At 46.2% G+C, this 57,671-nt stretch carries 48 protein-coding genes and 1 tRNA gene; 14 read left to right on the top strand and 35 right to left on the bottom strand.

The genetic code is table 11. From position 1 onward, the window contains the following. The first annotated feature begins 42 nt into the window (after positions 1-42). The 3 genes from lipB to MJO46_RS16985 all read left to right on the top strand — a co-directional run bounded on the left by lipB (position 43) and on the right by MJO46_RS16985 (position 3,490). Positions 43-696 (top strand): lipoyl(octanoyl) transferase LipB, encoded by a 654-nt coding sequence (lipB, locus tag MJO46_RS16995; protein ID WP_198780796.1) that lies wholly within the window; start codon positions 43-45, stop codon positions 694-696. After that, positions 693-1,673, top strand: coding sequence for a lipoyl synthase (lipA, locus tag MJO46_RS16990; protein ID WP_253990354.1), 981 nt, complete (start codon positions 693-695; stop codon positions 1,671-1,673). Before lipB ends, lipA begins: the two co-directional genes overlap by 4 nt. Positions 1,674-1,747: 74 nt before the next feature. Continuing rightward, positions 1,748-3,490 carry a hypothetical protein gene (locus MJO46_RS16985; protein WP_253990353.1) on the top strand — a complete coding sequence of 581 codons (1,743 nt, stop codon included), beginning with the start codon at positions 1,748-1,750 and terminating at the stop codon, positions 3,488-3,490. A 5-nt stretch (positions 3,491-3,495) separates the two neighbouring features. On the opposite strand, the gene MJO46_RS16980 is transcribed toward MJO46_RS16985, so the two are convergent. From MJO46_RS16980 to MJO46_RS16940, 9 genes are all read right to left on the bottom strand, one after another. Next, positions 3,496-5,382 (bottom strand): ATP-binding protein, encoded by a 1,887-nt coding sequence (locus tag MJO46_RS16980; protein ID WP_253990352.1) that lies wholly within the window; start codon positions 5,380-5,382, stop codon positions 3,496-3,498. 14 nt (positions 5,383-5,396) lie between these two features. After that, positions 5,397-6,539 (bottom strand): DNA cytosine methyltransferase, encoded by a 1,143-nt coding sequence (locus MJO46_RS16975; protein ID WP_253990351.1) that lies wholly within the window; start codon positions 6,537-6,539, stop codon positions 5,397-5,399. Between the two features lie 260 nt (positions 6,540-6,799). Next, positions 6,800-7,834: a TniQ family protein gene (locus tag MJO46_RS16970; RefSeq protein ID WP_253990350.1), complete on the bottom strand. Its 1,035-nt coding sequence runs from the start codon at positions 7,832-7,834 to the stop codon at positions 6,800-6,802. A 3-nt stretch (positions 7,835-7,837) separates the two neighbouring features. Further along, positions 7,838-8,734: a TniB family NTP-binding protein gene (locus MJO46_RS16965; RefSeq protein ID WP_253990349.1), complete on the bottom strand. Its 897-nt coding sequence runs from the start codon at positions 8,732-8,734 to the stop codon at positions 7,838-7,840. Further along, positions 8,731-10,608, bottom strand: coding sequence for a Mu transposase C-terminal domain-containing protein (locus MJO46_RS16960; RefSeq protein WP_253990348.1), 1,878 nt, complete (start codon positions 10,606-10,608; stop codon positions 8,731-8,733). The genes MJO46_RS16965 and MJO46_RS16960 overlap by 4 nt, the downstream gene beginning before the upstream one ends. Continuing rightward, positions 10,601-11,254 (bottom strand): TnsA endonuclease N-terminal domain-containing protein, encoded by a 654-nt coding sequence (locus MJO46_RS16955; RefSeq protein WP_253990347.1) that lies wholly within the window; start codon positions 11,252-11,254, stop codon positions 10,601-10,603. Before MJO46_RS16955 ends, MJO46_RS16960 begins: the two co-directional genes overlap by 8 nt. Positions 11,255-11,274: 20 nt before the next feature. Beyond that, positions 11,275-12,093 (bottom strand): DUF2971 domain-containing protein, encoded by an 819-nt coding sequence (locus tag MJO46_RS16950; protein ID WP_253990346.1) that lies wholly within the window; start codon positions 12,091-12,093, stop codon positions 11,275-11,277. Positions 12,094-12,392: 299 nt separating this feature from the next. Beyond that, positions 12,393-12,851, bottom strand: coding sequence for a ribosomal protein S18-alanine N-acetyltransferase (gene rimI, locus MJO46_RS16945; RefSeq protein ID WP_253990479.1), 459 nt, complete (start codon positions 12,849-12,851; stop codon positions 12,393-12,395). A gap of 58 nt (positions 12,852-12,909) precedes the next feature. Beyond that, a complete protein-coding gene (locus tag MJO46_RS16940) occupies positions 12,910-13,260 on the bottom strand; it encodes a hypothetical protein (protein WP_253990345.1) in 351 nt (116 codons plus the stop codon). 222 nt (positions 13,261-13,482) lie between these two features. Between MJO46_RS16940 and dpsA the strand changes: the two genes are divergently transcribed. Next, positions 13,483-13,950, top strand: coding sequence for a DNA starvation/stationary phase protection protein DpsA (gene dpsA, locus MJO46_RS16935; RefSeq protein WP_198780799.1), 468 nt, complete (start codon positions 13,483-13,485; stop codon positions 13,948-13,950). Between the two features lie 83 nt (positions 13,951-14,033). On the opposite strand, the gene MJO46_RS16930 is transcribed toward dpsA, so the two are convergent. From MJO46_RS16930 to MJO46_RS16915, 4 genes are all read right to left on the bottom strand, one after another. Further along, positions 14,034-15,233 carry a DUF1624 domain-containing protein gene (locus MJO46_RS16930; protein WP_253990478.1) on the bottom strand — a complete coding sequence of 400 codons (1,200 nt, stop codon included), beginning with the start codon at positions 15,231-15,233 and terminating at the stop codon, positions 14,034-14,036. A 4-nt stretch (positions 15,234-15,237) separates the two neighbouring features. Further along, positions 15,238-17,427, bottom strand: a complete 2,190-nt coding sequence (locus MJO46_RS16925) for a TonB-dependent siderophore receptor (RefSeq protein ID WP_253990344.1) — start codon at positions 17,425-17,427, stop codon at positions 15,238-15,240. Between the two features lie 85 nt (positions 17,428-17,512). Beyond that, positions 17,513-17,803 (bottom strand): DUF2946 domain-containing protein, encoded by a 291-nt coding sequence (locus tag MJO46_RS16920; protein WP_253990343.1) that lies wholly within the window; start codon positions 17,801-17,803, stop codon positions 17,513-17,515. A 158-nt stretch (positions 17,804-17,961) separates the two neighbouring features. Beyond that, a tRNA-Trp gene (locus MJO46_RS16915) sits at positions 17,962-18,038 on the bottom strand. Positions 18,039-18,397: 359 nt separating this feature from the next. On the opposite strand from MJO46_RS16915, the gene MJO46_RS16910 reads away from it, so the two are divergent. Continuing rightward, positions 18,398-18,736 (top strand): PBPRA1643 family SWIM/SEC-C metal-binding motif protein, encoded by a 339-nt coding sequence (locus tag MJO46_RS16910; protein WP_253990342.1) that lies wholly within the window; start codon positions 18,398-18,400, stop codon positions 18,734-18,736. Positions 18,737-18,841: 105 nt separating this feature from the next. Here the strand turns inward: MJO46_RS16910 and MJO46_RS16905 are convergent, their stop codons facing one another. From MJO46_RS16905 to MJO46_RS16890, 4 genes are read right to left on the bottom strand one after another with little or no spacing between them, the layout of a single operon-like run. Then, complete coding sequence (locus MJO46_RS16905; RefSeq protein WP_253990341.1) at positions 18,842-19,783, bottom strand: hypothetical protein; 942 nt, start codon at positions 19,781-19,783, stop codon at positions 18,842-18,844. 48 nt (positions 19,784-19,831) lie between these two features. Further along, on the bottom strand, positions 19,832-19,990 hold the full coding sequence (locus MJO46_RS16900) for a hypothetical protein (protein WP_253990340.1): 159 nt from the start codon (positions 19,988-19,990) through the stop codon (positions 19,832-19,834). A gap of 50 nt (positions 19,991-20,040) precedes the next feature. Then, complete coding sequence (locus MJO46_RS16895; protein ID WP_253990339.1) at positions 20,041-20,919, bottom strand: 3'-5' exonuclease; 879 nt, start codon at positions 20,917-20,919, stop codon at positions 20,041-20,043. A 47-nt stretch (positions 20,920-20,966) separates the two neighbouring features. After that, positions 20,967-21,893, bottom strand: coding sequence for a DUF808 domain-containing protein (locus MJO46_RS16890; RefSeq protein ID WP_253990338.1), 927 nt, complete (start codon positions 21,891-21,893; stop codon positions 20,967-20,969). A 239-nt stretch (positions 21,894-22,132) separates the two neighbouring features. Here MJO46_RS16890 and rpiA point away from each other — a divergent pair, with 239 nt between their 5' ends. Continuing rightward, entirely contained in the window at positions 22,133-22,792 is a 660-nt protein-coding gene (rpiA, locus tag MJO46_RS16885; RefSeq protein WP_253990337.1) for a ribose-5-phosphate isomerase RpiA, read from the top strand. A gap of 88 nt (positions 22,793-22,880) precedes the next feature. On the opposite strand, the gene MJO46_RS16880 is transcribed toward rpiA, so the two are convergent. Next, positions 22,881-24,071, bottom strand: coding sequence for a class I SAM-dependent rRNA methyltransferase (locus MJO46_RS16880; protein WP_253990336.1), 1,191 nt, complete (start codon positions 24,069-24,071; stop codon positions 22,881-22,883). A 238-nt stretch (positions 24,072-24,309) separates the two neighbouring features. Beyond that, entirely contained in the window at positions 24,310-25,452 is a 1,143-nt protein-coding gene (locus tag MJO46_RS16875) for an endonuclease/exonuclease/phosphatase family protein (protein ID WP_253990477.1), read from the bottom strand. Between the two features lie 618 nt (positions 25,453-26,070). On the opposite strand from MJO46_RS16875, the gene MJO46_RS16870 reads away from it, so the two are divergent. The 4 genes from MJO46_RS16870 (at position 26,071) to MJO46_RS16855 (ending at position 30,522) form a co-directional block, all read left to right on the top strand. Then, entirely contained in the window at positions 26,071-26,790 is a 720-nt protein-coding gene (locus MJO46_RS16870; RefSeq protein ID WP_253990335.1) for a hypothetical protein, read from the top strand. Positions 26,791-26,809: 19 nt separating this feature from the next. After that, positions 26,810-28,183 carry a magnesium transporter gene (mgtE, locus tag MJO46_RS16865; RefSeq protein WP_253990334.1) on the top strand — a complete coding sequence of 458 codons (1,374 nt, stop codon included), beginning with the start codon at positions 26,810-26,812 and terminating at the stop codon, positions 28,181-28,183. Positions 28,184-28,447: 264 nt separating this feature from the next. Continuing rightward, the gene (locus MJO46_RS16860; protein WP_253990333.1) at positions 28,448-29,536 is read left to right on the top strand and encodes a methyl-accepting chemotaxis protein; all 1,089 of its coding nucleotides are present in this window, start codon (positions 28,448-28,450) and stop codon (positions 29,534-29,536) included. A 212-nt stretch (positions 29,537-29,748) separates the two neighbouring features. Then, positions 29,749-30,522 carry an ABC transporter substrate-binding protein gene (locus MJO46_RS16855; RefSeq protein WP_253990332.1) on the top strand — a complete coding sequence of 258 codons (774 nt, stop codon included), beginning with the start codon at positions 29,749-29,751 and terminating at the stop codon, positions 30,520-30,522. A 57-nt stretch (positions 30,523-30,579) separates the two neighbouring features. Here MJO46_RS16855 and MJO46_RS16850 read toward each other — a convergent pair whose 3' ends face one another. The 10 genes from MJO46_RS16850 to MJO46_RS16805 form a co-directional block, all read right to left on the bottom strand. Further along, positions 30,580-31,329 carry an RluA family pseudouridine synthase gene (locus MJO46_RS16850; protein WP_253990331.1) on the bottom strand — a complete coding sequence of 250 codons (750 nt, stop codon included), beginning with the start codon at positions 31,327-31,329 and terminating at the stop codon, positions 30,580-30,582. A 172-nt stretch (positions 31,330-31,501) separates the two neighbouring features. After that, positions 31,502-34,726 (bottom strand): carbamoyl-phosphate synthase large subunit, encoded by a 3,225-nt coding sequence (gene carB / locus MJO46_RS16845; protein WP_253990330.1) that lies wholly within the window; start codon positions 34,724-34,726, stop codon positions 31,502-31,504. 27 nt (positions 34,727-34,753) lie between these two features. After that, entirely contained in the window at positions 34,754-35,914 is a 1,161-nt protein-coding gene (gene carA, locus MJO46_RS16840) for a glutamine-hydrolyzing carbamoyl-phosphate synthase small subunit (RefSeq protein ID WP_253990329.1), read from the bottom strand. Positions 35,915-36,082: 168 nt separating this feature from the next. Then, positions 36,083-36,895, bottom strand: a complete 813-nt coding sequence (gene dapB / locus MJO46_RS16835; protein ID WP_253990328.1) for a 4-hydroxy-tetrahydrodipicolinate reductase — start codon at positions 36,893-36,895, stop codon at positions 36,083-36,085. Between the two features lie 72 nt (positions 36,896-36,967). Next, positions 36,968-37,585, bottom strand: coding sequence for an FKBP-type peptidyl-prolyl cis-trans isomerase (locus tag MJO46_RS16830; protein WP_253990327.1), 618 nt, complete (start codon positions 37,583-37,585; stop codon positions 36,968-36,970). Between the two features lie 218 nt (positions 37,586-37,803). Further along, positions 37,804-38,613: a M48 family metallopeptidase gene (locus MJO46_RS16825; protein ID WP_253990326.1), complete on the bottom strand. Its 810-nt coding sequence runs from the start codon at positions 38,611-38,613 to the stop codon at positions 37,804-37,806. 158 nt (positions 38,614-38,771) lie between these two features. Continuing rightward, positions 38,772-39,356 carry a GNAT family N-acetyltransferase gene (locus MJO46_RS16820; RefSeq protein ID WP_253990325.1) on the bottom strand — a complete coding sequence of 195 codons (585 nt, stop codon included), beginning with the start codon at positions 39,354-39,356 and terminating at the stop codon, positions 38,772-38,774. 138 nt (positions 39,357-39,494) lie between these two features. Next, positions 39,495-40,832 (bottom strand): DEAD/DEAH box helicase, encoded by a 1,338-nt coding sequence (locus MJO46_RS16815; RefSeq protein ID WP_253990324.1) that lies wholly within the window; start codon positions 40,830-40,832, stop codon positions 39,495-39,497. Positions 40,833-41,048: 216 nt separating this feature from the next. Further along, positions 41,049-42,779, bottom strand: coding sequence for a GSCFA domain-containing protein (locus MJO46_RS16810; protein WP_253990323.1), 1,731 nt, complete (start codon positions 42,777-42,779; stop codon positions 41,049-41,051). A gap of 125 nt (positions 42,780-42,904) precedes the next feature. Further along, on the bottom strand, positions 42,905-43,432 hold the full coding sequence (locus MJO46_RS16805) for a hypothetical protein (RefSeq protein WP_253990322.1): 528 nt from the start codon (positions 43,430-43,432) through the stop codon (positions 42,905-42,907). Between the two features lie 607 nt (positions 43,433-44,039). Here MJO46_RS16805 and MJO46_RS16800 point away from each other — a divergent pair. Then, on the top strand, positions 44,040-44,747 hold the full coding sequence (locus tag MJO46_RS16800; RefSeq protein ID WP_253990321.1) for an FRG domain-containing protein: 708 nt from the start codon (positions 44,040-44,042) through the stop codon (positions 44,745-44,747). Positions 44,748-45,293: 546 nt separating this feature from the next. Here MJO46_RS16800 and dnaJ read toward each other — a convergent pair. After that, positions 45,294-46,427: a molecular chaperone DnaJ gene (gene dnaJ / locus MJO46_RS16795; protein WP_198780826.1), complete on the bottom strand. Its 1,134-nt coding sequence runs from the start codon at positions 46,425-46,427 to the stop codon at positions 45,294-45,296. A gap of 109 nt (positions 46,428-46,536) precedes the next feature. Beyond that, positions 46,537-48,459, bottom strand: coding sequence for a molecular chaperone DnaK (gene dnaK, locus MJO46_RS16790; RefSeq protein ID WP_253990320.1), 1,923 nt, complete (start codon positions 48,457-48,459; stop codon positions 46,537-46,539). Between the two features lie 292 nt (positions 48,460-48,751). Between dnaK and MJO46_RS16785 the strand changes: the two genes are divergently transcribed. The 3 genes from MJO46_RS16785 (at position 48,752) to MJO46_RS16775 (ending at position 50,670) form a co-directional block, all read left to right on the top strand. Then, complete coding sequence (locus MJO46_RS16785) at positions 48,752-49,672, top strand: DMT family transporter (RefSeq protein WP_253990319.1); 921 nt, start codon at positions 48,752-48,754, stop codon at positions 49,670-49,672. Positions 49,673-49,770: 98 nt separating this feature from the next. Beyond that, on the top strand, positions 49,771-50,247 hold the full coding sequence (ybaK, locus tag MJO46_RS16780; RefSeq protein ID WP_253990318.1) for a Cys-tRNA(Pro) deacylase: 477 nt from the start codon (positions 49,771-49,773) through the stop codon (positions 50,245-50,247). A 120-nt stretch (positions 50,248-50,367) separates the two neighbouring features. Next, entirely contained in the window at positions 50,368-50,670 is a 303-nt protein-coding gene (locus tag MJO46_RS16775; protein ID WP_253990317.1) for a hypothetical protein, read from the top strand. Between the two features lie 144 nt (positions 50,671-50,814). Here MJO46_RS16775 and MJO46_RS16770 read toward each other — a convergent pair whose 3' ends face one another. The 4 genes from MJO46_RS16770 to MJO46_RS16755 all read right to left on the bottom strand — a co-directional run bounded on the left by MJO46_RS16770 (position 50,815) and on the right by MJO46_RS16755 (position 57,285). Continuing rightward, positions 50,815-52,092, bottom strand: a complete 1,278-nt coding sequence (locus tag MJO46_RS16770; RefSeq protein ID WP_253990316.1) for a glutamate-5-semialdehyde dehydrogenase — start codon at positions 52,090-52,092, stop codon at positions 50,815-50,817. 12 nt (positions 52,093-52,104) lie between these two features. After that, positions 52,105-53,223 (bottom strand): glutamate 5-kinase, encoded by a 1,119-nt coding sequence (proB, locus tag MJO46_RS16765; RefSeq protein ID WP_253990315.1) that lies wholly within the window; start codon positions 53,221-53,223, stop codon positions 52,105-52,107. Between the two features lie 199 nt (positions 53,224-53,422). Beyond that, positions 53,423-54,712: an NCS2 family permease gene (locus MJO46_RS16760; protein WP_253990314.1), complete on the bottom strand. Its 1,290-nt coding sequence runs from the start codon at positions 54,710-54,712 to the stop codon at positions 53,423-53,425. Positions 54,713-55,122: 410 nt separating this feature from the next. Continuing rightward, entirely contained in the window at positions 55,123-57,285 is a 2,163-nt protein-coding gene (locus MJO46_RS16755; RefSeq protein WP_253990313.1) for a TonB-dependent siderophore receptor, read from the bottom strand. Positions 57,286-57,671: the final 386 nt, after the last annotated feature.

Here is a 57,671-nt window from a genome sequence, read left to right as displayed (position 1 = left end):
GGTTATAATGCCGCCACTCAATTTTAAGGGGAGAGGTTGCCCTTGCAAGAAACGACTTTGCATATTCGGCATCTAGGCCAGCAAGATTACGAGTCAGTTTGGCATGCGATGCAGCAATACACTGACACCCGTAACGGCGACAGCCCAGATGAGCTGTGGATAGTAGAACACCCACCCGTGTTTACCCAAGGCCAAGCTGGCAAGAGCGAACATATCTTGAATGCCGGTGACATTCCCGTTATCCAAGTGGATCGTGGTGGGCAAGTCACCTACCACGGCCCAGGGCAACTTGTGGTTTATCCTCTTCTTGATATCAAACGTAGTAAACTCGGTGTACGCCAGCTTGTGACGCATATAGAGCAAAGCATTATCGATATGCTCGCTAAATACGATATTCAAGCCTACGCTAAGGCCGATGCACCGGGCGTATATGTCAATGAACGCAAAATCGCCTCTCTAGGATTACGCATTCGAAAAGGCTGTTCATTCCACGGCTTAGCGCTTAATGTCGATATGGATCTCGCCCCTTTTCGCCGCATTAACCCCTGTGGTTATGCCGGTCTTGAAATGGTGCAATGTAAGGAGCTTGGCGGCCCACAAACCGTGGTGGAAGCAGGCGAGCAACTCACTATTACCTTTAGCCAACTATTGGGCTACCAACATCTAGTTCATCATCAAGGATTAGCAGCGTCATGAATAGGCCTGAACGTTTACAACCCGGAGTAAAATTAAGAGATGCCGATAAGGTGTCACGCATTCCGGTCAAGATAGTGCCCTCCGAGCGCGATACTATGCTGCGCAAACCCGATTGGTTACGGGTAAAGTTACCCGCCTCGAATCAACGCATTTTAGAGATTAAACAGGCGCTGCGCTCTAATGGTCTGCACTCTGTGTGTGAAGAAGCCTCCTGCCCTAACCTCGCCGAATGCTTTAACCACGGTACGGCAACCTTTATGATTTTGGGTGCAATTTGTACCCGCCGTTGTCCATTTTGCGACGTTGCCCATGGTCGTCCGCTTAAGCCCGACGCCGAAGAGCCGGTTAAATTGGCGCAAACGATCCGCGATATGAAACTCAAGTATGTGGTTATTACTTCCGTAGATCGTGACGATTTACGCGATGGTGGTGCCCAGCATTTTGCCGATTGTATCCGCGAAATTCGCAAACTTAATCCAGATATCAAGATCGAAACCTTAGTGCCTGATTTCCGTGGTCGTATCGATGCCGCCTTAGATATTCTATCGACTGAGCCGCCCGATGTGTTCAACCACAACTTAGAAACGGCGCCAATGCATTATCGTAAAGCCCGCCCAGGTGCAAACTATCAATGGTCGCTCGATCTGCTTAAACGCTTTAAAGAACGTCATCCAAATGTGCCCACTAAATCTGGCCTGATGATGGGCTTAGGTGAAACCAACGAAGAAATCGCCCAAGTATTACGTGACCTGCGCGAGCACAAGGTTGAAATGCTGACCCTAGGCCAATACCTACAGCCGTCTAAGTTCCACTTACCGGTAGAGCGTTACGTGCCACCAGAAGAGTTTGCCGAGCTTAAAGCCTTAGCCGATGAGTTAGGTTTTACCCATGCAGCCTGTGGCCCATTAGTGCGCTCAAGCTACCATGCGGATCTGCAAGCCCAAGGTAAAGAAGTTGTGAATTACAACCCTAGATAGTACTGCACAATGCTATTTTGTACTGTACATCACTATTTTGTACTACAACCACAATTTGTTAGCGGGGTTGATTAATGCGGGGGATTCCAGAGATCAAGGAATTCCCCTCCGATAGTCGTTATTGGCGGGTTGATTGGTTCGGTGCCATTCAGCCCAACCCCAAGCTACCACGCGAACCAGTACTGCAAGTTGTCATAACCCCGTTCAAAACGCCTGATATTACCGCTCTGCTTCCCAATAAGTTGGCTTCTGCATCTAGCGGTTTGGTAGATTACACTGATCAGCGAACCATCAGCATAGGTACCGGACAGCTGCCAGCGGTGTGTATTGGATCTATCTGGCGCAATAGTGAGTGTCAGCAACAGCTTGCAGGTCAACTAACTGAGTTCAAAGGGTTAGAGATCTCCAAGCATACTAGCCAAGTGTTAAATGCCAGTACCAAGGAGCATAACCAGTACATCATTCCCTACAGTCATTACAAATTTGGCAAAGACGGCTATTTCAGCAAAATGGTTGCAGTAGAACATGGCGGCGACCCTTACGGCATTTTGATACCAATGGCAGAGCTGGTGCGCTTTTATTATGCAGTGTCAACCGACCTGGCAGATGTTATTTTCTCCGGTGACTTAAAACACAATTTGCATGCAGTGCTGAATATGGAACACACCAGGTCTGAACCGGAGGAACAACGCGAAATTATTGGGCTACGCCAGCGTTTTTCTGATCAAGACGGCTGGATACTGGCCCGAATTCTAAATTCTCCTGAAGCTTGGTTAGGTGCAACAGCGGTACATGATGCCATGCTAAAAAATCGTTTAAATGGCGTACCGGCGCATATTGAAAGTAACTTTCCGTTTGCTGGCAGCACGAACCTAATAGCCCGTTGCAAAATGCTCCCTACAGTAGTTCCGAATAAATGGCGTTACCTTGTATTGTCGCTGGTTCGCTGCTCAGCGGTTTTCCCCTTCCGGCATCTGACCGTGTATCGTGACAACGATAACAACCGAGCCAAAGATGGCAAAGACCAACCCGATGACGAGAAAAAGCCATGCTGGAGCGGCCCCCGTGTAATCCCTGGGCAACAAGGCAAACCCTTTCAAAGTCAGCAAGCACCGAATAAAAACGCAGCTACAGAAATATTTAATCTGCCAACAGACAGGTTTGGCTATATCGCTGGTAAGGAGCCGGATAAACCCACTAAAGAGCAATGTGACTATAAATCTGTCACTGTCGTAAAGCCACCAGTAGACACCAACCAGCTTAGTAGTGCTCAGGGCGAAAATATCGACTCGACTGTGAGCACTGGCCGCTTAAACAGCACTTACGAGCGCGCTAAAGCTCTTCCAGCGGGCTTCGATACTTTTATTAAAGCCATCGAACATCTGAATACCTATGAAGGCTTTAGCGCAAAAATACGGGAACAGGATGAACTCACCAAATATATTCCGCTGACTAAACCAGAGGGGTGTTGGCAGTGGTCGTATTTGGATTCAAGAACACAAATTCGCCGCAAAATACTTATCGCCGATATCCGATATCAAGATCATTGGTTTAGTGTGATTGAATTTGAACACCGAGAGAACGACAAATGCCGTATAGGCATGATTTATCTGACATATGGCCAATATATATCGACTTTAAACATAGCAATGCTCCTAGCCAGCATTGCTGAGCAACGAGGAGTATGGGGTAATGTACCTAGCTATAAAATCGACCCAATAAAGCTTCATTCTTATAAGCACGTTTGGCCATCATCGCACGGCTTGGCAGACGCCTTAAATCTCAAAATTAAGGAGTACTGCCCAAAGTACGCATGAAGTACTCAATCTTCATTGATTCTAGCCAATACTAAGAACTCTAGCAGCTCAATAGTTTCATTACGAATAGAGTGGACCTTGCCCTCTTGCCCTAAAAATTGGACGCCGTGAACAATACCATTCATCAGGGGAATATGTTGGAGAAGCTTGCCCGCACATACTCCTAAGCGTTTACGCCTTTCTTGAGGAAAGTAATTTTGGGAATCAGCAATCCACTTTGAGCACATAGACAAATCAATTCCTTGTTGTTTCTTATACTCTGGTGTGTGATTTTTATTTTTACCGTCACCCTTACTATAATAATGCTCGATGACGTTTGGAAAAAGTTTATTTTTCTTAACAAAGTGTCTGAAAGCACACTCAAATATAGAGCGATAAATTAAACATGATGCGTGTGGAAATGTATCGATGAGTAAGCCTGATGCCTCTATAACCAAATTATTTAATACAGCATCATCGTCACTAACAGGAAATTGCTCACGAGGAATAAGTTCTTTCCAATCTTTCGTGTGTCGCCGATAACTATTAGATACAGATTTATCACTACCTTTTGGAGTCACCAAACTAGGTTTTTGCTCAGCATCATTCTTCGTCACGGTAAAATTAGTCTTAACTTTATTATCAGAAGAATCTGCGGAGATACTTTTCTTTTTAACAATAGCCGCGACGTTTGAATTATTTAGCTTCTTACCTGTAGTTTGTTCAGCAAACGCTTTTTTTCGCTCTAGCAGTGGTAAGTCTTTTGGAATTTTTTTTGTCCACAGATTTATCAAGACTTTTGAAGCTGATCTGTATTTCAATGCCAAAGGTTCAACCTTTTTTCTTATCTCAAGAAATAATGGACTGTTAACCTTTATTTCAGTTTTGGCGGTATTCCAGGGCAAATCTCTAGGATTTTCGCCAACTATATGAGCTAAACAGATAAACCCACCATATTCTGAGTGCCATTGAGTTGTAAATCCATGCCTATGTTCAGTACTCGCAGCTACAATTACACGGTCGTTGCATATGTAATAAACGCCATAGCTTCTTGTAAGAAGCTCATTGTCTTTTGAATTACTGTCCCATTCACCGGGGAATCGATAATCTCTATGGATACCAACTTCAAAATCACAAACGACACCAGGTATATCAAAATTATCAGTAATGACATTGATCAAACCGTCAGCTCTTACTTCTGGAATAGTTGGCTGCACATCTAAGGTTACAAGTTCAGGAAGTTGGCTATTTACAATTTTAATACGCAAACCTTTCCGTAAAAACATCGAATACCTGACTGATAACTCAGCGACGGAATTGTTAAACCACTCCATGTTACTTATCTGAAATTTGACATTTCTATGAAGGCTGTAAACCACAAATAGGGTATGTTTTTTTCCTCTAGATGGATATTTGCGAGCTATTAACTTTTCTAAGTCGTCACTTGACGTAGAAGAAAATGAAGAAAAAGAACGAGCATTGAAACTTGATTTATAGAGGTTTTCCCCATTATCAGTTACTAATCCATAGCGACTTCCTGCTTTTAATAAAGCCCTTTTCAAACCTAAACCGTAATATCCAATTCCGTGCTTATGGCTGGATCTCTTTCCAGTAAAAAAAGTGTCTTGTTCTAGAGTATCCGTTTCAAACCCAATACAATTATCATGAATAGCAATACTATCCCTTGTAAATCTAAGGGTTATCTCATAACCAGAATAGTCTTTTGGTAGCCCTCTAGAATCTTTTTCATATTCACTCTGAATAATTGCATTCCGAGCGGAATCTATTGAGTTATCAATAAGGTCAAAAAGCGCATCGGTAAGTTCAATGTCAGTAGTCAATGTTTCAGCCAAAAAACTCGGATCTATCCCTGTTCTTAACTCAACTTCCTCGAACAACTTAAATTCTGACATTTGAACCCCTATCCTTATCCTGTTTTTTCCAACTTTTTAGGTAAAATCTTTTCTTTAATCGTTCTCAATATATATTTGGAAACAAGTGGTGAAACACTGTTACCTATCATCCTAAAGCTGTGCCATTTCGTATTATGAAAAACAAACCAGTCAGGAAACCCCTGCAATCTAGCCGCCTCTCTGACAGTTATAACTCTATTTTCAGTTGGATGAAGTGGCCTAACCGCTTGATGACTACCTTTATCTGAACCTGTACCAGCTCTCAATGTTGGACAAACACCATCCCAAGAAAGACGCTTCGCTCTACTGGTTTTATCGACTAAACCTTGCTCAACAAGAGCATATCGGTTTAAAACAGCTTCTGTATGTTTAGTATTCAAGAAGCCACTTACTCTCTGATTTTTAAGTTCTCTAACAGATACATCCCAACCAAGGTTTTGAGGTGGTAGCTCTCTCATGGCCAAAGCGTAATTAGATAAACCCGATACTTTTCGGTACTTATTCCATGCATAATCATCGGCATCTGGTAATTGAGTAGCATAAATAGGTGAAGGCAAGTCATAAATCGCGTCTCTCACCGTATTTCTCTCAACATTAGTTGGGATAAAATCAGCTACATCAAGCCTAGCCAGATACTCAGGCTTATACCCAACTACAATCACTCGTTTTCGTTTAGTTGGAGCCCCGTAGTCATGAGCATTCACAATCATTGGATTTAAAACTGTGTAACTTTTATCTATCACTTTCAGAGCAGAGCGCAGCTCATAGACATTTTTTTCATCCATTAACCCCTCTACGTTTTCCATTACAAAAAATTTAGGGCTTATGATGTTAACAGTTCTAAAAAAATGCTTTAACAGTGAGCGTCGTGGATCTGCTTTATCAGAATGCCCCATACGGCTATATCCTTGGCATGGAGGCCCACCAATTACGCCGTCTACTTGCTGTCCGTTAAGAAGCATGCGCCAATCTTCGGCTTCCATTTTAGAAAGATCACCGTTAACAACTTGCGCTTTAGGGAAATTTCTAGCGTAAGCGGATTGTAAAGTTGACTCTATATCGACAGCTGCAATAGATTTGAATCCAGCTAATTCAGCTCCTAATCCAAAACCACCGCACCCACAGAACAGGTCAACTATTGCAGGCTCTTTGTTCATTTTATCGGTTCCTAATCTATATTTTCACTTCCATGAATTGTTTCAGAAACCGATATAAAAGTCGATCGCTATTTAGTCTAAGGTATTAATCTATTAGAACATTACTTCATATCAGTTAAAAATCCTTTTATAAAACCAACAGTTAAGCATCATCACTTTTTCAGGAAATTTAACCATCTTATTCGCTAAAGGTAAACATATTTTGGTTTGAAGTTATACATAGCCCGGAGCTGCTAGCTTCGGTGGAACATCACAATAAATTAGCGTTGGCTAGATTTTTTCGTTCCACCTCTTTTGCTTGTCGGTAAAACAAGAATTCTGTCGAGTTCAGCAATTTCGGCCAATCTTAAATCCCGATACACCTGATTCAATGGCAGCATCCGTTTTTGTATGGCGGTGTGAAGCTTACGTTCAGCCTGTACATCACTAATCCAGGCGGCAAGGCCTAATACGTAATGGCGCTCCTCAAGGTCTCGCTGTTCAAATGCCTTTCTGCTTTTTACCAACTCACGTATTGGTTGATCCACAATGTTACAAATATAGTCCTGTAAATAAGGGGCAAGATTTTCACTCACTATTAAACGGCACATTTGGTGCCATAGAATTAGTCTTGCTGTGTTTAAGGGACCACAGTCTCTGAACTGGCGGTCAACAACATTCAACAATGCTTCCCATTGAGTAAATGGCCTCTTGTGCCATTTATCTACCAACTCTTGTGGAGCTTCACTCAACAACGAATTGCAGTTCCAGCAATGATCCATAGAACTTGCCTCCAGCAAGTTGGCTTTGCCAAGCTCGACTCTGTGGAATGCAACTGGTTGCTGGCATTGATGACAACGATCATGCAGCATGATCTGATGTTTTGGACAAAATGTATAAAACGCCAGCCGCCAATTTAACCGGAAATAAGGAATCGCATCTTCTTCCAAACATTGTGGACAGTACAGAACACCGTAATTGCGGTAAATTCTGTGATACATATTCAAGGGTAACCACCAACGCAAAGGACCACTTAGACTTTTGCACTGGAATAAGCGGCCCTCAAATAACAACACAGTCATCTTTTTTACTTGATTAAGCGGAACCCCTGTTCGCTGACTAACAGTTTGCATTAGCCATTCAGGTGCCTGACGGTCAATATCACGATTCCACAACTGCCTTTGATGACCAAAGTTACGTACAGCGAATGTTTGCGCCTTCATACCATTAGCGTGGGCACAGCGAATAAACCAAGAAGATAATGCCTCCCCAGATAAAGGTCGGGGATGGGCTGGCCATAAAGTCCCAGATAACATGGCTTAAACGGTTAGAAACTGACGCCTGCGCTCCGAAGGCGGCGTCCAGTCGATGTTGTGTAGGCAGTCTAGTGTGATGCACTCACAGCCATTTAAAATAGCCAGTTCAGCTGCTGCGTTTAACACGCCTGTTAACTCGCCTATATTGCCCTCGCTCATGGCATATAATTTAGTGAAAATTGCTTCACTATGTAATTTTGATGGCAGCTTAAGAGGCAGCATTGCCTCAAAACTAGCCAGCAGACGCTTGAAGTCATCATTCATTTCCCACCGCGGCAGGTATATGGGTTTAAAGCGATTAGCTAACTGCGGTTCAGTCTGTAGTGCTCTAAGTGCATCTTTGGTGCCGACACCTACAATCGAGATTTGCAGCTCATTACTCAAGTACTTAAGCACATTCAAAAAAGCGCGCTGTCGGTGCAAACTACCGGCAAGGATTTGGTGTATTTCGTCTATAACCAGCACCTTTAGCTGTGCATACCGTAACAGTTTCAGTACCTGGAACTGCTTCTTATCAACGCGCTCACTGGGTTTGTAAGGCGCAAACAATTGATCCAGAATAGCATTATAAAAGCGGCCTTCATCCGGTACCGGTGGTGCCTGCACATACATAACAGGTGCAGTCACAGATTCACCTTCTGGGTTGTCGACCGCCGGATTTAGCCGACAGAAACGTTTTGCCAAAGTGCTTTTACCGTTGTTCGAGTCACCAATCAGGATGATATTTGGCATCCGATTCACCCTTGGGTGTTGCAGTAAATCATCCAGTTGCTTCAATACAACCTTGGCATGAGGGTAGCCAATCCAGCGGTCTGACTTAATTCGAAAAATCCGATCAGCATCAGTCAAATTAAGTGCTTCTCTGGTACTAGGCGTGAGATGGCTGGGATTGTCAGTCATAGCTCGTCCAGCTCATCAAACGGCAAAAACTCCGTGTTGTTATCATCTTGCTCAACAGGTAGCACAGGCCGTTCAGCTTTGGCTGACCGGCTTTGCTCAATCACAGTATGTGACAACTGATGTGTTTTGCGTCGCTGGTTCATGCGCCTTACCGCCTTACTGGTTTTCACTGCTGTGGTTTCAATTTCGCGCATACGCTCATACGCATCAAAAATAGCCTGTTCATCTATTTCTCTCACACCAGCATCTTCAGCGCGTTTACGTGCTTCACGCAGCTCCCAAATGCTAATGGGTGGGTGCGACAAATTACGATATGGGATGGCGTAATAGGTTGCCAACTCAGGATCATAAAACCAAATTTGGCTTAGATCGCGTGGGTCGCGCCGAAACATAAATTTACGCTTACGCTTTGAATCATTCGGATCAGGAGCGTTAATCCACACCCGCAACACGTCTGAATAATAGTGAATTTTGTCAATTTGTACGCCGTAATCCAGCACGGCTCTTAGCTCAAACGGCATTAAATCCAGTCGCAATTTAAACTCATCAGCAATTTTGGCCGGCAGGCCAGAGCCTAGTACTTTATCTGAGCCCAAAATACCACGCTGCCAGGCCTGTGCTGGCGACATACCAAGGCTGCTATGTATTTTATGGTGGTAAACATCAACAATATAAATCGTTAGCCACTGCTCGAACTCTGATAAAGTTAACGCAGCTTTTCCCTCAGAGTCATACTCTCCTTTCTCTCGCGGATTAGAAAAAGTAGTACCAGGTAGCGTATGAATTTCTTGTGCGAAAGAACCCAGCGCTCGTTCTACATGAGCACCGAAATTTGGCCGGCCTACCGGACGCCACTCCAGATCGATACCGTACTCATCACAACCCCGTTGCATCATGCTGCCTCGAAACTCTTTGGCATTATCAAGATGTACTTTAGCCGGCAAGCCCCACACTAACCATTGGTTTTTTGTTGGGTACCGAGTAAGCCATTTATCTTTCATTAAAATTGCATGGGTTAAACACAGTCCGGTCGATAAGGCACTGGGTGGATCGAATGAGACATAGAACCCCGTTACCACCCTTGTACAGACGTCAAATGCCAAAGTGATCCATGGCCTGCCAACTGGTTGCCGATAATGATCGTCCACCAAAATAATATCAAGTTTGGTGTGGTCAATTTGCACTACGGCCAGTGGGTAATCCGCACCAGGGAAGCTCCCCTCATGTGGCTTATAGCTTAAGTCTGCGGTTTTGCGTCCAAGGCGACGGGCGGCAACCAATTCACCCTGTAATTGCTTAATGCGATTTCGAACACTGTTGCCATGTGGTATAGGCAGGTTCTGCCTTAAACAATGCTTTCTAACTTCATCACATACTTTCTGCTGGCTCTTTTTCTGCTTAGTCAGGTATTCGCTTTCAATCGCCTCACGGATAATCTTCTCTACCTCGGGCGTTAACTTAGCCGCACCTTTATCACTACGTGTTTTGGGCAGCAGCGATGAGCGTAGTCCACTTTGCTCATACGCTCTTAGCCAACCATACACCGTATTGGTATGCACCGAATGAGTTGTTGCCTGGGTAGCGACATCACCTCGCGTGCGGTCGGGCTTGTCCAGCAACGGTTTAATAATGTCATAACGCTTTTGCGCAACCACCCAAGCGCCTTCACCAATAGCTTGCAGATCGGTATGATTTTGCTCGTTACTTTGCTCAGCAGGTTGCAGATCATTAACCTTGGTGACGATGACCGCTTGATTAGCATCATCCAGCAGTTCTACGTTTTCTAATGAATTTACTCGGCGAATGCGGTGCACCTTACCTTGGTAAAATACCAATTTGCCAGGCCTTAATTCTACCAACGCCACTTTAGTCATTTGCCACACTCCAAACTGTACTGGCCATCGTCAGTTTCTGTGTCAAATCGGCTCCCACCTGCATCGTACCTATTAGGTACCATAATAGCGGAATATATTCAGCCTGAACCATAGGATTCGTATCGATGCTGTTTAGCAACTCTTGCACTGAATAGCTTTCTACTTTGGTCAGAGTGCTTAGCAACAGGGAAGCAAGTTCTGAATCAGCGGAAGCTCGACGGGTAAAAGGCAGCAGAAACTTGGCGTTATCCAGCAGCGGCGTCCGGATATGCTTTTCAGTTATTAGCTTAAACCGCCAGCCACGATCTTTAGCAAGCCGGTATGCAGCCTGAAACTTCGGTTTGAACTGCAACCATTTTTCACGAAGTTCATCGCGATATTTCACTTCACACAGTAATGGCTTGTGTCCAGATTTGCGGTAATACACCAGTACATCCGGTGTGTAAGAACGCTCTTTATCCTTTTCATCAAACCACGGCACTTTAACCGGCTGTACTTCAAAGCGTTCTACGTCAGCAGAAAACTGCAGCAACGTCAGCCAATCCCGCTCCAAGGTAGACTCATACATAGCCTTACCCTCAGATTTCGAGTTTGCTGCAACGCCAGTCACGTTGCGATAGTTTTTAGGGATGTTGCGAATTGGCATTTTTTTTCCCGAAGAACATTTTATCGATATGTCCCTCTCGACTTTCTAATAACAACCTCACCTAAGCCCAAGGTGACTAGCTTTTTCTTTAACTCATTTTCTGAGATTTTACACGTGGGACCAAGAACTACCTCTTTGATTGCAGATATATTTGCAAACGTTGTGCAGAATTTATGGTACTTAGATTTCTCATCATAAATTTCTCTCTCAGCCAGCTCATATGGATCTGTAAAAGCATCAATTTCAATAAACCCACGTGTCTCTCGCTCATCAACAAAAAAGTCATTTTTATAGAGTGTACATAATCGTATTAAAGCCATACAAAGCTTGCTATCTGTCAAATGATTAAATTGCGCGTCATTCAACTGAACTCCAGGATTCCGTCGCCTAGACTCATTCAAGTATTTTTTTACCTCATTAGTAAAAATTTCTACGCTGTAAATTACCGGAAAGAACTGAACTTTGCCATTTATTGGAGCATTTTTAGCTAGATATCTTTGAAAAAGATGATGATTTTCAACTTCATTTTTAGAATATCCAATCGCAGCACCATTGCCATTATCCCCATATCCACGCCACATACTTAAACAATCGAATTTCTGAGAGAATGAGCAAATTAAAATCGCGAAATCTGAGTTTACTTTTGAAGGGGATATCTGTTTAAGGATATAAGCTTTATCAGGGAATTCTGCCTGTATAACTTGTTCGATTATTCTGTAGCCGCAATCATACTCGTCCCAGTCGTTCATTTTTTTTATATCCGAAAACCAAAGCTCTTGGCTCTCCAGCATGTTTATAAAAGTATCCACGACCGCATATCGGTATATAATTTCTTCCATCAATAACCCCTCGAGGTCCAATTTGCCGCTCAAAACTAAAGTTCAATCATTTCCAAAATAGAAAAGTTCCGTATATCAGTACAACACAGCGGTGTAAATTTAGGCAAGTGAATTCCTCAGTAGTGATTAGCAGTGTAGAATAACTCTAGAATGGATGAGTCTAGTACAAATTAGCATTGTGATTCACAGAAGTTAAGTAAGTCATTATTGGGTTTTAAAATAAAAACAGCGCATTAGCGCTGTTTTTTTATGGTTATAGCTTTAAAAGGCTAAGGCATAAAACTGGTGGGTTATATACATCAAATCGCTAAATTTAAATCCATCAAGAGTGCATCTTCCTTACCTTCAGCCGAAGAATAGTAACCCCTTCGACGACCGGATTCCGTAAACCCCGCCTGTTGGTATAAATGGCGCGCCGCTGCATTTGATTCCCGCACTTCTAGCATAATCACCACAGCGCCCGAGGATTTTGCGACATCAACCACCCCATTTAATAATAACCGCCCATAACCATGCCCCTGCTCAGCTGGATCGATACAGATATCAATCAGGGTTACTTCATCGACAATCTGCTGGATAATCGCAAATCCAATCAAGGTATTAGTCTGAGTCTTTAATCCGAGTACCCGATACAAACGACCGAAAGAATCGGCAAGATTGCCCTCACTCATAGGGTGAGAGTGCGCCTTGCCCTCAATGCTGACCATTTGGCTAAGATCATTGGCCTCGAGGAAAACTAACTGTAATTGCGCTGTCATATTTTTAGGGTATTGAGTATTCACACGGGGTTTCCAGATCCAGTTTTTGAATGTCGTTTTATGCTTGGGACTGCTGCTCACGCCACTGCCAAATCTGCGCCCACAGGGCACGTTTGGCCCCACTGTCCGCGAGTAAAGCGGCAAGCGGCTCCGACACAAGCCAAGCGGTACGCGGCCTGACTTTATGGCGGCGTAAATCCCAGACAATTTGCTTACCCTTATGGGGTTCACAATCGAAATCGCACTCATCCCGTGCCACGCCAATTAACTTAAGCACGGTATCGATGAGGGGATCGGCTTGGGGCAGTTCACCATCCCTATCCCAAATCACTTGGTAGGGCTTAACCTTGGTATCGCGAACTTGCCAGACAGTAATAGCCATGGCTTCTAAATAGGCTGATTTATTCACAGGTTAGCTTTTATTCTCGGTTATCGAGGCCGTGACATAAGCATACCAGCTACGGCCTATTATTGTTACTGCCGAGGGGTTTAGTCATGTTTATCCGTGAGCCAGTTTCTGATTTTAAAATCGTAAATTTCGATTGATAAAATCTAATTTAATCGCTTTATATTAAATCGAGTTAGGCTAATCTATACCCATCAAATTGGGCAATAATAGAAAGAAAATACCATGATGAATATCGGCATTAATCAAGCTCATAGAGAAGATATCGCTGCAGGGTTAAACCAGTTATTGGCCGACAGTTATAGCCTTTATCTGAAGACCCACAGCTTTCACTGGAATGTCACGGGCCCTATGTTCACCAGTTTACATTTGTTGTTTGAGCAGCAATATACCGAACTGGCCCTCGCCGTTGACCTCATTGCCGAGCGTGTGCGCGCCTTAGGTTCCAGAGCCTTAGGTTCCTATTCAGCCTACGCGGCACTCACTGAGATCAAAGAAGATCAAGGGATCACTAAAGCCGAAACCATGATCCGCGAATTATTGGGCGATCAAGAAGTGATCATTCGTAATGCGCGGGCGCTGTATCCACTGGTGGGTCAAGCCAATGATGAAGCAACGGCGGATCTACTCACCCAACGCATTCAAATCCATGAGAAAAATGCCTGGATGCTGCGAAGCTTACTTGCAGAATAACCACTATACCTATTATGGCGTTAGCTAAAACCAAAGTTGCCAAGCGGTTACGCTTGGCGACTTTTCCTTTGCATAACTCAAGCTTAGAGGTACTTAATCCAAGCCTGGGTGCTGTGCTTTTTATACTCGCTAAACCGTTTAACGGGATAATAAAGTACAACGATTAACACTCCCGCGATTAACCAAATCCATCCCATACTATTCACGCCAAATAGCTCGCCATGATTAGCACCAAAGGTAAATTTCGCTAAGGTATAAAGCAGCAACAGCAGGTACAAATGCAAGATGTAGAAAAACATAGGCACTGAGCCAAACACAGACAACCCATGGCCGACTCGTCCTAATCTCCCATCTGGTGAAAAGTACCGTTCTAAGGCCACTAAACAAAGGAACATACCGCCTAAGGTCACCAGTAAAAAGCTTAATGATGGCGGATATTTAGTTAAATTAAATACCGACATCAAAGTTTCACCAAAATGCACTCCCGCCTGCCAAGGCAAGGTTTCACCATAGAGATTAAAGCCGCGGAGCAATGCAAAAAGTACCCAACAGCTTAGCCCTAACCTCAACAGTGTTTGCTGGCGCTGCGAGGCTTCAAGCGAGTTAGCATTCGGTTTTTGACTAAAAATAGGCCCTGCAACATAACCCAGTAAAATCACGCCCATCCAAGGCAGGGCGGGATAACTCACCTTAATCTTAAGCGCGCCTTCACTGACAAGATAACCGCGGTCGTGCAACAGAGTCCAAAGACTGTAAGCCCACTCACTCGGCTGAAAACCAATTGGTGTCAACAAATTATGGCCAAAAACAATCACAAATCCTAAAAGTGCCATCCAAGGCCTTGGCAGTTTTATCAGCGCAGCTAGGGTTAACATGCAAAGGCCAATCACCCAAATGACCTGCAGCCAGAGGGTGTGATAGCTCCCCATCCAAGAGACATTAATCACTAAAATTTCCAACGCAATTAAAAACACACCACGTTTAAGCAAAAATGCGCGTGCAGAACGGGGCTTACCATGGCTAGGGTGAGCATAAAGCCAAGCGGAAACGCCGGTTAAGAACACAAACACAGGCGCACAAAAATGGGCGGCAAAGCGGCTCAAAAAGAGCCCCCAAGAGGTTGCGCTCAGATCCATAGGATCGCTCACCTGCATATGTAGGAAAAAGCGCTCCCGCACATGATCGAGCAACATTATCAGCATCACAGCACCGCGCATCATATCGATACTTTGAATGCGCGCACTGCGAATACTCGGCGTTAGGGTTTTATCTTGATAATTCATAGCGCTAGAACTCATAACTTAGGCCCACTTTAATGCTTCTTGGCTCTCCGGGAACGGCCCACAGCGCCGAGTAACTACTGGCGATATAGTGCTCATCCAGTACATTATCCAGATTCACCCCAAGGGTTAAATTGTCGCTCAGGTGAGTATTCATAAATATGCCAAGCAACTGATAGGAAGGTAATTGAAAACTCGGATCGGCAGAATCCCCGAGACGCGAATCCACATAACGCCAACTCAGTCCTACATGAGCATCGATAGAAAAATCATTTAAGTCCTGCTTAAGCACTAGATTCCCAGTATGCTGAGGCACATTCACCAACGGGCTGCCAGCGGGAACTTGCACGCCCCAGTCCAGATTTAGGCTGTCATTGGCGGTGCGAGTATTCAAATAAGCGTAGGATAATGTGGCCTGTAGTGACTCCGTCAGCTCGGCGGCTACATCGAGTTCAACCCCGCTACTTTTGGCTTCACCTAAGGTGGCTGAAAAACCGACATTGATAGGATCTGAGGTCAGGATATTGCTCTTGGTTGCATCAAATAGCGCCAAACTAGCTTTCAGCGCTAAATCTTCACGCCATGTCGCATTTAACTTCATTCCTAGCTCAACAGATTCGCTCTCTTCGGCCTCGAAGGGCTTACCCGCAAAGTCAGTCCCCGAAAGCGGTAAAAAACCTTCAGAATAAGAAGTATAGAAACTTAAGGTATCGGACCATAAATACACCAGACCGATCTTAGGACTGACACGATTATCCCTTTGAGCCGATGTCGTCTGTTTAACAGACTCGGTGATTTCTTGCTGATAAGCATCAAATCTTAACCCTAAGTGCAGCTTCCACTTTTCAGTGAGATCCATTTGATCTTGCACGTAGGTTCCCCACGCCTTTTGGGTTTCTTCATTATCATACAGCAAGCTCACTTCAGGCCGAGGTCCACCATATTGAGGCTCATAGATATCAATAGCATAGTCACCTTTATTGCCTCGATACCGATAGAGAGCCGTGTTTAAACTGTAGTGGTAAGCATCGGCGCCGAGCAGCAAATTATGGCGAATAAAGCCAGTGTCCACATGGCCACTTAACTCTAGACGCAGTGAATTATCCTCAGAGGCGTAGTCACGATATCTGTGCTGCCTAGTCAGCGTGCGACCATCATCAAATAGCGATTGTCGCCCCTTGGCTAACTCGGCATCAGACGAATAGCCCTTCAAGCTAGAATCTCGATAGTTATAGCCAGCGGTTAACGACCAAACATCATTTAATTCATAGTCATAGGTCAGCTGATGCCCAGTAGCATTCACCTTCGTTGCACCATCATTAGGTTCACCTAAATAACGTGAACGGGGCACTGTATTGATATCGTTATTAAGTACAACAATGCCGCGATCGAATAGCTGTTCCTGCTTGAGATATTCCATTTCATAGAGTAGCGAGGCTTTATCGGAGATCTGCCAACGTACGGATGGCGTAATGATTTTTTTATCGCTGAACACATAATCACGGAAACTATCGTGCTCCTGCCAAGCGCCATTAAGCCGAAACGCCAGCTTGTCGGTCAAGCCTGAGGTCACATCACCCTCCAATCGATATTGATCGAAACTTCCTGCCGACGCTTTTACATAACCACTGGTTTCATACTGGGGTTTCTTAGTGACAATATTGACCGTGCCACCGGGCTCAGAGCGACCATAAAGGGCAGAACCCGGGCCTTTTAAGATCTCCACATAGGCAACGTTCGATAAATCCCTATGGCCGCTGAAACCGCGACCACCATTAAAGCCATTGATTAAATAACCCGATGGCATGTTTTCATTACCCGGAAAACCGCGCAGAGAAAAACTATCCCATAAACCACCGCCATTATTTTGCCGCGCCACGCTGGCGGAATAATCCAACAGATCTTGAAACCGCGTCAGCCCCGCATCTTTGATCAATTGCTCATCTAGCACACTGATCGCTTGGGGAAGCTCGGTAGCAGGCACATTGCCACGGTAGGCTTGGCGATAATGGATACTTAAACGTTCAATGCCAGTATCAAGCGCCGTATCACTAGCCATATTAATAGCACTTTCAGTATCAAGTGCTTGCGCACTCGATTGGATGCCCTCTGCGGCCAACAGCATAGAAATAGGATTGAGCCCAAACAAGGCGCCCAGCAACAGCGCTACGCGCTTGGGAATATAAAAAGAGATCATTTTCACTCCGAAAATAAACAGCATCGGCACCTTAGCTAAGCCAAGGCGCACAAAATTAATTAAGATAAACTGAATAAACAGTAACTTAAGCTGTTATGGGCGGAGCACGACTGTTGAAGTAACGACAACAAGGTCGTTTAAAGGAAATGGCTTGGAACTCAACGCAGATATAACACTGTTGAGCCAATTGAAAATGAAAGGGTGTACTAGTTAGCGCATATTGCAACTGGTGCTGATGCAAGCACAGCGAACAATGGGCCTTGGTATCGTCATTAGCATGGGAAACACTGTGCACCGCAAACGCAACAGACAGCAACACTAAGATGGCTGCAAGCCATAGTGCTAATCTGCGCCTTGTTTGCACCACAGAGCTCAAACCATACATCCTCAAACCAAAGGGGTTGCGATTGTATGTTAGACACAACGAAAGTTGCAAATACCTTTACTTCACAAATGTAAGCAAATGCACTGAAAAATTTTATGGCAGAAAAAAGAAAACGGCTCGCATATTTCTATGCAAGCCGTTGTTTTATTTGGCAGGGGTGGCAGGACTCGAACCCGCAACCATCGGTTTTGGAGACCGCTGTTCTACCAATTGGAACTACACCCCTGTTGACGAGGGGCATTATGCTAAAAGCACTCCCAAAGGTAAAGGACTTTTTATGACAAACCCTATTAACTGAGGATTTTTCAAACAAGTTTTGCTATACATGTTGATTTTGAAAGCATAATGCTGAAAAACACGTCACTAAACCCGATCAAGTGACAAAGACTTGGGGGATACTAGTGGATAACGCTTTTATACTCTCTTTAAATTTCCACTCTCTTCAAGAGAATTATCGCCAATCACCTAGATCAAAAGAGCCGCGATAAACACAGTTATCGAAAAAATATCTGAGTTCGATTTATAAAAGTGGGCTTTTATAGTATAAGCGTCGTCAATTTCATACACAGATCCACAGGACCCCAAATGTCTGACAAATTTTTCTTTAAAGGCCGCCGCACGCCTAAGCCAAAACATGAGAGTTATGGCTACAACACTAAGCGCGTGACTAAACCAGGCACCGAAGCCTCACCGCTCGAACTCGTCGTCTCTAGCGAAGCGCGTAAACTCGAAGTTGCTGCGATTGTTGCCGAGCATCAACTGTTCGCTAATATCGAAGTCAATGCCGATGTGGCTGAGAATATCATTGAATTAGAAGGTTTATTAAATAAACCTAAGACCACTACCTTCGAGAAAAAACCAAACCGCAATGAGCCTTGCGCCTGTGGTAGCGGTCAAAAATTCAAGAAGTGCTGCGGCAAGTAAGCGCTTTTATCAGCGTGATATAGATAGGGACTTTTGCTGTAACGCTTTTGTGCGTCTGGCATAGCCCCTTTTCTCCCCTATTTTTAGCTTCTGCCCCAAAGCAAATTAATCTTCCAGCTTTGAGATAAAAATCCGTTGTAGATCGTTATTCCATAGTTGAATAATTTTGCGGGTCTTTTCTTTATTCCAAAAGCATTTACCAAATAAAATCAAACCCGCCCCTTCCAAGTCCCGTTTATCTTCGATAGCAAATTGCTTTAGTAGTTTTGCCTTCACTCCATCGATAGGAATGCCTATATCTTTACTATCGGCGGGATTAAGCCAGCTCATCGTCGAGTCTGTATGGGAGATAGTGCCCCAATACATGTGGGGTTTGTTATCGCTTGGGTCCGCATCGGCAAAATTGACAAACAGGTTCTTTGCCCGCCAGCGGTATTTACGATCGCTGTCCGTGTATACCCAGAGATCTGATTTCGCCAGATCGGTTCCGCGCAATAAACTGTGCAGCAACTTTTCGAGCCCTTGGCTTGGCACCCGTTTCTCGGTTGTGCGCGCAGCAGTGTTAACTTGGTAGTCGGTTTTCGGCTCTTGCACTTGACCGTCCGCTGATGATGCAACAGGTACTGGTGACGACTCAGATATAGAAGATGGCTTAGACGTTGGTGCTGTTTTACTTGCCGATAGCGCGGTTGGCGTGTTGTTTGTGGAGGAATGGCGGCGAGGTTTGCGGCTAAAGTCAATCATTAAGGCATCGGCATCCACCAGCTGTTGCTGCACTTCGAGGGCATCTTGTTCCTCACGGGATTTCTGCGCCGAAGGTTTAAATTCAATGCAATCGGCTTGGTGATATCTGGAGCCGAAACAAGTGGCTTTGCCATCCTTTGAAGCTTTACGGAAATATGCTTTACCGCCGCACGCAGGGCAAATTAACCATTGCCGCAAACGCTCGATATCCTCATCGGGTAACTGTTGAAACTTAAAAACACTATAAGTCGTTCTCGCAATTAAATGATCCTCGGTTTCGAGTTCACAAATAGCATCTAACATAGTGTTCTCCTTTATTCTTGCCTGCTGGCACTGATGTTCGCAAAATCCCTAAGCCCAGGCATTTACCCCTAGGGTAATCATCCCTAACAGGATCAACATGCCCAGCACGCGGTAAATCAAACCTAAGGTACTGGTGCCCTGTGAACTCATATCAGAGTGTGATGGCCTGATGTTTTCCTTTGCGGCATCTTGGGTTTTACACTTCATTCGGCATCCTCAAAATATTGTTCCAATGGCACCATGAGGCTTAAAGGGATTTACTGCCCAGCTTTTGTGGCACTCGATGCATGATAAAAGGGGGTCAGCTTGCTGATTAACGCGTTGAAACACTCGAGTGCCGCCAAGGCATCGGCGGCGGCATAATGGATTTGAGCATCAGATAAAGGCACCTGCTGCCAATTCGATAGGGTGAGTTTCTGAGGCTTGTCGATACGCACACCCAAAAGCGCCGCAACTAACTGGCGCGTCCCCATCTCCTTATCAGCCCCAAGTTGTGCCAGTGCCCAGTTTAAATCTAATGTTGGGGCTACATAAATATCCCATTGCCGCTTAAGCGCCCGCATATCACCGCGTAAGCCAACGCCAACTTTGAGTATGCTTTCATCTTCTAACAAGGTTTTTACCTGCGCAAATTGCTCACCTAGAATGGCATGTTGAAACAGATAGCAAGCGTCCGCCGTCGCGATTTGGATAAGGCTCAAGGGATGCTGCACACCACGCTCAAAGCTAGCACGGGTTTCAGTATCAAAACCTAAGACTCGCTCAGTCTGTAATCGCGCCAAAACAGAATATAATTCAGATGGTTGAACCACCTCTATGTTAAGCGGTTGCAATTCAAAGGCTGCTAATGCCGCCAGTTCAGCATCATCGGTACGGGTCGCTAAGGCAACCCGCTGTTGTAACCATAAATACGCCCACTGACGCTGCGCTTGCTGCTGGGTCTTAGGCTTGCAAGTGCTTTCAACATCGTCCACGGCCATATCTTCCGCTTGCAGCTCGGTCACAGCATTAAGCTTATCGAGATAAGCCTTACCCGCCGCATCCATCGCCGCAATCAGTCCGTTAGCATCTTTTCCAAACTCTTTGCGTAACCAAGCCAACTTACTCGGGGAGATACAGTATTTCATTAACTTCATCGTCGCCCTTCCCTGTTCGGTCAATCTTCGATTGTCGATATACCCGGCTAACTACGCAGTTTTTGTATTCCTGTCATCAGGATGACCGCGACCGCACCCGCTAACACGCCAAATAAACCGTTAAGTATGCTTGGTGTTAATAGCCCAAGCGCAGGGCCAACCACACTAACAGCCTCAACCGCTTGTTCCGCATGGTGAATTTGCTCACTAACGATATGCAGGCCATGGGTTAAAATCCCGCCACCCACCATAAACATGGCCGCTGTGCCGATAATAGTTAAGCTTTTCATTAATAGGGGCGCGGCGCTTAATAGGCCAAACCCGAGTTTACGATTCAATTGGGTGATGACGGACTGGCCTTGGCGCTGGCTTAAATACAACCCAGCATCGTCCATCTTCACAATGGCGGCGACTAAACCATATACGCCTATGGTCATCACAATGCCGATAGCGGCTAAGGTGAGAAACTGCGTCGACAGGGACTTATCCGCCACTATCCCTAAGGTAATGGCAATAATTTCCGCCGATAATACAAAATCGGTGCGGATCGCCCCCTTGATTTTTTCGGCCTCAAAGGCAACCCAGTCGGTGATTTCTGGCTGCTGAATTTGGTGACTCTCATGTGGTTGATCTTTTCGATGAAGATAGCTGTGATGCAGTTTTTCAAACCCTTCGTAACACAAAAATAATCCACCAAACATCAATAGTGGCGTCACTGCCCAGGGAATAAACGCACTGATCAACATGGCCGCTGGCACTAAAATCAGTTTATTGCGAAACGATCCTAAGGCCACGGCCCAAATGACGGGTAATTCACGGTCCGCATTCACCCCAGTCACTTGCTGGGCATTGAGGGCTAAATCGTCACCTAACACCCCCGCCGTCTTCTTCGCTGCCACCTTACTCATTACCGCGACATCATCCAAAATGGATGCAATATCATCGAGTAAAGTCAATAAACTCGCCCCAGCCATAAGTAATCCCTTCAATCAATTAATCAACTTTTGCCATAGTAACTTAGTTAGATTGAATGCGTACAGTGAAATGCATTTATCTTAACTGCTTAAGTTAATTAGAGTATTGGGGGACTTTCTTATATAGGCCTGTCTGCAACTGAGATCACAGTGGCATAGGAATTGGGCCGCATTATTTATCGGAAAGGAGTATACTAAGCCCAGAATTTTTTACTCATTTGCCTTAACAGGATGTCAACATGACTCAAGATGAAATGAAAAAAGCAGCCGGCTGGGCCGCACTTAAGTACGTTGAAAAAGACAGCATTGTCGGTGTTGGTACAGGTTCGACTGTGAATCACTTTATCGATGCCCTGGCGACCATGAAAGCCGATATCGAAGGCGCCGTCTCTAGCTCTGAGGCATCCACTCAGAAGATGAAGGCGCTGGGTATTCCCGTTTATGACTTAAACAGTGTCGATCGTTTATCTGTCTATGTGGACGGTGCCGATGAGATCAACGGCCATATGGACATGATCAAAGGCGGCGGCGCAGCATTAACCCGTGAGAAAATTGTCGCGGCTGTGGCTGAGAAGTTTATCTGTATCGTCGATAACACTAAGCAAGTCGATATTCTTGGTGAATTCCCACTGCCAGTTGAAGTCATTCCGATGGCGCGCTCCTATGTGGCACGTCAACTGGTTAAGTTGGGCGGCGATCCTGTGTACCGTGAAGGCGTTGTAACCGATAACGGCAACGTGATCCTCGATGTGTACAATCTTAAGATCCTTAATCCAAAGGAATTGGAAAGCCAGATCAATGAGATAGTCGGCGTTGTGACTAACGGTCTGTTCGCTAAACGCGGCGCAGATGTGTTACTCGTTGGCACCCCTGATGGCGTAAAAACCTTTACAGTCTAATAAGTGAAGTGTAAAAACTTTCGCAAAAATACGCGATAAAAATGCCAGCCACTTTATTCTAGGGCTGGCATTTTTTATGGTGCAATTCTTACCAAGCTCTAGCGACTAGACCTTTTAAGTAGAATCCTTCGGGGAAGGCGCTACCTATTGGGTGATCGCTCGCTTGGCTCAAGCGTTCGATAAACTGAATTTCGCGTTTCGCATCCAGCGCAGCATCGGCCACGATTTTTTGAAACAGATCCGCCGGCATTAATCCCGAGCAAGAGAAGGTCAATAACACCCCGCCCGGATTCAATAACTGCAATGCAATCATATTGATATCTTTATAGCCACGACAGGCACCGTTTAACTGCGCTTTATTATCGGCAAACTTAGGTGGGTCGAGTACGATCACATCGAAGGTCTTGCCTTCATCACGGTATTGGCGCAGCAACTTGAACACATCGGCTTCGTTGTAATGCACATTGTCATCACTCAAACCGTTCACTTGCATATTGAGGCGGGCAGTCGCTAAGGCTAAAGAAGACACATCGACGTTTTCAATACTGGCTGCGCCCGCTTTGGCGGCGTACAGACCAAAAGTGCCTGTGTAGCAAAAACAGTTCAATACCGATTTATCTTTCACAAAACGAGCGGCGATGGCACGGTTATCCCGTTGATCGAGATAGAAACCGGTCTTATGCCCTTTCGTCACATCGACAGCAATCTTGATACCATTTTCTTCAATAATCACCGGCATTTCGGGCAGAGTGCCATGCAGTAACCCCGTCACAGGCAGTAGGCCTTCTTTCTTGCGGGAATCCACATCGGAGCGCTCATAGATAGCGCAATCAGGATATTGCTCGGCCAATAGCTCGACTAAGGTATCGCGCCATAAATCCGCACCAGTGCTCAGTAACTGACACACCAACACATTGGCGTATTTATCAATTGTGATCCCAGGTAAACCATCGGACTCGGCGGCCACTAAACGATAACCCGTTAAACCTTGCTCGCGGATTAAGTCATTACGGCCAATTTGCGCTCGCTGTAAACGTCTGGCAAAAAACGCGCGATCAATTTCTTCTTCGCGATCGAAGGTCCAAATCCGCACTTGGATTTGAGACTCTGGAGACCAAGCACCACGGCCCAACCAATGGCCATCATGGGCAACCACATCCACGGTTTCACCCGCTGCTGGTTTTCCCTTAATGTTATGAATCGCATTAGAAAATACCCAAGGGTGGTGGCGTTCGAGCGATTTCTCGCGCCCGGGTTTAAGTTTGATCCTGATAGCCATAGTCTGCCTGTAAAATACTCTGCCTGTAGAATAGCCGCCGTTGAAAATGGCTGCAGTCTAAAAATGGGAAGCGGATGATATACCCAATGTCACCTAAGTGCGAGTACCGAAGGCGCCGCAGCGCTTATTTACCATCATCCACGGGGTGTCGATCATACCTTATTTTAGCGGTTAACTCTGAATGATATTCATGCTAAATAAGGTTGGGATCGGACGAATAAGTCGTGAACACGCGAATTTAGCTGCGCAGTGCTAGTTCAACAATCACAGGCGCATGGTCTGTGCTGTAGGCATCGCGCTCATATTCGGGTCTGACTAAGTGCCTATCGCAGGTCTGATAATCGATGACTTGCGCCAAACTGCGGCCATGGCTCGCATCAAACTCGCTCGAAAGCAAAATATAATCCAGCACTGAACCCTTAGGGCCATAGTAATGGGTCGCAGCCCTGTGTTCCCTATGGTAAGCGGCATTGCCAGTCAAACTGTCCCTCAAATTCGCTTCAATAAATAACTCATAGGCATCCTTAAGCTGATACTGGACAAACACCGCAGACAATGCCGCATCCGATAAATGCCCAAGGCCAGCGGCTTTAATATCATTACTGTGAATGCTCTCGCCCTGTATCGTTAACGCATCTAAGGCGCCCATCGTCAGGCTGTCATTAAAGTCACCCATCAGGATAACGGGATGTTTAGATACTTGTCTGCGTACCAATATGCCATTGAATAATAATGCGGCTTCCGCGCCGCGCTGCATGGTGGATGCCCAGCGGCCTAGGGCTTGCTCTGTGAGTAATTGGGTTTCTGAATGCAGCTTCATGCTTGCTGTGGGTGCCACATTGTCTACACCCAGGGGCTGATGCTCAAATGGCTTAGGCTCGAGGGCTAATCCCGCGCGTTTTGATTTAAAGTGCACCACATAGAAATCGCACAAACCTATTTGCGGCACTTCAATGGTTGCCCGCAGCACCTTGCGGCTAAAGGCAAATTCACTCGATAATCCCATGGCCGCTACTAAGCGCGCATCAGGCTCAACACTGCTGACTGCCACTATGGGATAACGGGAGGCAAGCGCGACCACAGGGCTGCGATAAATGTAATCACTGATAAGCGTGGGCTCATCGACAATCGCAAAATGCACTAAACCTTGCTCGCTGGTGATTCGCTTTAGCGGCTCAGGGCTAAATACTTCTTGAAATCCGACAATATCGGGCTGGCGATGGGTGAGAAACTCACTCAACCACTGGCACTTTTTCTGCCACTGGCCATGGCTATAGATATTTTCAAAATCGTAGTAGGCCAAAGGCGGTTCAATAAAATTAAACAGATTGATACTGGCGATCTTAATATTGGCCGCCCTAGTATGGGGAACTGCTGCCATCTTTAACTTTGGCTCATCGATATCATGTGTCACAGCTTAATACCTCTCAATCTGAATACGGCGGTGGATATTTATGTTCCCTTTGGCTTATCAGCAAAACTCAATTTAAAAAACATACCAACAACCTTGCAAGCACAAAAAACAATCAATCGCCGCAATAAATTCACACCAAATCCAGCATTACATAAGTGTTAACTTTTGTTTAAAATATAAATTCAAACAAAAACATATGTAATCTTTTGTGCGGTTGACTTTCAATTTGAGTCCCTTAAAATCAAGCCACTTTTCATCATTGCGGAGACCCACTGTGGGCACACACATAAGCGACAGTAGATGCCCTGTCCAAAAGACAGGATTTAACGCCTAGCACTAGCCCGCAATAATTGCTGCTACCTGCTAAGCAGGGTAGTAGTGTGAACCATTCTTCACTCCGCCCCCCCAAATATTAATCACAAACCGTAAAGCCTAGGCCTATGGCTGCGCTTTTCGCTATTCCAGCATGTCCGCTGGGGTTGGGTTATGTGTATTTTTTGCATCTCAAAGCAAGTTTTTGCCTCAGTAGACTTCGTTTACCCCTGAAGGTTTTTACTTAAGGGTTTACATCTGAGGAGCCTAACCATGGCTTATATAAATAACGCGTTCATTTTACGATCTTTATCCTGTGCAAGCATCAGCTTGTACTACAGCATGAGTGCGGCGGCATCGCACCTCGAAGTGGATGACCCCGCCCTTGCGGATCGCTGTGAATTAGAAATGGGCTGGCAACAACCTAGGTCGGATCATGCTCGCCCACAATTTAACGCAGCCACGACTTGCAGCCGCAATCAATGGGAATGGCATTTAGGCTTAGCGTCCAATGCCAATGACGCTATTCGTGAGGAGCAGGCTGAAGTCGGTATCAAGCTGCCGCTCAACTTAAGCTCTTACTCAGATTCAGGTTCGGATTCAGATCGGCAGCAGGACGATTGGCACAGTGCTATGGTGATCAATCTGCAAAAAAACCTTGATACCAGTAACGAATTTACCACCGAAATGTTCGGCATAGTAGGCAAAACCTTAGGCGACTCCGATGTCAGTCTCTATGCCAATTTAGGTTTAACCCATGGATTTAATGAGTCAACCCAATTATTGGCGGGTATCGCGGCGGCCTATGAACTCAATAGCCATCACCGCGTGATAGCCGAGCTTTACCAAAAAGAGTTGAGTAATCCAGCCTATCAGCTCGCCTATCAACACACGCCGCAACGACAGCTACAGCTGGAATTGAGCCTAGGCAATGCCCTTAGCGGCAACGCGCTGCAACTTGGCGCAGATATCACCTTTTACTTTGGTCACTAGATCGTTGAGAGAATGAACTATGAACATGAATAACAGCACAAACAACACTAAACAAATCATTCATAATCTACAGATGATTGTCGAGCAGCGCAGCGCCAGCGCCATGGCTGAATTAGCCGAAAAACGCCATCCTGCCGATATTGCCGCCGTATTTAACGTCTTTAATCAAGCTCAGCAAGTCCTATTGTTGCAACTGGCAACGCCTAAGATTTGCGCCAATCTGTTTCGTTACCTGAGCGACGAACTCCAGGCAAGCTTAGTGCAGCAGTTAGATAAAACCACGCTTTCGGCGCTACTGGTGCATATGGCGGCCGATGAACGTGCCGACCTTTACAATTTGCTCGATGAACCCCAGCAAGCGGCGATTTTACCTGCCCTAGCCTTGGCTAAGCGGGAAGATATGCGCACCCTTGCCGCCTATGATAAAGCCAAGGTCGGCGCTGTCATGACCTCGGATTACACATTACTTAATAGCCGCCATACCGCGGCAGAAGCAATTGAGACTCTACGCACTGAGGCCGCCGATAAGGAAACCATTTATCAAACCTATGTGGTTGATATGTTAGGCCGCTTAATAGGAACTGTGTCTCTAAGGCAGCTATTGCTGGCACAGCCACACGAGCGAGTGGTCGATTTTATGAAACCCGACCCCGTAGCACTCGATGCCAACGCCTTTCGTGAAGAAGCGGTGCAGATGATCGCCCATTACGATTTAATGGCGCTGCCCGTGGTCAATGGTAAAGGCCAACTCGTCGGTATCGTCACCTACGATGATGCTATGGATATTGCCAGCTCACAGGCGGATCTTGAGTTCACAAAAACCGCGGCCATCGGCAATATCGACCATAACCTTAAGACCGCCAGCATTGGTTTACTTTACCGCAAACGCGTGGTTTGGCTGGTGATTTTAGTCTTTGGTAATATCTTCTCAGGGGCGGGGATCGCCTTCTTCGAAGATACCATTGCCAGTTATGTGTCCTTAGTCTTCTTCCTACCGCTACTTATCGATAGCGGTGGCAATGCGGGCTCACAATCGGCCACCTTAATGGTGCGCGGTTTAGCCACGGGGGAAGTTAAAATCAAAGATTGGCTATCTATGCTCAGCCGCGAATTGCTGGTGGCGGGTTTACTGGGTGCCAGCATGGCCGCGGCCGTATCACTGCTCGGCTTCTGGCGCGGCGGGCCTGAAATCGCTCTGGTTGTCGCGCTCACTATGCAAATTGTGGTGATTATTGGCAGCTTGATTGGTATGTCTCTACCCTTCCTGCTGAGCAAGTTAAAGATGGATCCTGCGGCGGCGAGTGCGCCACTGATCACCTCCATCGCCGATATTATTGGTGTATTAGTGTATTTCGGCATAGCCACTATGGTGCTCGATTTACCTATGCCTTAGATAACATCATTGGGGAGCACTGCCGATTGCCTTGGCCGAGCTTCCCAGAAAAACTTCCTTTCTCAACTGTCTATAGAAACTTCCTATAAAAACTGGCGCCTCGCTAAATCGGCTAATAACCACAAAAAATATAAGAATAAACCCTAGGGATAGGGTAATATTTCACTAATAAGATTAATTTTTACCTATCCTTAACATTCGTAAATCCACAGCCATTCAACAAGCAGTAACCATAACGATACTAACAAAGGTTTAGAGGTTTTTATGTGGTTTAATTCCAAGCTCAAATCGGAAAATAGTTTACTCAAGCAACGACTCGCCGAGCAGCAGCGTAGGCATCAAATCGAAATTGATGAACTAAAAGCTATGGTGCGTGAAAACGAAACCATGCAGCAACAATCACGCCAAAATACCGATCTTTTTAATGAAGTGATTGTCTGCCAAAACCAGGGGGGCGAGATGCTACATGCGGTGCGCGATGGCCTAGCCCAAAGCGCTGAATTACTCACCGCCGAACAAGAAGAACTGTCAGAACTCGATAAAATTTTCGATCAGACCCGTGTCGCCATCGTGAGCTTAGGCAATAGGGCGACTTATATTAATGAGCAGGCCATGGGCAGCATGAAAGCCGTGACCGAACTAGATACAACCACCTCATCGATCAACCAATTTGTCGCGGCAATTCAAGGCATTTCAGAACAAACTAACCTTCTAGCATTAAATGCCGCCATCGAAGCCGCCAGGGCGGGCGAAGCGGGACGGGGCTTTGCCGTGGTCGCCGATGAAGTGCGCCAACTGGCGAGTAAAGCCCATGAGGCCAGCAGCCAAATTGAAAAACTCGTCAAGCAAATTGTCACTCAAGCAGCGAGTATTAAAGAGATTGTTCATAATAATCAAAGCAGTGCTATGGATGTCGCCTCATCATCCACCCAGATAGGCCAAGTGGTGGAAGACGTATTGCAGCGCTCTAAAAAAATGCAACAGGTTATCCATAACGCCGCCACAGCCTCTTTCTTAAATACCACTAAACTCGACCATGCGGTTTGGAAGAGTAACGTATATCAACTGATTGAAAAACCAAAGCATAGTCACGATGTAAACTCGCATACAGAGTGTCGCTTAGGGCAATGGTATTTCAAAGGATTTGGGGCTGAACATTATCAGCATTTGAGTAACTTCAAGGCCTTAGATGCACCACATAAGGCGGTGCATGAGGCGGGTAAAGCGGCGCTCAACGCCAGGCAAAAGGGTCATCTGCCTGAGATGGTGAAACAACTGCACCTTATGGAAGATGCCAGTATGCGCGTTGTCCATTGCCTAGATAATCTTATGCGGGATGTGTATCGGGCCTAAATAACACCGCTTCTAAACCGCTGTTTCTAAGCCTTAGTACCCCACTGAAGAGCGCAATGCCCGTGCTCTTCAGTGGGAATAAATCCAATCCATAATTGCAATTTACAAAAATAAGCAAAAGTTCTACTTGATAGCCGAAGGCATCTCATCTTTAATAGCATGAGAGCAAGCTGTGAGACTCAATTGTAACATTCTAATTTTTAGGGTTATTAATGAAATTTGTCACAGGTATTTTGCTCACTATTTTTCTCTTCTGTGCACTTCCCCTTAGCGCGCAACAGCTGAATATCTATACCGAAGAATGGTCGCCGATCAGTTTTTCCATCGATGGTAAACCCACAGGTTTAGCGGTACAGGTCGTAGAAGAAATTCAACAGCGTATCAAAAACTCAGATCCTATCAGGGTCGTACCTTGGGCTAGGGGCTGGAAAATACTAACCGAACAGCCCAATACAGTCCTGTTTACTATGACGCGCACGGCCGAAAGGGAACAGATGTTTACTATGATAGGGCCAGTTGCCGTCGGCACGACTAATTTTTATGCCTTAAAAAATAGCGGTATAAAAATCACTACCCTAGATGATGCCAAAACGGCTAAGGCGATAGGCGTCTATCGCGCCTCGGTGGAGGAACAATTACTCATTGAACGTGGTTTTAGCAATATTGCCGCCTCATCGACTCCGCTATTGAGTGCAAAGCAATTGATGAAACATCGCATCGATCTTTGGTGTAATGCCAATCTCACCGCACCGAGCATTCTTGCCGAAGCGGGTGCCAGTATTGATGATGTCGAGTCCCTCTATACCATCAGTGCCAATCATCTGTATCTTGCCTTTTCAAAGGGCACACCCAATGATGTGATCGAGCAATGGAAAACCAGCCTCGAAGCGATGAAAGCGGACGGTACTTTCGCAACGATTTACCACACTTGGCTCCCCAAGGATGCCCCACCGATGCAAACCGAGCGAATTGGGCTTAGCCACTAAATCGAATCTTTTTGACCCACCTATTGCTCTGAGAAAGGAGCTCTTAGAATAAACCTCTTAGAAAGGACAGTCGCATATCCAATCGATACGCTCACCCGTTATTGGATGGTCGAAGGCTAAGCGGGTCGCATGCAGCATTAATCTGCTGTGATTGGTTATCTTAGTTGTACCAAGCCCGTGCGCATCAACCGTGTCCGCATAAACTGTGTCAGCCACCTTCTCCCCCACACCGCCATAGAGATCGCATCCTAAAATCGAATGGCCCAATTGCTGGCTGTGGAGCCGAAGTTGATGGGTGCGGCCAGAAACGGGGGTAAACTCGACCCGAGTGGCAAAAGGCTCGCTTAATCGTTCCAGCACTCGATATTCGCTGATCGCAGCTTTGCCTGTGCTATGGCAAATCTTCTGCAATGGGAAATGCTCGATATCCTTAGCGATCGGCAGATTAATCACCCCGCTGTCAGCGGCGACATGCCCATGGAGCAAGGCGGTATAACGCTTCTCAAGAGTGCGAGCCTGAAACTGCTTAGTCAGCAAGCCATTCACGGTTTTACTGCGCGCTACCAGCATGATCCCCGAAGTACCAAAATCGAGCCTGTGCACTAAGGTGGCACTCGGAAAATCCTGCACTAAACGATAATGTACCGAGTCTAAGTTGAGCGGATTCTTCCCCGATAGGCTCAATAAGCCGCTCGGCTTATCTATCAGTAAAATATCACTATCTTGATAAAGGATCTTAATCTGGCCCTCACAGGGCGGCGCAATAAAAGTATCGACTTTGGCAAGGCTATCGGTTGGAGCTGACATAGTTTTTCAAGCAACCTAAATGGGAAATAAAATGAGCTAAGTCATATTCAAAACAAGCTGAAAAAACTCAATAAAACAAACTCAAAAATTGAGTAAAACAAACACAGGCCTAAATAATAAGGCCGTATAACTTAGGTTATACGGCCTTATTGACGAGCATTAATAGTCAGACTTATTTAGCCAGTACGCGCTGATGTAGCTCTTGTACCGAAGTCACATTAGTACGGTCATCGGCAGCATGGGCCATACAAGTGGCAAATGCGGCGTTCATGGTCGTGGTGTAGTTCACTTTGTAACGCAGTGCACCACGGCGCAATTGACGAGAATCTTCAATCGCTTGACGACCTTCGGTGGTGTTGACGATATAAGTGTATTCACCATTCTTGATGCGATCGAGAATGTGTGGACGACCTTCGTGCACCTTATTCACTAAGCGAGGGTTGATACCCGCTTCACCGAGGATAACCGCAGTACCGTGGGTAGCATCGATTTGGTAACCCAGCTCAATTAACTTAGCCGCTAAATCGGCAACGCGTTTCTTATCGCTGTTACGCACAGACAATAACGCACGACCCGATTTAGGCACCTCAGAAGTCGCCCCTAACTGCGCCTTAGCATAGGCTTCGGCGAAGGTATCGCCCACGCCCATGACTTCACCGGTAGAGCGCATTTCAGGGCCTAACAGTGGGTCAACACCGGGGAACTTGTTAAAGGGCAATACCACTTCCTTCACTGAGTAGAAAGGTGGGATCACTTCCTGAGTAAAGTTTTGCGACTTCAAGCTTTGACCTGCCATCACACGGGCGGCAATCTTAGCTAAAGGCACACCGGTCGCTTTGGAGACAAATGGCACGGTACGGGCGGCGCGTGGGTTAACTTCAATCATGTAGATTTCGTTATCTTTCACGGCAAACTGCACGTTCATCAGACCAATAACACCCAGTTCCATCGCCAATTTGCCGACTTGAACGCGCATGCGATCTTGGATTTCTTGACTTAAGGTGTACGGTGGCAGTGAGCAACCAGAGTCACCCGAGTGCACACCCGCCTGCTCGATATGCTCCATAATGGCGCCGATAACCACAGTTTCACCGTCACAGACTGCGTCGATATCCACTTCGATGGCATCATCTAAGAAGCGATCGAGCAGCACTGGCGAAGCGTTTGACACGCTCACGGCTTCGTTGAAGTAACGCAGTAAGTCCTGTTGGTCGTACACGATTTCCATCGCGCGGCCGCCCAATACGTAGGATGGACGCACCACTAACGGATAACCGATACGCTCGGCGGCAATCACAGCACCTTCTACGGTGGTAACGGTATCGTTTTCGGGCTGCTTCATCTCTAAGCGTTGAATCGCCTGCTGGAAACGTTCACGGTCTTCCGCGCGGTCAATCGCATCAGGGCTAGTACCGATAATTGGCACGCCTGCGGCTTCAAGGGCACGGGCCAGTTTCAGCGGAGTTTGGCCACCGTACTGTACGATAACGCCCTTTGGCTTCTCGATACGGACGATTTCTAACACGTCTTCCAGTGTGACTGGTTCAAAGTACAGACGGTCTGAAGTGTCGTAATCGGTGGAAACGGTTTCAGGGTTACAGTTGACCATGATGGTTTCATAACCGTCTTCACGTAGCGCTAGCGCCGCGTGCACACAGCAATAGTCGAACTCGATACCTTGGCCAATACGGTTTGGACCACCACCTAACACCATGATTTTGTCACGGTTTGAAGGATTAGCTTCGCACTCTTCCTCATAGGTTGAGTACATATAAGCCGTGTCTGTGGCAAATTCGGCCGCACAGGTATCCACGCGCTTGTAGACAGGGTGCAGATTGAAGCGGTCGCGCAGCTTACGTACTTCGGCTTCGCTCACGCCTAATACATCGGCCAGACGCGCATCGGCAAAGCCTTTACGCTTGAGTTTGCGCAGTAAATCTTCGTTTAAGCCCGCAAGGCCCGCTTCGGCCACTTGGCCTTCTAGCTGGACAAGCTCTTCGATTTGAACTAAGAACCATGGGTCGATATTGGTCAGACGGAAGATCTCATCTAGGCCAAGACCTGCGCGCATCGCATCGGCAATGTACCAAATACGATCACAGCCGGGCTCTTTCAGCTCGAGGCGAATGCGTGACATAGCCTCGGGCTTAGTCATATCTGTGATAGGGTCTAAACCATGGCGGCTTACTTCTAAACCGCGCAGGGCTTTTTGCAGTGACTCTTGGAAGGTACGGCCAATGGCCATCACTTCACCGACAGATTTCATCTGCGTGGTTAGACGATCGTTAGAACCCGCAAACTTTTCAAAGTTAAAGCGTGGCACTTTAGTCACCACGTAGTCGATTGCAGGCTCGAATGACGCTGGCGTACGGCCACCGGTAATGTCGTTCATCAGCTCATCGAGGGTGAAACCGACCGCTAACTTAGCGGCGATTTTCGCAATAGGGAAACCCGTTGCCTTCGATGCTAATGCCGATGAGCGCGATACCCTTGGGTTCATCTCGATGATGACCATACGGCCATCTAGCGGATTAATACCAAACTGTACGTTCGAACCGCCCGTTTCAACCCCAATCTCACGCAGTACGGCCATAGAGGCGTTGCGCATCAATTGGTATTCTTTGTCGGTCAGGGTTTGTGCTGGCGCAACGGTAATTGAGTCGCCGGTGTGTACGCCCATAGGATCGAAGTTTTCGATAGAACAGACGATGATGCAGTTGTCGTTGCGGTCACGGACCACTTCCATCTCGTACTCTTTCCAACCGATTAAGCTTTCATCGATTAGCAGTTCTTTGGTTGGCGATAAATCGAGACCCTGGGAACAGATTTCTTCAAACTCTTCCTTGTTATAGGCGATACCGCCACCCGAGCCACCCATAGTAAAGGATGGACGGATAATACAAGGGAAACCCACTTGGTCGAGTACGCCGTAAGCTTCTTCCATGCTGTGGGCGATGCCCGCACGTGGACACTCTAAGCCAATGCTCTTCATGGCTTTGTCGAAACGGCTACGGTCTTCTGCTTTATCAATCGCGTCAGCGGTCGCACCGATCATTTCAACGTTAAATTCAGCCAGCACACCTTTAGCTTCAAGCTCTAGGGCGCAGTTCAGTGCGGTTTGGCCGCCCATAGTTGGCAGAATCGCGTCAGGGCGTTCTTTGGCGATAATGTTACGCACCACTTCCCAGTGGATTGGCTCGATATAGGTCGCATCGGCCATTTCAGGGTCAGTCATAATAGTGGCAGGGTTAGAGTTCACTAGAATGACGCGGTAACCTTCTTCACGCAGCGCTTTACACGCCTGTGCGCCTGAATAATCAAACTCACATGCCTGACCAATAACAATCGGACCGGCGCCTAGGATAAGAATACTCTTTATATCTGTACGTTTTGGCATTGCTCTTCTCTTCTCCTAGCTAGCGTACTACTTGGCGTTCTGACGGTATATGTCGATAAGCTCGATAAAGTGATCGAACAGCGGGGCTGCATCGGTCGGGCCTGGGCTCGCTTCGGGGTGACCCTGGAAGCTAAACGCAGGTTTATCCGTACGATGGATACCTTGCAGTGAACCATCAAACAGCGACTTATGGGTCACTTTAATGTTGGCGGGTAAAGTCGTTTCATCGGCAGCAAAACCGTGGTTTTGACTGGTGATCATCACATTACCTTGCTCGATATTGCTCACTGGGTGGTTGGCACCGTGGTGGCCAAACTTCATCTTTAAGGTTTTCGCGCCCGATGCCAGAGCCAATAACTGATGGCCTAAACAGATACCGAAAATCGGTATCTCGGTTTTGAGGATTTGTTGAATCGCTTCAATGGCATAATCACATGGCTCTGGATCGCCAGGGCCGTTAGAGAGGAACACACCGTCAGGGTTCATCGCTAACACTTCAGCTGCCGAGGTTTTAGCTGGCACCACTGTGACGTCGCAACCGCGGTCCACTAGCATACGCAGAATGTTTTGCTTAATACCGTAGTCGTAGGCAACCACTTTGTATTTAAGTTCTTCTACTGGCGTGTCTGCTGGTAAACCACCGACTAAACGCCAACTGCCTTTACGCCATTGATAGGTTTTATCTGTGGTGACTTCTTTCGCTAAATCCATGCCTTTCAAACCGGGGAAGGCTTTAGCAGCGGCAAGGGCTTTGGCTTCATCTAAGTCAGCACCCGCCATAATACAACCAGCTTGGGCACCTTTTTCACGGAGAATACGCGTTAACTTGCGGGTATCGATATCTGCTATGCCAACGACATTGTTCGCTTTGAGATAATCGCTTAAGGTTTGTTGATTACGGAAACTACTTGCTACGAGTGGAAGATCGCGAATGATTAAACCACAAGCATGAACCCCATTGGATTCGACGTCTTCATTATTGGTACCAGTATTACCAATGTGAGGGTAGGTTAAAGTTACAATCTGGCGTGAGTAGGATGGATCAGTTAAAATTTCTTGGTATCCTGTCATGGAAGTGTTAAAAACAACTTCACCAACAGAGAGTCCATCGGCACCAATTGCTGTGCCAGTGAATACGGTTCCATCTTCGAGTACGAGTAAGGCAGACTTTGTCAACGCGACCTCCATAAAGAGCCAAGCCACTGAAATATAATGTTTTTATGTTATGTTAAGATACCAATTTCCGCTGATTTACGAAATTTTGACAAATTCCAGCGAGTTTACAGGAAAAACGCGAAACCGTCTACCCATTGGTAACTGGGTGCAAAAAAAAACGCCATATCGGCGTTTTTAATATTAATTCAAACCTAATACCTGCTGCATATCATACAAGCCCGGTTTTTGCTCCACGAGCCAGCGGGCGGCACGCATAGCGCCGTTAGCAAAGGTCATACGACTCGAGGCTTTATGGGTGATCTCTAAGCGCTCACCGATATCGGCAAACATGGCGGTATGTTCGCCCACTAAATCACCGGCACGAATGGTCGCAAAACCGATAGTTTCACGGTCACGTTCACCGGTAATTCCTTCGCGGCCGTATACGGCACATTTCTCAAGATCGCGGCCTAAGGTTTTAGCGATCACTTCCCCCATTTTCAGGGCGGTGCCCGACGGCGCATCTTTTTTGTGTCTGTGATGACCTTCGATAATTTCGATATCGGTGTAATCACCCATGACTTCAGCGGCCAACTCGAGCAATTTCCACATCAGGTTAACGCCAACAGACATATTCGGCGCCATCACCACAGGGGTTTGTTCGGTAAAGGCATTAATCTGTTCTTTTTGAGCATGATTGAAACCGGTTGTGCCGATCACCATGGCTTTCTTATGGCGAACACACCAGTCTAAATGGACAATACTGGCTTCTGGCGCGGTGAAATCAATTAAGACATCAAAGTCATCGGTCGCGTAATCGAGCGAATCCATAATAATGACATTCAACTTACCTATGCCAACAAGCTCACCCGCATCCACGCCCACTAGGCTCGAACCCGCACGCTCAATGGCGGCGCCCAGCAAAATATGGTCGTGATTGTAAGCCGCTTCAATAAGAGTGCGTCCCATGCGACCACCCGCACCGACGATGGCAACTCTCACTTGTCCACCCATTTCAATCTCCTCAACACAGTTCATCTAGCCCATAAGAAAACGCCTAAGACAGGCTTAGGCGTTTCAATCACATTAGACTATGTCTAACAACTCAACTTCAAATACTAAAGTTGAGTATGGAGGAATAGAAGCCCCCGCGCCACGCTCACCGTAGGCTAAATGATGTGGTACGTATAATTTTAACTTAGTGCCTACTGGCATCAGTTGCAGTGCTTCAGTCCAACCCGCAATAACCCCAGATACTGGGAATTCTGCTGGTTGACCGCGGGCAACTGAGCTATCAAATACGTCACCATTGATAAAAGAACCATGGTAGTGAGTACGCACTGTATCTTCGTAGGTAGGTTTAGCACCATTACCTTGAACTAATACTTCATACTGCAGGCCAGATTCAGTCACAGTCACGCCATCACGCTTAGCATTTTCAGCGAGGAAGGTTTCGCCTTCAGCGGATGCGGCTGCAGCGGCTTGTTCTTGAGCGGCTTGAATACGACGGCTAATTTCAGTGAATGCAACTTGCAGATCCTGCATAGATACAGCACTTTCAGCACCAGCAAACGCATCGGCTAAACCCGCTTGAACGGCTGGAATGTCCACGCCATCAAAGGAATTGGCGGCCAGTTGCTCGCCCATTTGACGGCCTACACCGTAACTTGCTTGCTGCTCAACAGTACTGAATTTATCAGACATAATTAACGACTCTCAATGTTCAATGGAATTTTGCGCGCCAGTTTACCATAGTTCCAAAGCCTATGCCGCTAAACTGACTGCTTATTTAATTTTTTGCGAATTTTCACGCGGCTAATGCGTATTTATCTATCACTCATGCCTAATTGACTTACTCGCGTTAGGGATTTTAAGCATGATATCTCGAACTGACAGGCACATTTTAAGCACAATCGTTCACTTTATTTAGGTGCAACACATTGGTTTTTAACCTGCGTCTTAGCACTTTGATACATAGGTTGCATCTGCCCTTGTAATTGCTCCAACTGCTCGATGCGATTACTGTTCGATGGATGGGTCGAGAGCAATTCTGGCCCTTGGCTACCGCCAGCCTTAGCCATATTGCGCCAGAGAGCAACACTTTGAGCTGGGTCAAATCCCGCACGCGCCATTAGCTCTAATCCCATAATATCGGCTTCGCTTTCCTGGGCTCGGCCAAAGGGTAAAAGTACCCCAACCTGAGCGCCTAGTCCCAATGCCGACATATATAAATCACGGTTTGACACGCCGCTAGCGCCTAGCGCCACATCGGCGATTTTCATCCCTACTCCAGTTAATTGCCCACGGGAAACCTGCTCATTACCATGTTGGGCCAACACATGGGCAACCTCATGGCCCAAAACCGTGGCTAATTGGTCTGGCGTATTAGCCACCTTGAGCAATCCGGTATAAACCCCTATATGGCCGCCCGGCAAAGCAAAGGCGTTAACTTGCTCTGAGTCAAATAACACCACATCCCAGCGCTGGGTTTGGTCCGGCAACACTGCCGTCACCCGATTGGCGACACAATTCACGTATTGGGTCAGCTTTTTATCGCTACTCACCTTTTGCTGCTTTTTCATTTCCTCAAAAGAAGCATCACCCATCTGCTGCATCTGCGCCGACGAATAGAGCAAAGTTTGCCCCCGACCTGTGGGCGATTTTGTGGTCGCGCAGGCCGATAACCCTACCACGGCAGCCAAACCCACTAAGCCTAAACGCATTGATTTCATGTGACACTCCTTAAATCCCATGGCGGGCGTGAAGATCCTTAGGCCAGTACAGGCCCAACTAATGGAAGGATTTTACTGAGATAGACAAGATAAGCCAAATGGAGAAACACATAGGGCAGCGCATTAACCATTTTGCTGCGCCGACGTCACCGTAAGGATTAATATTCCTCTTTTAATAAGGCGTAGAGATACTCATCGCCCCACGCGCCCTTAAAGAAGATGTTTTTCACATAATGGGCTTCGCGTCTAAAGTGGAGTTTTTCGAGTAAGCGGCAAGAGGCTAGATTTTGTGCGTCTGTGATGGCAATGACTCTATGCTTATGTAGTTCAATAAAGAGGTAATCGAGTAATGCGCTAACTGCCTCAAAAGCGACATTTTTACCTTGATGCTCAGGCGCAATCGTAAAGCCAATCTCCACCTGCTGCTCATCGATAAAATGCAGCGCCAGATCGCCAACTAAAGTGGTCGATGTCGCTCCCGACGCTACCGTGACTATTGCAAGTTGAAACCAAGTATCCGCCGCACCAAATTGCGCATAATCCATCTTCTCGAACAACGCGAGTGCGTCACTATAAGAGTAATCAGCCCAGCTTTGATATTTCGCGACCTTAGGATCGGCTCGATAGGCGGTAAAGGCTTCGAGATCCGCTCGCTGGAAGGGACGCAGCATAAAGTGCTCGGTCATTAAACCGTTATTCACCATTTTATGAAGTGCTTTACTTAACGCTAATGTCGAACCCATAGCTTAGAACCCTTAATATAAATAAGTCACTAAGTTACACCCTGAGCGAAAAGGTTAATAGCAGCCAATGAGCTTTATTCTGTTATCGGTTCAGCGATAGTTGCGCGCCGAGCTAGGATGCTATGAATAACTCCAAACTCAGCGCTTACCTTTAAATGCTTTGGCACTGTGTTTATTAATGCTGCGACGATTCGCCTGTTTATCCCGCGGTGGTCGCTTACGCTCAACCTTGCCATCCGCAGCGCTATCACTGACTTTTTCACTCGGTTTATCCGTTACCGGAAAATCGACCAATAATGCCAGCGGTAACTCCCGCGCAGTTAAGCTTCTGATCGCCGTTAGAGTAGCCATTTCACCGTGGCACACGAGGGAAATCGCCAACCCTTTTTCACCTGCTCGGGCGGTGCGGCCAATGCGGTGCACATACACAGGTGCGCTCATGGGTAAATCTAAGTTGATGACCACAGGTAAGGCATCGATATGAATGCCGCGCGCCATCAAATCCGTCGCCACTAATACTTGAATGCGATTGGCTTTAAAGTCGGCCAAGGTTTGGCTACGCACGGTTTGATCTTTTTCACCGTGCAGCGCGGCAGCTTTTATCCCCGCCTTGGCGAGTCGTTTAGCTATGGCATCGGCATCATCACGGGCGCTAATAAACACCAACACCTGCGGCCATTGATATTGTTTTAACAGCGCAATCAATGCCTGCGCTTTGCTGCCCTTATTGACTAAATAAAGCCGCTCTTGGATTTCAGCAACCACTGAATTGACCTTGTGGGCTTCGACCCGTAGCGGATCATTGACCAATAGTTTGCCCGCCAATGCAGCCAAAGCCTCGGGCAGCGTGGCAGAAAACAACGAGCTTTGCTTGAGCTTAGGCATAAACGCCAGCAGCTTTTGCACATCGGGCCAAAACCCCATTTCCAACAGACGGTCAGCTTCATCCAGCACCAGATGTTTTATCGAATCGAGGCTAATGTGGGATTGCTTACATAAATCCAGTAAACGCCCGGGGGTCGCCACTAACAGCTGCGGCTTGACAGTGAGTTCGACTAATTGGTCTTCCAAGGCGACGCCGCCACACAGAAGCTGAATATGTAAAGGCGCCGATACGGATAATTGACTCGCAATCGCTCGCAGCGCTTCGGTCACTTGCAGCGCTAATTCCCGTGTAGGCACCAGCACTAACGCCAGCGCATTTGGGGGCGGTATAGACCTCGTGCGCTGTAACTGTGTTTGCTGTTGCAACAAAAGTTGTTGTAGGAGTGGCAAACCAAAGGCTAAGGTTTTACCGCTACCGGTTTGTGCTAAGGCCAACAAATCCCGCCCCGCAAGAATGGCCGGGATCGCCAATTGCTGCACCCGAGTAGGATGTTTAAGCCTTGTAGGCAAGGCCTTAAGTAACGCGGTATTTAACCCAAGCTCGGCAAAGGTTAACGACTCAGGGGAAGAGGAAGGCTCGGGAAAGGTCATTACAGCACCAGATTAAGAAGCGGGTGCGAAAGTTTACGCAGAGTGGGCAATGAATACCAATCTTGTTTCGGCTTTACTTAACAAACAGCCACTTTTACACCAGTGCTTAATCCAGTTAACTTAGGCACAGACTGATAGAAGCCCCCTAAACCCGATGCCAAGGCCAAGATATGCATCTCAGGTATAGCTGATGCAACTGAAGCCATCTCAAATCAATTAGGAGATCTGTTCTAACAGTTTTGTCGCAAGCCAATCATAATACTTTTCACCTCCGTGAGACCAATCGTGACTACCATCGCTGTAAATTAGTGTTGAGGTGTAATTTACTGGGTCAGCAATTTCCTCTTCAAAACAACGTGCAGCATGAAAAAACTCGATACCGAGTTGTTCCCAAACATATTTCAGTGCATCCATATAGGCCATGACAAAGGGAGAAATAAGCTGTGATTCTTCAAAATACCGTGAGAAAGGAGTATCCGATACCACGATAACTCTATGCCCAAGATTACGTAGTTTGAAGATAATGGTCATTTGATCTTGCAGCTTCACATGAAAGAAATCTATGTAATCCTCTAAACTCAGCTGATGAAGCTTTTCAGGGCGAACTTCTTGTACCCACTGAATAAACATAGCGACTGTCTGATGTGTTTGCAGGCCAATATTAGTGATAATGCAGGACTCAGAACTCGTGCCATTATGATTAATTTGTTGCAAGTTATTCACAATCTGTAGCCACAATTGCCTCGAACCAGCACTCTCCAGAGGGACCATAATGTCTGCATCCTCTGATAAACAAAACTTATGCTGAGCAAACCCTGATCCATTCATGACCATACCACCACAAAATGGAATTTGTTTACGTTCTAAGGCATTAGCTAACTTTGCAAGGTGACTGTCACCAATAAGGGTAAGATGTTGAGGGCTAGAGGATTGCATTTGTGGTGACTGAGCTAATTTTTGCAGAGTGTTTAACATTTCCTCGTCGCAGTCAGCGTCAAACTGCTCTGCAGGCTTAGCATGATTGTCATCGAGCAACTCAGCCCAATGACGCATCACATAACTAACCCCTTCGGCTGACACAGTACGCCTGTTGCTAAGGAATCGAAAATCATGGGTATTAGTGGCGGTGATAATCTCATAAGAGGGAAAATAGGATGACCCCGGCGTCGCGTCACAGAAATCACCTGCAACAGCCCTTAGTACCGATTTTGAATAGCTATTCGCGACCAAAACGTGTTTATCCATCGCTGTCGCGGTCAGCGGCACGGGTGATACAGTTAGCACTAACTTAAGCTGGGGATTAATAGACTGCAAATGTAGATATAGTGACGTTAGATCTGCATATATTTCATCATACTTAAGCCCTTTAATCCTATAGGTATTAGCGTCGTACTTTCCATTTCTTATTCCCGGACAAACTGGATAACAGATACCTGAAGGATCTGTCCAAGCTTCAGTTAATCCTAAAGTAAAGATAAAACAATCACTGTTTGCTATTTGAGATTTAGCCTCGTTAATCACCCGAGTTCGATAATCCATTAATTCTCCACGGCTCTCATAACCTTCCGATGATGCAGTGGGCAAGAGAAGGTCAAAGAATCGTTGTGCTTCGCAATCATAATAAATACTAAATTGGGCTAATTCTGTCGGTGTTAATGTTAGCCACTGCAAGAAAGAACGCGCGGTATAGAGATTACCAAAGGCAAAACTGGAGACTTGCTCAGTGTTTAGTTCACTCTGTAAGTATTTGTAGTTATTATCAATTAACCATTTACCTATATGCTGAGCAAAACATGATCCCGCAGATGATATTTTGGAGTCGTGATTGATGGATAACTTAGGGGCAAGATCGCAAAAAAGATCTGTTCCTATGTCTACGCTTGCAACACCTGTGCGCCAAAAAATATCGGCTCTAGTGTTATTGTAGGGTAAAGATTGCTCCATCATGCCGTTCTCCATATGGTCTTACATTTACTCTGGGAAGTATTAACTAAAAAAACTGATGTTTAACACTTTTGGTAATAACTAATATTTGACACTAATATGCATAGCTTCTTGATTATTTTCGAACGCTAAACCGAAGGCTTTAATTGCAGATCGCAGTCTTTAAGGCAATTAAGAATATCTATCTCGCGACCAATCGGCCAACCTGTGTAAAAAACCCTTTCTAAGGGTACCCATACTGCCACCCAACCACCAATGATCAAACTTTCAGCCAGAGTACGGAAAAAGCCAGTTTCATAATTAGCAACAAGTTGCCCCAAGGCTAATGCACTCGCAAGAATAGTAACACCTTTAAGCAAATGACGACGCCGACTAAAACGCAGCTCCCCAAGGCGCGCAGTCTCAATCTCAATCTGGTTATCAATGGCCCGCAGCCAAGCACTTTGCACCTCTGCCAACATTTCTGGCTGATAAACATCGGCAGGGAGAACTAATGTAAGCTGTAATTGTTTGGGGATCCTGCGAGTCCGAAACTCTCTTAGCACTTGTTCAAATACCGGCAGTAATGGGCCATCACTCTGCAAGGGATCATTTGATGGCACACTGAATAGAAAATTAAGGGCTGGCAGAGGGAACTCTAAAGCGATTGAATTCATATACTTTTCCATTATGTCGATTAAGGATTAAACCCAAACCAACTCAGCGTTAGCCTTGTTCGCACACGCTTATCTAAAGGCTTTGCAGATTTGGGCATAGGCAAACAACGAATAAGTGCTATAAACATAGCCAAGCACTAGTAGCAACATCGCTGTAAGCTATTAATATTTAGACCTTAACCCCCAAAAACACAACTTAGAACCCCATAATGTCGCCACGGCCCCCCCCAAACAACTAAGAGCTATCTCCATATTTCGACAATTTCGCAGGGGAATGTGAATTCCAGAGGTTGCAGTGTTGGCTGTTAATCTCAAAAGAAATCTGCCTGTTTTCTCGTGAGTGTCAGCCTGAATCTGGGGCAAAAATACTGTTAACCAATGTCAATCATCAGTCATACGTGAGCGTAAAATAATGAGAAAGCTAAAACGTTATAAAGTGATTACCCATCAAACTGTATAAAAAACCGCTACCGCAAAAAAGCAAATTCCTATAGCATCATTTATACCAATTGACATAGATGTGGCAGCGGCCAAGTCAAACAAGCGATTTATGCCCTGCAAACAGCGCAGCGCATAAATACTAAGACGTTATGTTTAGGGCATTTAAATGAACATCGAGAATATATCAGACTATATAAATGCCCTGAATGATAAATCTAAGCATACGATTTATAGGGGGCAGGCTAATAAGGAGTGGGAATTAATCCCTGCTATTGGAAGGCTATATTATGAGCTTGAGAATCACGATACCCTTTATGGTGATTGGGAAAGTTTAGAAAAATCTTTATTATCTCGATTCAAAAGTCAATCTGCACCCTATATGAATTTCACGCCAGCAACAAAGTTAGAGTGGCTTATTCATGCACAGCATCATGGCCTACCTACACCATTACTAGACTGGACTACAAATCCGTTGGTTGCCTTATATTTTTCATTATCAGATAAAGAAAAAGATGACTGTGATGGAGCAGTCTATTCAAGGGTTCCCAAGACTTGGCATATAGATTCAGATGATATCGATAGAATTCCACATTTGATTTCATTTTATCCAAAACATTTAAATACACGTATAGCCGCTCAAAGTGGATGTTTTATGGCCTTTCCTTACCCAAATAAGATGACCCCAATGGCTAGTTTAAGTGATCCTAAGAGTTATGTTTCAATAGAGGTGTATTCAGGTGATACGATCATAATTCCTAAAGATAAAAAGCCTAAACTTAGGAAACAATTAAGTCAGTTCGGAATCAATCATCAAACTATGTTTCCAGGACTTGATGGAATAGCAAAACAAATACTAAGCGAATTTAGTGAGTAAAACATAACAAATAAGGATAGGCCGCGCGTAGCCAGCCGTGACCTTATCCCAAGTGTTGAACAAGCCCGATGCTGGTTGTTGACACTTTATTATGAAAATAGCACCTAAAAATCGGATAGGTATAATTTTTATGCCTTAATGATTTACCAATAATACATCGCCCAAGGAAATAAGGACGCTTAATGCCTAATCATGGAGCATCCAAGGGCGAAGGCCAACGGCCGTTTTGAGCACGAGATAGGGATATCGAGCTGGCAGTTTAACATGGACGTTTTTGATAGGACGAGCAGTCCTCCTTGGTCGGGTGTGGGGTGAAGCCCCACGACTTTGATCTTCTTTAAAAAAGAGAAACCTAAAGCTAGGTTTAAGTTACAAACAATCTCGGCTATAAAGCCAAATAGCAAAGCAGAACAATCAAACTAACATCAAACCTTTTAAGTTGTTTTTGCATAAAACAACCATAAAAAAGCCCCGCAAGTGCTAAACACTGCGAGGCTTTTTTCTTCTAGTGCGCTGCTAACATAACCGCTGCGCCATCAAACCAAGTTAGCTATTCAAATCTTGAAAGAACTTCTTCACGCCATCGAAAAAGCCCTCAGCCTTTGGGCTGTGCTTCTTTGACTCACCAGTTAATGTCGCTTCAAACTCGCGTAACAGTTCTTTTTGACGATCGTTTAAGTTAACTGGGGTTTCCATCACTACTTTGCAGAGCAAGTCGCCTACTGCATGGCTGCGAACCGACTTGACGCCTTTGCCACGCAGACGGAACATACGGCCCGTTTGCGTTTCGGCAGGGATCTTCAGGCTGACTTTACCGTCCAGTGTTGGCACTTCAATCTCACCACCGAGGGCCGCTTTACTGAAGGAAATAGGCACTTCGCAGTAAAGGTTGTTGCCATCACGGACGAAAATCGCATGCTCACGCACACTGACCTGAACGTATAAATCCCCTGGAGGCGCGCCAAACTCACCCGCTTCGCCTTCACCCGCTAAACGAATACGGTCGCCCGTATCAACGCCGGCTGGGATCTTAACCGATAGGGTTTTGCTCTTTTCAACACGGCCATCGCCATGGCACTTAGTACAAGGATCTTTAATGATCTTGCCGCGCCCATGACAGGTTGGGCAAGGCTGTTGCACCGCAAAGAAACCTTGACGCATTTGCACTTGGCCTTGGCCATGACAGGTACCACAGGTAGTTGCCGAGGTGCCTTTTTTAGCGCCGCTACCGTCACACAGATCGCAGGTCGCCAGTGTTGGGATGCGCAGTTCTTTGGTTAAGCCTTTTACAGCTTCTTCCAGTGATAATTCTAGGTTGTAACGTAAATCTGAGCCGCGGGCCGCTTGGCGTTGACCACCGCGACGTCCACCGCCGAAAATATCGCCAAAGACATCACCGAAAATATCGCCGAAATCGCCCTGTCCACCACCGTAACCACCGCCGCCACGATTAGGATCTACACCCGCATGACCAAATTGGTCGTAGGCCGCTTTTTTGTCGGCATCGGTGAGAATTTCATAGGCTTCTTTCACTTCTTTGAAGCTGGCCTCTGCGGCTTTGTCGCCTGGGTTGCGATCGGGGTGAAACTTCATGGCCAGACGTTTGTAGGCCTTTTTAATTTCACGTTCGCTGGTGTCTCGACTGACACCTAATACTTCGTAATAATCTCGCTTTGACATAATATCATGCTTCTGGCTTAAGTTGAACGAACGGGCGTTAGGGTTTCCCCATAACGCCCGCCTAGAAATTAACGCTTTGAAATCAATCTATTTGATTGAAAAAAAATCATTACTTCTTGTCGTCTTTCACTTCTTCAAATTCAGCATCGACAACATCATCATCGGCAGTAGCGTTAGACTGTTTAGCAGCACCTTCTTGTGCGCCGCCTTGAGTTTGAGCTTTAGCCTGAGCAATTTCCATCAGCTTAGCAGACGCTTCGATTAAGCTTTGAGTCGCTTTTTCGATGGCGTCTTTGTCATTGCCTTTGCTGGCAGTGTCAACGGCGGCCATAGCTGCTTCGATCTTAGCCTTATCGTCTGCTGGCAGTGCATCGCCCGCTTCTTCAACTTGTTTCTTAGTTGCGTGAACTAAGCCGTCAGCTTGGTTGCGAGTTTGCACTAGCTCTTCAAACTTCTTGTCTTCTTCCGCGTGGGCTTCTGCGTCACGTACCATTTGCGCCACTTCTTCTTCGCTTAAGCCAGAAGAAGCTTTGATGGTGATGTTTTGTTTCTTGCCGGTTTTCTTGTCTGTTGCAGACACGTGCAGAATACCGTCGGCGTCGATGTCGAACATCACTTCAATTTGTGGCATGCCACGTGGTGCTGGCTCAATACCGTCTAAGTTGAACTGACCTAATGACTTGTTCGCGCTCGCTTGCTTACGCTCACCTTGCAACACGTGAATGGTCACGGCGCTTTGGTTGTCATCGGCTGTTGAGAACACTTGCTGTGCCTTAGTCGGAATAGTAGTGTTTTTCTCAATCAACTTAGTCATTACGCTGCCCATGGTTTCGATACCCAGAGACAGTGGTGTTACGTCCAACAGCAGAACGTCTTTCACATCGCCTGACAATACGCCAGCTTGAATCGCAGCACCTACGGCAACCGCTTCGTCTGGGTTAACGTCTTTACGAGGTTCTTTGCCGAAGAAGTTTGTTACTGCTTCTTGAACCTTAGGCATACGAGTTTGACCACCGACCAGAATCACTTCGTTGATATCTGATACTGATAAGTCTGCGTCAGCCAGAGCGACTTTGAGTGGCTCTAATGTACGGATGATCAAGTCTTCAACCAGAGATTCCAATTTAGCACGGGTGATTTTTACCACTAAGTGCTTAGGACCTGTCGCGTCTGCCGTGATGTATGGCAGGTTAACTTCAGTCTGGTTAGTGCTTGAAAGCTCGATTTTTGCCTTTTCAGCTGCTTCCTTCAGACGTTGCATAGCTAATGGATCTTTACGCAGATCTAAGCCTTGATCTTTCTTGAATTCATCAGCTAAGTAGTTGATTAAACGGTTGTCAAAGTCTTCACCACCTAAGTGGGTATCACCGTTAGTTGCCAATACTTCGAAGGTTTGGTCGCCGTCGTTGCTGTCGATTTCGATGATAGAGATATCGAATGTACCACCACCTAAGTCGTATACCGCAACTATGTTGTCGCCTTGCTTCTTGTCGATACCGTAGGCTAATGCTGCAGCCGTTGGCTCGTTGATAATACGTTTAACTTCAAGACCAGCGATGCGACCCGCATCTTTAGTGGCTTGACGTTGTGAATCGTTAAAGTAAGCAGGTACGGTAATAACCGCTTCTGTCACTTCTTCACCTAAGAAGTCTTCCGCTGTTTTCTTCATCTTTTTCAAGATTTCAGCAGAAACCTGTGGTGGTGCCATTTTATTGCCACGGGATTCAACCCATGCGTCGCCGTTGTCGGCTGCAATGATTTTGAATGGCATGATGTTCACGTCACGTTGAACTTCGTCATCTTTAAAGCGACGACCGATCAAACGCTTGATCGCGAAGAAAGTGTTGTTTGGGTTAGTCACAGCTTGGCGTTTTGCTGGTTGACCCACGATGGTCTCATCATCGGTATAAGCGATGATTGACGGGGTTGTGCGATCGCCTTCAGCGTTCTCTAGTACGCGTGCTTTGCCACCATCGAGGACAGCTACACAAGAGTTTGTTGTGCCTAAGTCGATACCAATAATTTTACCCATGAGGTCCTCCGAAAAATTTCATTCAATCTAAATTTGTTTAGTTGGTTTTGATATGGGGCCGGACGCATTGTTTATCAAGTCCATTTTTGGCCGCCTTCTCTGCCTTAACACCTATATTGGGACAGGGAATTTAATTACAAGGGTGAACAAAAAAATTTTCTTACTTTATCTTTTACACGCCGCTGATTGTATAAAATATCCCAACACACAAAATACACTTGCTTATCCACCAAAGCTGTTATTCAATCTGCCCATATTCGGGCAGTGGTTTCAGTGGGTAAGGTAATTAACAGTGCAATCTTCAAATTTAGCGTACCTGTATGGCATGGCGGCGGTATTCCTGTGGTCGACAGTCGCCACCGCCTTTAAAATTGCCCTCGGATATTACAGTCCTTTGCAATTAGTGTTTGTTGCCGTGCTCACTTCGATTGTCGCCCTTGGCGGTATCCTCGCCTGGCAAAAGAAGCTCTCTTTACTTAAACAACAATTTTTACGGCGCCCAACCTTTTATCTCATCACTGGGTTAATCAATCCCTTCCTCTATTATGTGGTGCTGTTTAAGGCGTATTCCTTACTGCCCGCGCAGCAGGCCCTGTCACTCAATTACACTTGGGCGGTGTTACTGCCACTGCTCGCCGCGCCTTTGTTAAAGCAACATTTGCGTAAGAGTGATATTGCAGCGGCGCTGATTGCCTACACTGGGGTATTTATCATTGCCACCGGCGGCGATATCAGCGGCTTTCGCTTCGATAGTCCACTCGGGATTGGCCTAGCCCTGGCAAGCACCTTACTCTGGTGCTTATATTGGATTGTGAACACTAAAGATCAAGGCGATCCCGTGGTGAGTTTATTATTGAGTTTTCTTATCGGCTTACCTTTTATTGCCGTCACCTTAGTGTTAACAGATACCCTGCCCAGTTTTAGCCTTAAGGCGATTTTTGCAGGCATGTATGTAGGCTTGTTTGAGATGGGCATTACCTTTGTGCTCTGGCTAATGGCGCTGAAAACCGCCACTCGCACCGCCAATATCAGCACCTTAGTCTTTCTATCCCCTGTTATGTCGATTGGCTTTATCGCGTGGATTTTGCAGGAAACCATTGCGATAACGACCTATATTGGCCTGGCGTTTATTCTCTCGGGGATGATGTTGCAACAGCTTTTACCGAGATATTGGGAACGAAAGTCAAAAATAAACCCAAAACTTGCTGACTAGGGTTAACTTTTATCCCAAGGGGCACAAAAAATGAAGCGGCTAACATTTTTACGCCGAATTAGCGGCTAATATCCCCCATTTTTGCGAAGGAATATTGCATGACGCCTGCCGTTCGACTGGCGAAAAAAGCCAAGATTGCATTTGAAATTTTAGAATATAACCACGATCCCCATTGCGCCGCCTACGGTGAAGAGGCCGCAAATACCTTAGGGCTCGAACCTGCACAGGTATTTAAGACATTATTAGTTGCCACGGATAAGGCCCACGCGCCACTCGCGGTTGCGTTAGTCCCCGTCGATCATCAGCTTAATCTTAAAGCGGTGGCCAAAGCCTTAGGTCAGAAAAAGCTGCAAATGGCCGATCCTGATCTTGCCCAAAAATCCTCCGGCTACCTAGTGGGCGGTATCAGCCCCTTAGCGCAAAAAAAACAGCTCCCCACCTTAATAGATCAAAGCGCGCTTGCATTTGAAAAAATCTATGTCAGTGCTGGACGCCGCGGGTTGGAGATCTGCCTGAGCGCCAATGATCTAACCCAGCTATGTAAAGGCTCATTTGCCGATATCAAAACGCTTTAATAAGATTCAGCAAATCACCCAACAATAGCCCTTTAAATCTATATTGGGAAAGTGTTTGTAAAAGCGGATATTTCCATCTATAAATGGTATTGCACAGCAAAAAAGGCTAAGGACAGTCAGATGGAAAAATCAACACAATGGAGTCAAGAGGATGGTATAGGACCTTTAGGTTGGGTCGCCATGTTGCTTTGTATTGCCCTCTTTATCTATGAACATTTTTGGGGAAATGGGTTTACCACTATGGTAGTTATGCTCTACTGCAGTTTTTTGCTCCCCTCGGTATTACTCACCCGCAGAGTGCAAGAGAAGTACTTTATTTATACCTTGGAATACATCAAGGCCTTTCGTAAATTCACTATTGTTATGTCGGCGCTATTCTTCTGTCTTTGGTTGCTTGCCACCTATACACCGCTTATTCATTGATAAAAACCTAAACTGGCGAACTACACAATTTATTGTTTAGTTATTCAGTTAGATAGCGCGAATAAAAAAGCCGTCGATACTGAGCATTGACGGCTTTTCCTTATTGATTTTTGACTTTGGTTTTTAACTTTGGTTTTTTAACCGCTAAACACGGCTAGTGTAATCGCCCCATGCTAACCATTTATACGTGGTTAGCGCCTCAAGCCCCATTGGACCGCGGGCGTGCAGTTTTTGCGTACTCACCGCCACTTCGGCGCCAAGGCCAAACTGACCTCCATCGGTAAAGCGGGTACTGGCATTCACATACACAGCTGCTGAGTTCACTTGGTTCATAAAGTGCGCTGCGGCGTGAATATCATCGGTCAAAATCGCTTCCGAGTGACCACTCGAATATTGACGAATATGACTCACTGCGGCGTCGATATCGCCCACCACTTTGATACCTAAGGTTAACGACAACCATTCGATGCCAAAATCCTCGGCCTTAGCCAGAGTCACATCAAAGCCTAAACCATCGAGCAAAGCAAAACTTTGCTCACAAACTGAAAAACGCACGCCTAAACGATGCAAATATTCGGCTACTTGCGGCACAAAGGTGCTCGCCACTCGCTCATCCACCAGCAAGGTATCGAGGGCATTACAGACAGTTGGGCGCTGCACTTTGGCATTAGCGATCACTTCGAGAGCCCGCTCAAGATCGGCATTTTTATCCACATATAAATGGCAAATGCCAATGCCACCTAAGATCACCGGGATCGTCGCCTGCTCGGCACATAGGCGCTGCAAGGCTTGACCACCTCGGGGCACTATCATATCGACATATTGATCGAGCTTAAGTAAACCTGTCACTAGGGCTCTATCCGGTGAATCAATAAATTGCACCGCATCTATGGGCAAACCTTGGGCGACAATGGCACCGCGGATCACTTCGCTAATAAATTTATTCGATTCAAGGGTTTCTTTACCGCCACGGAGGATCACTGCATTACCGGTTTTAAGGGCAAGCACTGCGATATCAACAGTGACATTCGGCCGAGCTTCATAAATCACTCCGATCACCCCAAGTGGTACGCGGCGGCGAGTCAGCCTTAAACCGTTATCTAATAACTTGCTACCAAACTCTTCACCGACGGGATCGGCAAGGCGGATCACATCGCTGATATCGCCAATAATGCCAGTAAGGCGTGTATCATCGAGCAATAATCTGTCGATCATCGCATCAGTTAATCCATCGGCCTTAGCAGCGGCCACATCCTTAGCATTGGCAGCTAAAATGGCGGCGGTATTTTCCGTCAGCGCATCGGCGATGGCCCCGAGTAAATCGGCCTTTTGGCGCGCCGTTAAATTGGCTAGGGCATAACTTGCCTGCTTGGCATTTTGGCCAAGTTGCTGTAAATACTGCGCTTGATTCATTTCACTCAAAACAGACCTCGCTTATAAGACCACCATGTCATTGCGGTGCACTATGGCGTCACCATAATCGTAACCGAGCACAGATTCGATTTCATCGGAATGCTTGCCCGCAATCAAATTCAAGGCTTGACCACAATATCTCGTCATCCCCTTAGCAATTACTTTACCTTGTTGATCAACTAATTGCAGTGTCGCGCCACGCTCAAATTCGCCCTTAACCCCAATAATGCCTTTAGACAATAGACTACGGCCCTTATCGGTAACGGCTTTTACCGCGCCCGCATCCAGCACTATGGAGCCTTGAGTCGCTGGGCCCGCTAATATCCACTGTTTACGACTTTCGAGCGGGTTTTCAATCGCACTAAAATGTGTGCCGACGGATTCTTTACCGACAACTTTTTTGATCACATCGGGATGATGGCCCGAGGCAATCACCACTTCAATGCCCGCACGGCGAGCAATATCCGCCGCCTCCAGTTTAGTCGACATACCGCCCGTGCCTAAACCCGATACAGAGCCGCCCGCCAACATACGCAGACTGTCGTCAATTTTAACGACTTGGGAGATCAGCTTGGCATTCGGATTAGTACGTGGATCGGCATCGAATAGCCCCTTTTGATCCGTCAATAAAATCAATAAGTCAGCATCGCACAGCAGCGCCGCGCGGGCCGATAAATTGTCGTTATCACCCACTTTAATCTCGTTAGTGGCGACGGCATCATTCTCGTTGATAATGGGGATAATGTTATTTGCCAGCAAGGCATTGAGCGTATCGCGGGCATTAAGATAACGTTCCCTGTCCTGCAGGTCTGCACGGGTTAGCAAGAGTTGCCCCACATGCAGCCCATAAATACTAAAGAGTTGTGCCCAAGCGAGGATCAGTTGACTTTGCCCGACAGCGGCTAACAATTGCTTATTGGCCATAGTGTCGGGCAGTGTCGGGTATTGGAGATGTTCACGCCCAGCGGCAATCGCCCCTGAGGTGCATAATACGACTTCGACCCCTGACTTCATCAGTGCGGCCATTTGACGAGCAAGCTCAACCATATGGGCTTTATCCAGCTGTTTACTGCCAGAGGTCAGCACACTCGTCCCCAATTTCACTACTACGCGGCGATACGCAATCTCACTTAAGTTCATTATTCATTTGTAACAAAATAACCGAACAATCCTTATACCTAATCCACTCACTAATTGGTAGCGAGGAGCCCTTAAGTCGTCATAAATTTTCTATTTTGCTTGGGATAGCGCATTAAAAAGGGCCATCGATTAGATGACCCTCAACATTTTGCCCAACAACAGGCTATTTCCCTAAAAGTTATTCGCTAAGGGCTATCCATTAGCCATAAATGAATTTAGCCACAAATAATGCCGCCAAGACTATGATACCTAGGTTCAGATCGCTAAAACGTCCCGTCATTAACTTGATTGCCGCATAGGAGATAATGCCAAAGGCGATGCCAGTCGCAATGGAAAAGGTTAGCGGCATTAAAATACACACCACAACTACTGGGGCGGCTTCGGTTAAATCCTCCCATTCCACATGAACTAGACCAGACATCATCAAAATCGCCACATAAAACAAGGTGCCCGCAGTCGCGTAGGCGGGGATCATGCCCGCCAATGGCGACAGGAATAATGCAGCAATAAAGAGTAATCCTACGACAACTGCTGTTAAACCTGTGCGGCCGCCCGCGCTCACGCCCGATGTACTCTCGATATAGCTAGTGGTAGTCGAAGTACCAAAAGCCGCGCCCGCAATGGTCGCTAAACTATCGGCGGTTAAGGCACGATTTAACCGTGGTAAACGGCCTTTATCATCGAGAAAACCACCACGCTGCGCCACCGCAACTAAGGTGCCAGAGGTATCGAAGAGATCCACAAATAGGAAGGCAAACACCACTGAGAGCATTGTGACTTCAAATACTTGGGATAAATCCATCTTCATAAATGTTGGGGCGATTGAAGGTGGCATAGATACCACGCCGTTGTACTGCACATCGCCAAACACTAAGCCAAGACCTGTGATAATTAAGATACTTAAAATCACCGCCGACTTCATACCACGTTGCACCATGGCAATAATCAGGAAGAACCCTAACACCGCCATCACTGCGGGAAAGGCGGTGATATCCCCCATAGTCACTAAGGTTGCAGGACTTGCGACCACTATGCCCGCGCTTTTAAGGCCGATAAGTGCGAGGAACAATCCAATGCCCGCGGCGATACCTAGGCGCAACGACATAGGAATACTATTCACAATCCATTCCCGTATACGCACTAAGGATAAGATTAAAAAGCAAATTCCCGAGAGAAATACCGCGCCTAGAGCCGTCTCCCAGCTATAACCCATTTCCCCCACAACTGTGTAGGTAAAAAAAGCGTTAAGCCCCATGCCGGGGGCGAGGGCGATGGGATAATTCGCCATGAGTCCCATCACTAAACAACCTACGGCGGCGGCTAAACAGGTCGCCACAAACACGGCGCCATGGTCCATACCTGCATCGGCTAACATCATTGGATTGACAAAAATGATGTAGGCCATCGTCATAAATGTGGTCAAACCTGCTATCGCTTCCTGCTTGAGGCTCGTTTGATTTTGTTTCAGTTTGAACAGCTTTTCTAACATGGAACTGGGTTCCTTTTTATTTTAAGTAGGTAGGGGATAAAAATGTAAATACTATGTAGCTAGTGTTATTCGTTGGCGATTATAGGGAGTTTGTGCTGGTCAGGCCAGAACATTGATAGAAAAATGCTTGATAGAAATCGCTAATCAGAACAAAAAATTACCCCGAGTTAACCCTATAAAAACTGCGACAACTAGGCTTAGCAAGCCAATAGGCACGAGCACAATATTCAAGCGTCTATTAAAAGTAAAAGCGCACTGTTTTTTAAGCAGGATAATCTTGATGGATGGCAACGGCTTACATGTCGCCATGGATTAGACCCCTCATATTCACTGATATAGTAAGCACTACACATAAAAAAGCCGGCGCTACGAGGAACACCGGCTACTTTTAGTTCAAACGATTTAAGCACTTAAAAACGGTAGTTAAAGCTCAGGGTAAAGTTACGCGGCGCACCGTAGTGATACACGCTATAAGCAGGGCCAGACGCTGACATATAGGCATAGTATTTCTCATCGAGCAGATTCTCGAGGTTGAACTGCAGATCCATATTATCGGCCAAATCATAGCGCGCCATCAGGTTCACTAAGGAGTAAGCCTCCTGTTCAATCCGTACTGTCCCCCCCTCAGAATAGCTTTCACTTTGCCAATTAACGCCTCCACCCACGGTCAGCTCAGGTAAAAGCTCAACAAATTGATAAGTGGTAAATAGCTTAAACTGTTTCTGAGGGCTGGTTGTCGCGACCCTTTCCCCCTCTTTATCCTCAGCATTAAACTGCGAATAACCTGCAGAGATGTTCCAACCATCGGCGGGCTCACCCACGACTTCCAACTCAAAGCCTTTACTCTTAGTGCCTTGGGCTGCCTCATAATAATTCACGGGTTGACCATCAATAATCACAGTACCCGCAAGAATGGCTAAATTATCCTGATCGATTTGAAATATTGCCACTGTGGTGTGCAAGCGATCATCGAGATAAGAACTCTTAAGGCCCAGCTCATAGGCTTTACCTTCTAATGGATCAAGGTAATCACCATTAATATCTACGTAGTTTTGCGGGTTAAAGATTTCGGTGTAACTGGCATAAACCCGGTGCGCTTCATTGATGTCGTACAAGGCGCCCACATAGGGCACAAACACACCATCATCACCAAAGTTAGTATCGGTGCCATAACTCACACCTTCACGATTCCAACTGGAAATACGTCCACCGGCAATCACTTTAAAATCATCGGTAATGGTCAATCGAGTGGCAGCGTAAACGCCTTTCTGCTCCGTATCCATATCCAACTGACGATTAGCATCTGTTGACCACTCAGGCTCTGCAAATTGATTTTGCTGCCACTCATAGAAATTATCGACTGGCTGTGAATCCCACCCTGACATATTGTCGCGGATAGGTTCAAAGGTATCGGCATAGGATTTTTGTTTGCTATAGAGGGCACCCGTCACAAACTCATGCTGTTGACCAAATAACTCATAATCGCCCTTTAACTGCAAATCGAAGTTGTCGGAATTACTCTCACCATGACTGTGATAACGCTGGCCACTTAATCCGGCTCCGGTATTTTCATCGAGTAAACCAGACATATAAATCATCTTGGAGGTGGTTTCATACTCCATGCGATTATAGTTCGCCACTAATTGCCAACCGTTGCTGAAGTAGTGATTAAGGTTAGCAAAGTAGTTGATATTGGTTGTTTCCCAGCGGCTCCAGTCGGCAGCAGTAGTCGTAGAAACATCCCAATCTGTGGGTGAACCATCACTGAATACCGCGGGTAATGCTCCCCACATCGCACCTTTAGGGTCATTATGATTGTAACTTCCCCCTAATCGCAGCAGCGTATTCTCGGTGATATCTGTATCGACAACACCGTAGAAAATGGTCTTACGATCTTCATAGAGATCTTGATAAGAGTCGCTATTCAAATACTTAGCCACCATGCGGCCACGCACACTACCGCTGTCGTTCAATCCATTGGAGACATCGGCGGTGATTTCCTTTTTATCCCAGCTGCCCGTCGCCACATCGACGTAGCCCTTAAGATCGGAGCTATCTGCATGTTTACGAACAAGGTTAATGGAGGCAGAAGGATCGCCCGCACCTGTGAGTAATCCTGTCGCGCCACGAACCACTTCAACGCGCTCGTAAATAGACACATCGGAGACAGTTTCCCCCGCATCCCCACCTAAACTCCACGATAATGGCACGCCATCGATTTGATAGTTTTGAACATCAAATCCACGGGCAGAAAAACCATTCCGCACGTTATCTGTCTTAGATGAAGACAAACCCACTGTGTTATTAACTACATCGACAACGGTATTTAATGCCTGATCCTGTATCCGCTCGGCGGTCATAATACTGACTGACTGCGGTGTTTCCTGCAGCGACAGCCCTAGACCTGTCGCAGTATCAATCGTTCTGCTGATGGTGTATTTACCCATCACAGTAATTTTTTCGATATTTTGATCTTTTGCATCGGCAGCAGAAGACTGTTCTTCAGCCCAAACTGCCAAGGGGTTTAATGCCAGAGTCACAGCAGCCGCAAGAGGAAGTAGATTAAAGCGCATAGTTAGTTAGGTTGTTGCTTCAGGGTGCGCATACGGTAACACTATTGAGAACGGTTTGCATTTGCATTTTATGTGACAAAGGTAACAAATTTTATCATTCTTTAGTCGTAGCAAATTCTTACCAAACATTAACGACCATTTACCTTAAAAAACATGATTTTATTAGAACGCTATTTTCTAGCGATGACATTATCATTTTAAGATAACAGCCTCAATCCGCTATAGAATTGTCCTATCATAGGTATCCGTTGCTAAGCGCTTGTCCCGTCCTAAGATAGGTTGACAGTTTTTAGGCCAGCTCCAGTAGCTGGCCTTTTCTATTGTGCACCTGATTAGGGGTTGCCATATTCAAACTCAGATGCGGTCTCATATCGTTGTATATTGCT

The sequence above is a fragment of the Shewanella sp. KJ2020 genome, from assembly GCF_024197625.1.
GTDB lineage: Bacteria > Pseudomonadota > Gammaproteobacteria > Enterobacterales > Shewanellaceae > Shewanella.
Note: the sequence above shows the minus strand (reverse complement) of the source record. Positions and strands in the feature narration are given on the sequence as shown.

Excerpts from the sequence above, each read along its gene's own strand:
- lipA (WP_253990354.1), top strand. The coding sequence starts at position 693 with ATGAATAGGCCTGAACGTTTACAACCCGGAGTAAAATTAAGAGATGCC.
- MJO46_RS16985 (WP_253990353.1), top strand. The coding sequence starts at position 1,748 with ATGCGGGGGATTCCAGAGATCAAGGAATTCCCCTCCGATAGTCGTTAT.
- MJO46_RS16980 (WP_253990352.1), bottom strand. The coding sequence starts at position 5,382 with ATGTCAGAATTTAAGTTGTTCGAGGAAGTTGAGTTAAGAACAGGGATA.
- MJO46_RS16975 (WP_253990351.1), bottom strand. The coding sequence starts at position 6,539 with ATGAACAAAGAGCCTGCAATAGTTGACCTGTTCTGTGGGTGCGGTGGT.
- MJO46_RS16970 (WP_253990350.1), bottom strand. The coding sequence starts at position 7,834 with ATGTTATCTGGGACTTTATGGCCAGCCCATCCCCGACCTTTATCTGGG.
- MJO46_RS16965 (WP_253990349.1), bottom strand. The coding sequence starts at position 8,734 with ATGACTGACAATCCCAGCCATCTCACGCCTAGTACCAGAGAAGCACTT.
- MJO46_RS16960 (WP_253990348.1), bottom strand. The coding sequence starts at position 10,608 with ATGACTAAAGTGGCGTTGGTAGAATTAAGGCCTGGCAAATTGGTATTT.
- MJO46_RS16955 (WP_253990347.1), bottom strand. The coding sequence starts at position 11,254 with ATGCCAATTCGCAACATCCCTAAAAACTATCGCAACGTGACTGGCGTT.
- MJO46_RS16950 (WP_253990346.1), bottom strand. The coding sequence starts at position 12,093 with ATGGAAGAAATTATATACCGATATGCGGTCGTGGATACTTTTATAAAC.
- rimI (WP_253990479.1), bottom strand. The coding sequence starts at position 12,851 with ATGACAGCGCAATTACAGTTAGTTTTCCTCGAGGCCAATGATCTTAGC.
- dpsA (WP_198780799.1), top strand. The coding sequence starts at position 13,483 with ATGATGAATATCGGCATTAATCAAGCTCATAGAGAAGATATCGCTGCA.
- MJO46_RS16930 (WP_253990478.1), bottom strand. The coding sequence starts at position 15,233 with ATGAATTATCAAGATAAAACCCTAACGCCGAGTATTCGCAGTGCGCGC.
- MJO46_RS16925 (WP_253990344.1), bottom strand. The coding sequence starts at position 17,427 with ATGATCTCTTTTTATATTCCCAAGCGCGTAGCGCTGTTGCTGGGCGCC.
- MJO46_RS16910 (WP_253990342.1), top strand. The coding sequence starts at position 18,398 with ATGTCTGACAAATTTTTCTTTAAAGGCCGCCGCACGCCTAAGCCAAAA.
- MJO46_RS16905 (WP_253990341.1), bottom strand. The coding sequence starts at position 19,783 with ATGTTAGATGCTATTTGTGAACTCGAAACCGAGGATCATTTAATTGCG.
- MJO46_RS16900 (WP_253990340.1), bottom strand. The coding sequence starts at position 19,990 with ATGAAGTGTAAAACCCAAGATGCCGCAAAGGAAAACATCAGGCCATCA.
- MJO46_RS16895 (WP_253990339.1), bottom strand. The coding sequence starts at position 20,919 with ATGAAGTTAATGAAATACTGTATCTCCCCGAGTAAGTTGGCTTGGTTA.
- MJO46_RS16890 (WP_253990338.1), bottom strand. The coding sequence starts at position 21,893 with ATGGCTGGGGCGAGTTTATTGACTTTACTCGATGATATTGCATCCATT.
- rpiA (WP_253990337.1), top strand. The coding sequence starts at position 22,133 with ATGACTCAAGATGAAATGAAAAAAGCAGCCGGCTGGGCCGCACTTAAG.
- MJO46_RS16880 (WP_253990336.1), bottom strand. The coding sequence starts at position 24,071 with ATGGCTATCAGGATCAAACTTAAACCCGGGCGCGAGAAATCGCTCGAA.
- MJO46_RS16875 (WP_253990477.1), bottom strand. The coding sequence starts at position 25,452 with ATGGCAGCAGTTCCCCATACTAGGGCGGCCAATATTAAGATCGCCAGT.
- MJO46_RS16870 (WP_253990335.1), top strand. The coding sequence starts at position 26,071 with ATGGCTTATATAAATAACGCGTTCATTTTACGATCTTTATCCTGTGCA.
- mgtE (WP_253990334.1), top strand. The coding sequence starts at position 26,810 with ATGAACATGAATAACAGCACAAACAACACTAAACAAATCATTCATAAT.
- MJO46_RS16860 (WP_253990333.1), top strand. The coding sequence starts at position 28,448 with ATGTGGTTTAATTCCAAGCTCAAATCGGAAAATAGTTTACTCAAGCAA.
- MJO46_RS16855 (WP_253990332.1), top strand. The coding sequence starts at position 29,749 with ATGAAATTTGTCACAGGTATTTTGCTCACTATTTTTCTCTTCTGTGCA.
- MJO46_RS16850 (WP_253990331.1), bottom strand. The coding sequence starts at position 31,329 with ATGTCAGCTCCAACCGATAGCCTTGCCAAAGTCGATACTTTTATTGCG.
- carB (WP_253990330.1), bottom strand. The coding sequence starts at position 34,726 with ATGCCAAAACGTACAGATATAAAGAGTATTCTTATCCTAGGCGCCGGT.
- carA (WP_253990329.1), bottom strand. The coding sequence starts at position 35,914 with ATGGAGGTCGCGTTGACAAAGTCTGCCTTACTCGTACTCGAAGATGGA.
- dapB (WP_253990328.1), bottom strand. The coding sequence starts at position 36,895 with ATGGGTGGACAAGTGAGAGTTGCCATCGTCGGTGCGGGTGGTCGCATG.
- MJO46_RS16830 (WP_253990327.1), bottom strand. The coding sequence starts at position 37,585 with ATGTCTGATAAATTCAGTACTGTTGAGCAGCAAGCAAGTTACGGTGTA.
- MJO46_RS16825 (WP_253990326.1), bottom strand. The coding sequence starts at position 38,613 with ATGAAATCAATGCGTTTAGGCTTAGTGGGTTTGGCTGCCGTGGTAGGG.
- MJO46_RS16820 (WP_253990325.1), bottom strand. The coding sequence starts at position 39,356 with ATGGGTTCGACATTAGCGTTAAGTAAAGCACTTCATAAAATGGTGAAT.
- MJO46_RS16815 (WP_253990324.1), bottom strand. The coding sequence starts at position 40,832 with ATGACCTTTCCCGAGCCTTCCTCTTCCCCTGAGTCGTTAACCTTTGCC.
- MJO46_RS16810 (WP_253990323.1), bottom strand. The coding sequence starts at position 42,779 with ATGATGGAGCAATCTTTACCCTACAATAACACTAGAGCCGATATTTTT.
- MJO46_RS16805 (WP_253990322.1), bottom strand. The coding sequence starts at position 43,432 with ATGAATTCAATCGCTTTAGAGTTCCCTCTGCCAGCCCTTAATTTTCTA.
- MJO46_RS16800 (WP_253990321.1), top strand. The coding sequence starts at position 44,040 with ATGAACATCGAGAATATATCAGACTATATAAATGCCCTGAATGATAAA.
- dnaJ (WP_198780826.1), bottom strand. The coding sequence starts at position 46,427 with ATGTCAAAGCGAGATTATTACGAAGTATTAGGTGTCAGTCGAGACACC.
- dnaK (WP_253990320.1), bottom strand. The coding sequence starts at position 48,459 with ATGGGTAAAATTATTGGTATCGACTTAGGCACAACAAACTCTTGTGTA.
- ybaK (WP_253990318.1), top strand. The coding sequence starts at position 49,771 with ATGACGCCTGCCGTTCGACTGGCGAAAAAAGCCAAGATTGCATTTGAA.
- MJO46_RS16775 (WP_253990317.1), top strand. The coding sequence starts at position 50,368 with ATGGAAAAATCAACACAATGGAGTCAAGAGGATGGTATAGGACCTTTA.
- proB (WP_253990315.1), bottom strand. The coding sequence starts at position 53,223 with ATGAACTTAAGTGAGATTGCGTATCGCCGCGTAGTAGTGAAATTGGGG.
- MJO46_RS16760 (WP_253990314.1), bottom strand. The coding sequence starts at position 54,712 with ATGTTAGAAAAGCTGTTCAAACTGAAACAAAATCAAACGAGCCTCAAG.
- MJO46_RS16755 (WP_253990313.1), bottom strand. The coding sequence starts at position 57,285 with ATGCGCTTTAATCTACTTCCTCTTGCGGCTGCTGTGACTCTGGCATTA.